Source organism: Aurantiacibacter sediminis (genome assembly GCF_016019885.1).
Lineage (GTDB): Bacteria > Pseudomonadota > Alphaproteobacteria > Sphingomonadales > Sphingomonadaceae > Alteraurantiacibacter > Alteraurantiacibacter sediminis.
Map to the genome: position 1 here is coordinate 731454 of NZ_JAEANY010000002.1, position 50604 is coordinate 782057.

A 50604-nucleotide genomic window follows, 5' to 3' on the forward strand; every position below is an offset into this window, starting at 1 on the left:
TGCCGACCTTGCGACCTATAGCCGCGGATGGAAACTGTTCTGGGACCCGCGCGGTCGATCATCGCGGACAGAACTGGCGATGCTCTGCGTGATCCCGCTAGTGCTGATCTGGGTTTTGGCGGATGCGCTTTCTCTTTTCGGCAGAGGCGCCGTTATTCCGGACTGGGCTGGCCTCGCATTGATGCTTGCGTCTCTAGTGCCGATGCCGGCCGCGATTATCAGGCGCCTGCACGACAGCGACAAAAACGGATGGCTCGCTCTCCCGATATTTATCTTGATAGGATTAGCGGTGTACGACAGCTGGCTCTTCGCCACCGCCAGCTATCCCGACAATGATCTGTGGTATAATCGGGTCGGACTGGAGATGATGTATTCAGCCAGTTGGCTTGCCGCGCTTATACTTTTGATGTGGCCCGCGCGGAACGAGGACAATCGCTACGGCCCCAATCCGCGCCCTGCAGAGAAAGTGATCTAGCCGCTCGCCGGATCGACTTCTGCCATCTTCGCGAGGATCTGGTTGATGCATTTGCGCGATGTGCCGATCTTGAAATGCGTCGCATCGATGCGAAGCTCCGCATCGCGCTCGCCTTCCTTGCCACAGGCGCATTCGGGCGAAACGATCCCATCTACGCCGGACCACACCGCAAGCGTCGGCACCGGAGGTTTCTGCTCGAGATCGACATCGAACGGCGTGTTATCGACCTTGTGATCGTTCAAAGCCTCGTAAAGTTTCCACGCCGAATTGGCGCGTCTGCTGCCGGAAAAAGGCGTGGCGACCGTCACAACCATTTCTATATCGTCCGGCATGCGATTAGCGAGAACGCGGGCGTAGAGGCCACCGAGACTCCAGCCGATCAGCAGCACTTTCTGCCCGCTTTCCCGATGCATTTCCGCGATGCGCTTTTCGAGCCGGGCGAGCTTCACTGGATCCGCGCCAAGGTTGATACCCTGCCCCCAACCCTCAGGCCGGAAGCCGCGCGCGGCCAATGTTTTGCGAAACAAGGCTGTCGAAATATCGCCGGTGGTCAGGCCCGGAATAACGAGCACGTAGCGCCCATTGCCAATTTGGGGACCGGGCGCAGGCTGGCGCAAGGGATTGAGCAGGACGCGAGGAAGCGAAAGCCCTTCCCGCAAAGTCCGCCGCAGCGGTGGAGGTGCGCTGCGGTGGTCCAACATCAGTCGCCTGTCAGGATGCGATCGACCAACTGCTTCACCGTGGGTATGAAGTTGTTCGAGTAGAACGGATCGGTCTTGAAGCGATATGCTGAATGGCCTGCGAAAGCGAGGTTATCGTCCGGATCGCCGCCATGGGCGATATCCTGCAGGGTCTTCTGGATGCAGAAGCTGCGCGGATCGGCGAGGCGGCCGGTCGTATGCGTGTCATGGTCCTTCCAGCTGGAAAACTGGCAATGCGACAGACAGCCCATGCATTCGGCCTGATCAGTGCGAATTTTGTTCGCGCTATCGGGCGTGACGAAGACGACCGTATCGTCCGGCGTTTTCAGCGGTTCGGTAAAGCCTTCTGCCATCCACGACTGTGCTTTCCGCTGATCGCCGGGGTGAACGAAGAAATACTTAGCCTTTCCATGATCCATTAGCGGCACAGTGCCTTCTTCCTGATCGCGCTTAAAAATGGGGATCTGCCGCTCGCTGCGATGCATCAAATCGTACAGGAACGGCGTCTTCACGGCGCTGGAATAAAAACCGGTCGGTGAGAAACTGTGCAGCAGCACATCGCCGGGCTCGACAGTGCGCAGCATGTCTTTCCAGACCTGCGGGATCGGGCTTTCCTCGGTCAATAGCGGACGCGTGCCGAACTGGAAGGCAATCTGGCCGAGCTCAGGATTGTCGATCCAGTCCTCCCAATCGCGCAGATACCAAACGCCGCCTGCCATGACGATCGCCGTGTCTTCGGAAACGCCTTCCTTGCGCATTGTCTCGCGCAGAGCAGCAACGCGCGGATAGGGATCCTCGGGCTTCTTCGGGTCTTCGGCATTCGAAAGGCCATTGTGTCCACCAGCCAGCCACGGGTCTTCGTAGACCACAGCCGCCATCAGGTCGGGCACCTTGGAATAGCTGCGCTTCCACAGGGCGCGGAATGCACGCGCAGAGGAAATAATCGGCAGGTAATGTACGTTGTAGCGTTGGGCGATTTCGGCGAGCTTGTAGGGCATGCCTGCACCGCAGGTGACGCCGGTTATCATGCCCTTGCAGTTTTCCAGGACGCCTTCGAGCACCTGTTGCGCGCCGCCCATTTCCCACAGCACGTTGATATTGATCGCGCCTTTGCCATTGGCCATTTCATGCGCGCGCTTTACCTGTTCGGTAGCGCCGTCGATTGCGTAGCGGACCAGCTGCTCAAAGCGTTCGACGCGGGTCGCTTGCGGGTAAACTTGTGGAATGGGATTGCCATCTTCATCATAGCTGTCGGCATTAACGGCGCTGACCGTGCCGATGCCGCCAGCTGCGGCCCATGCCCCGCTGGACATATGGTTGGTCGCCGAAACACCTTTGCCACCTTCGATCAGCGGCCAGACTTCCCTGCCGCCATACATGATGGGTTTGAGACCCTTAAATGTCATTATTTTCCCCTGAGGAAACACTCTGTGAAGCGGTTTCGCCCACTGGCTCCTCTATCGTCATTTGGTCGAAATCTTCGCCCGGCTGAACGCATGGCTCGATATCGCGCGGATCGGGTCGTTCTCCTACGACTTCAAATTGCGCGTAATAGCCTGCAATTTCAGGCTTTCGGATGAATTCGACTAGTCGATAGCCGACTCGCTCGAATTCGCAAAACAGCAACTGCGGATTAATTCCGTGCTGATCGGTTGGCCTGTCCACATCCACTACGATCACCTGACCGCCTTCGCGCAATGCCGGACGCATGCGCCAGATAAAGGCGTAAGGCTCTGTAATCTCATGATACATATGCACCATGAATATGCGGTCGAAACTGTCAGGCGGCAAGTTGGGATCGTCGATACCGCCAGTAATGACCGAGACATTGTCGAGCCGTTCGCGCTCAACACGTCCGCCGAGGCGGCGCAGCGCGCCATCGTCGATATCCTGCGCCAGTACCCGGCCCTCCGGGCCAACGCGGGCGGAGAGGCGGACGGTATAATAGCCTTCACCCGCGCCGATGTCGGCGACGGTCATCCCTTCGGTAATCGCCGCCTGGTCCATCACTGTTTCCGCCTCGCCACGATCATCGCGCGCGGTTTCGGTGGAAAATGCGTTGCTGCCAACTTCCGACACCGGGCGATAGGCGCGCGGGAAATCCTGCGAACTGGCCGGACGATTATCGGCCGCTGTGTCGCAGGCGGCAAGCGCTGCGCACAGGCCGAACCCGGCAAGAATCCTTATGGCGATCCCTCTCGACATGCCCCCGGCTCTAGCGAGTGACACTCCCGAAGGCAAAGCGGCTTTTCAGCTTATTCCGCAGTCAGATCGAGACGCCGCAGAACTTCAACCCGGTCTTCAAGAGCGCGCGCCTCGACGATCTCGGTCCCCATGAGAGCGTAGACGCCTTCGCCGATGAAGATGGGCCGTGCATTCCCGTACCAGTCCACACAGGACACTTCGCACTCATACTCGCTCTCGCGCTTATCTTCCGGTGGCGCAGGCGAAACATCCGACAGGTCGGTCAATTGCCCGCTTGGAGAAAAGCGAAGGAAAGAAATGTCGGAATTGTCCGATCGCCAATAGTAGCGCCCAGACTCGTGTTCGGAGCGAACCGTGGGCAGGCCCATCAGCCCATCGCCATCTGCATAAATCGTCGCATTGAATGCATGGCTGCGGCTTTCGCTTTCAAATCTGCCCGGCAGTAAAGCGGCGTCGGCCACTTGCGCAGTTTCTGCCAGATCGAGATAGGAAATGATGAGCCCGGTATCGTCACGATAGCCCGTGACAATCGCATCCCCGCCCAGTGACTCGATCCGGGTGATTTCGTGCGATAGCGGGACGCGCTGCGCATCATCCGGCTCACCGAGGGGGACAGCCATGAGGCCGGAGCTCTCGAAGACATCGCCCTCCTCTGCCTCAGGCGGGCGGCCATAGCGGGTACGGCTTCCGTACAGCAGCCACTCGCCGACGAAGCGGTTTTCGAAGAAACCATCGTCTACCTCTGGCAGCGTGGTGAAGCGCCCATCGTCTGGCTCGCTGTAGCGCGTACCAAACCGGACGAGCGGAACATCGACGAGCTCGATATCACCGCGCTCCCTCTCGCTTCGCCACCAGGAATCGGTGCAGGTGATATCCTGCCAGCTGGTGAGCATGCGAAAGCGCGAACGTTGCTGCTCCATCGAAAACTGGTCGAACACCACACCGCGCACGGCTAGCAGATCAACTTCGTCAGGACGGCGCATCGGAATGCGGAACACCGCGCCCGGAGGCGCCTCAGTATTGGCTTCAAATCCGGCCTCGCGGGCACGGCAGACGCGGTATGAACTGGTGTCGTTGTAGCTTGCGGCAGTGGTGGCGAGGAAAATGTTCTCAGGCGAGACAAACATCTCGGCCGCTTCACCGGCTATAAACGCTGTCGACTCGCAGGTCAGATTATCTTCGTCCAATCCGCCCAGATCGCAGCGTGATATGGTGTGAACGATGGGATCGAACGTGCCGAAAACCGGGCGATAAATATCCCGCACATCCAGAATGGCGCGGCCGCGATCCTCGTCATCGAATTCTTCCGAAGGTACCCAACGCCGAATGCTCGGCCTGTTTCGACGATTGACGAGATCCTGCGGGTCATATGGCGTATAGATCACCAGCTGATCGCCGATCACGCGGGTCGCATAATTGTCGACGTCGTAATAATCCTCGCTACTGATCAGGAAGACCCCGCGCCGCTCGATTGTGCCGTTGTCGCGGTTGAGGCGGAAAACCGAAAGCTCGCTCGCGTCATCTTCGTATGAATATGCTGCGATGATGATATGATCACCCTGCACCAGCATTTCATCATACCAGTCCGCTCCAATGGGATCGCCATCTTCATCCGTTCGGTAAACATCGATCCGGTCCGTCAGCTCCATGGTGCGGAAATTGGCGACGAAGATGCGGCCATCCTGAAGGACGAGCAGGTAATCGCCCATGCGCTTTACGATGTCGCCTTCATCGACGCCGGCAGACTGATTGTTGGTGATCGATTCTGCATCGGCGGTCGTCACGGACATCGGCGAAGACAGGGAACTTTGCCGCATGCGTGTTCCCGTCACCACGACGGTACCGGCATCATCTCCCTCCGCTGAAACGCAGTCCTCGTAAAGCGGACTGCAGTCCGGGTCCTGTCGCTCAACCCGCAGCGACGCTACGTATATTTCAGGATCGATCTCGGCGCGGTTTTCGCCCGTAATGTAGCGCTGCGCCCGGCGCAGATCGCGCACCCATCGGCGGAATTCGCGCTCATCCTCGAAAGTCTGGAGATCGGGGGTGGCCAAATCCTCCAGATAGGGGTGGTCCCAAGTCCCTTGCGCCTGTGCTGCCGAAAACGGCACCAATAAACACGCAGCGGCGAGCAGTCCCAAACGCATCGCAATCCCTCCTGTTTCTCAGGAGGTTATGTCAAACCCGCGTGGACGACAAGCCTACTCAACGTCCTCCACATCGACGGTCTCACCCGTCACACGCACGGCGAGCGCGGCGGCGATGAAATCGTCAAGGTCGCCGTCGAGCACATCGTCCGGCGTCGGGCTGGTGACGCCGGTGCGCAGGTCTTTCACCATCTGATATGGCTGGAGCACGTAGGACCGGATCTGGTGGCCCCATCCGATCTCGGTCTTCTCCTGATATTCGCCTGCCGCCGCCGCTTCGCGCTCGGCCATTTCGCGTTCGAACAAGCGCGCTTTCAGCATGTTCATCGCGGTCGCGCGGTTCTTGTGCTGGCTGCGATCGTTCTGGCTGGCAACGACGATGCCTGTCGGTTGGTGGGTGATGCGGACTGCGGAATCGGTAGTGTTCACGTGCTGGCCACCAGCGCCAGATGCACGATAGGTGTCGATCTTAAGATCGCCTTCGTTAATCTCGATATTGATGTCGTCATCGATCACTGGATAGACCCACACGCTGCTGAAAGAGGTGTGGCGCCGCGCCGAGCTGTCATAGGGGCTGATGCGCACGAGGCGGTGAACACCCGTTTCGGTCTTGGCATAGCCATAGGCGTTTTCGCCCTTGATCAGCAGCGTTGCGCTTTTGATACCGGCTTGCTCGCCCGCCTGATATTCGACCGTTTCGACTTTGAAGCCGCGCTTTTCCGCCCAGCGCACATACATGCGCAGCAGCATGTCGGCCCAGTCCTGGCTTTCGGTGCCGCCCGCGCCGGCATTGATCTGCAGGTAGGTGTCATAGGCATCCGCCTCGCCCGAAAGCAGCGCATTGACCTTGTCCCGGTCCGCCCGCTTGGCGAGTGCGGCAAGGCTGTTCATGCCGTCGGCGACGATATCATCGTCACCTTCGGCCTCGCCCATTTGGATGAATTCCATCGCGTCGGACATCTCGGTGGAGATTTCCTGCACGGTCTCCACCGCGTCCTTCAGCTGCTTGTGCTCGCGGCTGATCGCCTGCGCCTGCTTTGGGTCATTCCACAGGTCCGGATCCTGCACACGCGCCTCAAGCTCGTCGAGGCGGCGCAGGGAATGCTCCCAGTCGAGAGACTTCTTGACCAGCGCAAGCGCCGCTTCGATCCGGTCGATATGGGCCTGCCCTTCGGCACGCATGGCATTTTTCTCCGACTGTGAAAGCGCCCGCGCCTAGCGCAGCTCGCGTGGAAGGGAAAGTGGTTGCGATCAATCGGGCGGCGGACCGCCAGCATGCGAGACATCAGTAAATGCCGCCTTGCTCCTCGGCAAAGTTCTCCGGCTCCTCAGTCGGGCTGCTCTCGAGACTTGGTCCACGCTCCCGCCGCCGCAATTGCGCGAGGATGATTTCTCGCATCGCGTCGATTTCATCCTGGCGCGCGTTCCGACGAGGTTCGGTGTCTGGCTGGAAGGCTTCCCAGATCACAGTCGACATCGGGTCATCGCTGGGCCACGCGTCGAAAACGCGGCTGCCCGTCCGCCTGTCAACGCGCACCATGCGAACACCGTTCGGCGCAGAGAATGGCCTGGCAGTCCAGTAATCGGGCGTTTCATCCACGAATTGGCGGAAGATCGGCACAGCCGTGTTGCCGCCCTGGATCCAGCCACCCATGTTTCGCGGCGTGTCGAAGCCGATATAGGTCCCGGCAACGATGTCCGGACTGCCGCCGACAAACCACGCATTGGTCGGGCCGGTGCTGGTTCCGGTCTTGCCGAACATCGGAATGTCGAGATCGCGCAGGCGCGTCGCGGTACCGCGCTGGACGACGCCGGTCAGCATATGGACTGTCTGGAAGGCCGTGCGTGCATCCATCGCCTGCCGCCCGGTGCGGCCGAAACGCGGCATGGCCCCGCCATCCCACTCATCCATGTTGCAGCCCGTGCATTCGCGTTCATCTGCGCGCCAGATCACTTTGCCGTCTCGGTCCTGCACATAGTCGATCACCGTCGGCTCATTCAGGCGGCCATGATTGACCATCGCAGCATAGGCTGCGGTAATGCGTTCCACCGTGGTTTCACCCGAACCGAGCGAGTAGGCAGGGAAAGGCTGGTATTCGATTTCTTCCGGTTCCAGCTCGACATCGCGGAACGTCTCTATGACATTGTCCATGCCTGCATCCATCGCGATATGCACCGTCATCAGGTTCTTGGACTGCTCTAGGCCATAGCGCATGGGATATTCACCGCCACCGCGGCCACCGCCAAAGTTCGTGAAGCACTTCTCACCCAGATTGCTGCCCTGGTAATAGCAATATTGCGTATCGGGGATCATGCTGGCCGGCGTCATGCCTGCATCGATGCCGGCTGCATAAACGAAGGGTTTCACTGTAGACCCCGGCTGGCGATTGGCCTGCGTAGCGCGGTTGAATGCGCCAAGACGGCTGTCAAAACCGCCCTGCATGGCGAGGATGCGCCCAGTGTCTGGCTCCATTGCAAGAAAGCCACCGGAGACTTCCGGCACGCCGCGCAAGCGCCAGCCATTGCCCGAAGGCGAGGCTGCGACGACGTCACCGACGCTGAGCGAGTTGGGCGCGCCGGATAGCGGGCTCTCATCGCCATTGGCAAAGCCGATCCTCGCGCCGCCATCGGTCGCGGTAATCACGCCGATGCGCCAATCTTCGTAATTGATCGAGATGTAGGAGCTGGCCAGCTGCGATGTCAGGCTGCCATTGTCCGGATTCAACGTCGCAATCGGCCCGGTGTAGCCGCGATTACCGTGATAGCGCAGCAGTGCTCCGCGTAGCGAATTGCGCGCTGCATCCTGCAGATCCGGATCAAGCGACGTGCGGACCCAGAGGCCGCCAGCGTAAACGCTGTTCCGACCGTCTTCTGCCTCCTCGCCAAACTGAGTGATCAGCTGGCGGCGCACTTCCTCCAGGAAATAGCCCGCATCGGCCGAACGCGATTGACGTCGTCCCTCGACCACACCCAGCGGCATATTCTGAGCGGCGCGCATTTCGTCCGCCGTGATATAACCATTATCTTCCATCTGACTGAGCACCAGATTGCGCCGATCACGCGCGATCCCGAAATTGGCCGAGCGGCTATATTCTTCGGGAGCGCGAGGAAGAATGGCGAGATAGGCCATCTCATGCAGCTCAAGCTCGTCAACATCCTTGTCGAAATAGGCGAGTGAAGCGGCCTGCACTCCGAAACTGCGGCGGCCGAGCGGAATTTCATTCAGGTAAAGGGTGATGATCTCTTCTTTTTCCAGCACGCCTTCAATGCGCGTGGCGAGAATCATTTCGCGCAGTTTGCGAACGACCGAATATTCATTCCCGACAAGGATATTCTTGGCGACCTGCTGCGTAATGGTGGAACCGCCGACCGCGCGCTCCCCCGATCCGATTTTCGATACGTAATCGATTACGGCACCGATGAAGCCGCCTGCATCGATGCCGTTATGCGACCAGAAAGTCTCGTCCTCGGCCGAAATATAGGCGTTGAGCAATTGGTCCGGCATGTCGCGGAAATCTAGTTCGATGCGACGTTCCCGCTCGTAACGATGCACGATTTCGCCATCGATGCCGCGCACAACGCTGGGCAAGTTGGGCTCGTAATCATTGAGCGTTTCGGCATCCGGCAAGTCCCAGGCAAGCCAGACGTACGCAATGATCGCCAGCAGCAATCCGCCACCCAGCGCATAAAACAGCAGGCGCAGCCATCGGCGCGTGCGCCACGCATGCGTGATATTTGCCCATGCGCCCTGCCCGCCTCGCGAAATGCGGCGAGAGAAACTGGCGGTCCCGGTCGCGGGATCGGCATCGAAATCGTCACTCATGATCGCGCTTTAGCATGGCGATCTGCGCTTTCGCCACAATGAATACGACGCATGCGATGCGTTTCGCCGCATTTTTACGCACTTGCACGACATGGCCGGCTTCACTCGCGGTTCGATTGGCGGGCGAAATATATCCGGATAGCGCGAGCGAAAACTTCCGCAAATTGCTCCTGTCCTTCAGCCGAAGCGAGTGCCCTTGCTTCATCAGGATTGGACACGAAACCCGCTTCGAAAAGAACTGCGGGAACATCGGGAGCGCGCAGCACCGCAAGTGCAGCCGCGCGGCGTGCTTGCGGATGGAAGCGAAGGACGCCGTCTCCCTCGCGCTCGATCAGTGATGCGAACTCCGCCGAATTCCCGGACGTGCGGCGCTGCGATAGCTCGACAAGTATGGCATTCACCGCCTCATCGGTGGATGACAGGTCGACGCCGTTCACGACGTCGGCATTGTTTTCCCGCTCGGCAAAGCGTGCAGCTGCTTCGGAAGATGCAGTTTCGGATAGCGTGTAAATACTCGCCCCTTCGACAGCCTCCTGATCGCCCGCCGAATCAGCGTGGATCGAAATGAACAAGTCGGCGCCCAAGGCGCGCGCAATTTCTGCCCGCTCTCCAAGAACGATGAAGCTGTCATCATCGCGCGTGAGGGCAACGCGAATGCCGCCTTCATCAATCAGTCGGTCACGCAGGGCGCGAGCCAGCCCGAGAACGATCGTTTTCTCATTAAATTCGTCATGGACCGTGCCAGGGTCAGGGCCGCCATGGCCTGCATCGATGACGACCAATGGCCGCGTCAGATCATCAGGCCCTTCGATTTCCGGCAGCCCGATGGTTTCGCCCGGCTCTGGCAGATCGAAGCTGATGACATAGGCACGTCCGAGGACAGGCACCGGTATGGACTGGCCCAGCACATATAGCGCCCCAATCACCAGCAAAGGGAAGGCGAACAGCAATCCGATCTGGATGCGATAGCCCATTGCCCAATTGCCGCCTTTCTTCCCCTTGGCCCGAAGCGACCAAACCTTCGCAAATATGCAAACGGATTTTTACCAAGACACGCAACAAGGTTGCCGAGCCTTTCCCCGGATGCTAGCGAAATCCTACGCCGGATGCGAATGCACTCCGGCCACACCGGGAAGGCATCCTGCCGATCTCCGGAATGTTTTACAGGTTGATGCCGCAATGCAAAGCACACACCAGTTTGCCACACCAAGCACCAAAGGGTGCATGGTGGCTGCAACTGGCCATGCGCAGCACAAATCCCTGCGCCTTCGCATCGCGACAGACACAATTCGCAAGCCCGCCACCCCGACTTCACGCATGAAGAACGGCGGCGGAGCGATCATCATTCCCGTGCGCACTGGCGCCGGGGCTCACACAAATCGGCAATTTTCATCCAGCGATCCGGCTTCAACCGGTCGTATCGCTGCATCGCGAATTGCCTGGAGAATATTTAATGGCAACGCGCATGCTAATCGATGCGCGCCACTCGGAAGAAACCCGGGTGGCGGTGCTCAAGGGAAACCGGATTGAGGAGTTCGATTTCGAATCTGCTGAACACAAGCAGATCAAAGGCAATATCTATCTAGCCAAAGTTACCCGCGTAGAACCGTCCTTGCAGGCGGCTTTCGTGGATTTTGGCGGAAATCGCCACGGTTTCCTCGCTTTCAGCGAAATTCACCCCGACTATTACCAGATCCCTTCGGAAGATCGCGCGGCCCTGCTCGCTGAAGAGCAAGCTGCCGCCGAAGAAGAAGCCAAACTTCGCGCTGAAGAGGATGACGAAGAAGACGGCACCGCTTCTCCAGAAGAGGAGGAAGTGGCTGAGGACGATGTCGCTCTCGAAGAAATCGACACGAGCGACAAGGAACACGTCGCCACCATCGAAGAGGGTCATCTCGAAGGAGACGACTCCGACACCGATGATGAAGATGACGATGACTCCGACGACGAAGATGACGACGATACGGACGACGAATCCGAAGACGACGACAATGGCGGTAAAGGCAAGCGTGGACGCGGACGTGGCCGTGGTCGCCAACAGCGCGGTCGTCGTCAGCAGGGCCGCAAGGGTGGCCGTGGCAGCCGCGCGAAGGAAATCGACGAAGCCCGCGCCAAGCGCCAGGCACTGCGTCGTCGCTACAAGATCCAGGACGTTATCCAGCGCCGCCAGGTGCTGCTCGTCCAGGTCGTAAAGGAAGAGCGCGGCAATAAGGGCGCTGCCCTCACCACCTATCTTTCGCTCGCAGGCCGTTATTGCGTGCTCATGCCGAATTCCAGCCATGGCGGCGGGATTTCGCGCAAGATCAACAGCGGCTCTGACCGCAAGCGCCTGAAGCAGATTGTGAACGAGCTTTCGCTGCCCAAGACCATGGGCCTGATTGTTCGCACTGCGGGCCTCTCGCGCACCAAGACGGAGATCAAGCGCGACTTCGACTATCTCGCCCGCCTGTGGGACGAAATCCGCGAACGCACGATGTCATCGAGCGCGCCGGCGATGATCCATTCGGATTCGGACCTGATCAAACGCGCCATCCGCGACATCTACAATCGCGAAATCGAAGAAGTGATCGTCGAGGGCGAGCAGGGCTACAAATCCGCCAAGGCCTTCATGAAATTGCTGATGCCCAGCCACGCGCGGCGGGTGAAGGCGTATAATGACCCGGTTCCGCTGTTCCAGCGCTATGGCGCGGAAGACCAGCTTTCCGCCATGTATGCGCCGGAAGTGCAACTGAAATCGGGCGGCTATCTAGTCATCAACCCGACCGAGGCCTTGGTCAGCATTGATATCAACTCAGGTCGCTCCACCAAGGAACACGGGATCGAGGCGACTGCGCTTCATACCAATCTCGAAGCCGCCAAGGAAATTGCTCGTCAGCTGCGCCTTCGCGACATGGCAGGCCTTGTGGTGATCGATTTTATCGACATGGATCGCAGCGGCAATGTCCGTAAGGTCGAGCGCGCCATGAAGGATGCGCTCAAGAATGACCGCGCGCGCATCCAGGTTGGTCGTATCTCCGGCTTTGGCCTCATGGAAATGAGCCGTCAGCGCCTGCGCACCGGCGTGCTCGAGGCTTCCACCCGTGAGTGCCCGCATTGCGACGGCACTGGCCTTGTCCGCACCGCCTCCAGCGCTGGTCTCTCCGCTCTGCGTGTCATCGAGGATGAAGCCGCCAAGGGCAAAGGCACGACCATCACGCTTTACGCTTCGACCGAAGCGGCGGTGTACCTCCTCAATGCCAAGCGCGCCGATCTCGCCGAGATCGAAAGCCGCTACGGCGTGTTGGTCGAAGTGAAGCCCGAAGGCGAGGATGAAGGCGCGAAAATGCGTGTTCAGTCGTCGGGGCCGAAGCCCAGCGAAGCGCCTAAGTTCGAACCCATTGTCGATGATGAAGAGGAAGATGACACCTCTTCCGATGATGACAGCGACAACGACAATCAGAACGACGATGATGATGGCGCGCACAAGAAAAAGCGTCGTCGCCGTCGCCGTGGTGGCCGTGGCCGGAACAAGAATCGTCAGCAAAATGACGATAATGGCTCGGATGACAACGATCCCGATGACAACGACAAGCAGGACGCCGAAAATTCCGACGAGAGCCAGCCTGACGAAAGCGAGAAGCCCAAGCGTCGGCGTCGCGGTGGCCGGGGACGTGGTGGTGCGGCCAAGGCTGCTGATGACGCCTCCGATAATTCGACTGACGACGAAGCGAAGGACGCCGACGCAGACGTAGCTCCGGAAGCTGAAGAGCAGGCCGAGGAAAAGCCGAAGGCCAAGCCCAAGGCAAAGCGCGCTCCTCGCAAGAAGAAAGAAGAGCCTGCGCCGGAAGCGGAAGCGGAAACGCCTGCCGAAGAGGCCGAGGAGAAGCCGAAACGCAAGCGCGCGCCGCGCAAGAAAAAGGCTGAGACCGAAGCACCGGCTGAAGAGGCCGCGTCCGAGGCTGAGGAAAAACCGAAGCCAAAGCGTGCTCCCCGCAAGAAGGCTCAGCCCAAAGCCGCCGCCAAAGCGGACGACACTGGTAGTGATGAAGCCGCCAGCACGCAGGCCGAGGGCGACAGCAATGCCACCAATGATGACGGCACACCGCGCCGCGGCTGGTGGCAGCGCACCTTCGGCAACTGATCGTCCGACAATCAGGCTGAGCTGACATGTCGCAAACGCCGGTAACAGTCATCGTTCTCGCCGCGCAGCGCACGGGGGTCACCAACCCCCTCGCTGCGCGCGCGGGAGTGAGCCACAAGGCGCTCGTGCCGATCTGCGGCAGGCCGCTGATCGAGCATGTGATGGAAGTGCTCACCAGTTCGGCCGGCGTCAGCGACATTCGCGTTGTTCTGGAGCCGGAAGGTCAGCAAATCGTCGATCCGGCATTGGAGACATTCCGGCCGCGCGGCATCCCCATCACCCTGCACAATTCGGATGCGAATATCGTCGAAAGCGTACTTGGCGCCATTCAGGGTGAGGACCGCCCCTTCATCGTCACGACGGCCGATAACGTACTGCTGACTAAGCAAGGCCTTGATCAGGCGCGCACCACGCTGCTGCAAAGTGACGGCATCATCACGCTTACCACGCGCGAGCGTGTTTGGGCCGTGCATCCCCAAGGCCAGCGCGGATTTTATGATTTCAAAGATGCGGGCTACGCCAGCTGCAATCTGTTCGGCCTGAACGGCCAGAAAAGTCTGCGCGCGGCCGAAGTCTTTCGCGAAGGCGGTCAGTTCATGTCGAATAAGGGCCGAATGATCCGCGCCTTCGGCCTGTTCAACATCATTCTCATGGGCCTTAAGCTGATTTCGCTGCCACGCGGGCTTCAGCGGATAAGCAAGCGCTTCGGGCTCGACATCCGTCCGGTCATCTATGAAGACGGTTCACTGGCGATCGATGTCGACAATGAACGCACCTTCATAATCGCAGAATGGATCCTCGGCCAGCGTCTCGGCATGGACATACCAAAACCGGAAATTCCCGCCGACATGAAGTGAAGCCATTGCGCGGGCAATAGCGGCAGCGTAAACGCGCGGCTGAAAACTCCACTTGCATAAAGGCCAGCCTATGAGCGCCGCGATCACCCCCTTGCGTATATCCGATGAAGCCAAAGAGCGTGTCCGCATTCTCTTCATGGCGAAGCACGCAATGTGGGGCGGCGGCATGCACCCGGAGGACGGCAATCACGCCATCTATCACCACGAGGTCCGCACAACGCTCGAGAACCTTGGGCTAAACCTGCAATTCGCCAACAGCTATGACGTGCTTTTCAAACGTCCGGATGTCGATTTTGTCTTCCCGCTGCTTAACCGCGGCGGGTTCGTGAACAGCGAAATGGTCATCCCGACAATGTGCAACATGCACCGCATTCCGTATCTGGGCGCGATGCCGTTCTTGCGCGGCCTGGGCGATGACAAATCGGTCTCCAAACTGGTCGCAACCCATGCCGGCGTGCCGACTGCGCCGTGGTTCTGCTATCGTCGCGGCGCGCCTGTACAGGAAAGCGATTTGCCGCCCTCTCCCGATGGCCGTTGGGTGATCAAGCCCAATGCGTCATCTGCCAGCTGGGGCATTTCGGACGCTTTCGACTGGAATGGAGTAACTAACGCCATCGCCGATATTCACGGCCAGGGCCACGATGCCATCGTCGAGCCCTATCTCGATGGCTATGACGTGCAATGCGCCTTCATCACGCTCAACAACGAGCCGACTGCCCTACCCATGCTGTGGTATGAGCGCGAGAACACGCAGAAGCTGTGGACCTATTACGAGAAGCGCGATCTGGTCGCGAACACCGAGAAAGCTTCGCTCAAGCGCTTCGACCATGCGGAGCTCGCTCCCATGATCGAGGAATTTGCCCGCAAATATGCGCGTGAACTGCTGCCTTTCGACTATGGCCGTATTGAATTCCGCGTTGACCTGAAGACGGGCGATATCAATTTCATCGAGATCAATCTGAACTGCAATCTTTGGTCTGAGAAAGTCATGGCCAAGGCTGCGGCAGAAGCAGGCTTCAGCCATGCCGATCTGCTGGAAACATTGCTTGCCGAGTGCTGGCGGCGCGAAGGTCTTATCGCGGCAGGCTGAAAGCAAACTGGCCGACCGCTTGGAGCGATCGGCCAGCACTATCTGATTGCTCTTAGAACCAATGTGCTTAGAGCAGCCACATCAAGTGCAGCTGCCCCGAAGCGACTTACTGGCTGTAAAGCTCCGAAATATCGAGGCGAGCGGATGCCATGTCACCGTTGCTGTATGTCCCGATCCAGATTTCGTAACGGCCGCTCATCGGGTTATTCATCTGGATGCGCGGATTCAATCCGTTATTGCCGCCATCATCGTCGCAATACCACGAACCGTCCGGCGCGTTGATCACCAGAGTGGTGTCCGATGACGATGCTGCCGAGATAATCAGCGGAAGCGAGCCGGCGTCGAAATGCAGGCGAACGTCTGGCGCATTCGAGATGTAACCGGCGCAGTTGCCGCTGATGTTACGAGCCGAAAGCGACCCACCCGCAGTGACGTTTACCGTATAAGGGTCAGGCGTGAAGCCTGACGACAGACGGGCAGTGCCGAAATGCGGATCTGCGTTGATGTCCTGCGCGACTGCAGGAGCAGCCAATGCCACGAATGCAGCGCTGGCGAGTACGGCGGTAATTTGCTTTTTCATTTGGTATGTCCCCCAAGTAGTGAGGACACCCGGATAGATGGCGTTTTATTAACGTCAACTGCACTTTGGGGCAGTTGCAAAACTTTTATTTTGCGTTCTGCGTCGATGCTAGCAAGGGCCGAATCCGGAGGCCATTTTGCGGGTCATTCCGGGACGCGCTCGCCCTTCCAGTCGAAGACATCGCCCGAATCTTCGGGCATCAAATTCTCGAGCACCGCAATAAGGTTCGCCGCAGCTTCGTCTCGCGCGGTCAGTTGGCCATCTGGCAGGTTCTTTTGGAACGGCTCGGACAGAGCGGTGTCGACTGTACCCGGGTGCAGGCCCACGATCACGGCTTGCTTGTGCGTGCGGCGCATCTCGATCGCGTAGTTCCGGATAAGCATGTTGAGCGCGGCCTTGCTCGCACGATAGGAATGCCAACCGCCAATGCCATTGTCGCTGATCGATCCCACACGCGCAGACAAGGCCGCGAAAGTCGTTTTCTCGCTACGCGGAAAAAGTTTGAGCACGTGCTTCGCAATCAAGGCGGGACCGATGGTGTTCAGGCGGAAGACCTGTTCCATCGCCGACTGTTCGACATGCGCATAACTGCGTTCGGGCCCGGTGCCGTCGGTTAGGGTCAAGACCCCGCTCGCCACAATGACAAGGTCCGGCGGGTTGTCTTTCCAGGCAGACACAGCGTCTGCGATGCTTGGCTCATCGGTGAGGTCGAAAGTGAATGGCGTAACAATCGCATGTGTGGGCGCGTTTCCGCTTCTTGAGCCGGCCAGGACTTCGACACCTTTTTCAGCCAGCGCTAGAGCCATCGCGCCGCCGATGCCGCCGCTTGCGCCGAAGATTGCTGCCCGTGTCCACACCATGATTGCTCTTTCCTACAAGTTGGCCGCTTATCTACGCGCGCCGCATGTCCAGCGTAACCTCGCCCAGTTGCGGTAGTGTCGCCTTCTCTCCGGAGGTGATCCGCCCGAAAAAAGTCTTGCTCCTGAACACTGTCACACCTGTCACACCTCTCGCGCGAACACCCGCAATCCTGCGGAAATCGGCATATTCGGACGAAGGTCTGCCTTGCCCTCAGCGTGTGAGCGGTTAAATGGGTCCCATATCGATACGTAACGCGGAAAGACGCATGGCAACCTTCACTCTTCCCAAGAACAGCAAGATCAACAAGAACGGCGCGGTTCACAAGGCCGAAGGCGCAAGCCGGACGAAGACGTTCCAGATCTATCGCTACGATCCTGACAGCGGGAAGAACCCAAGCTACGACACGTTTGAAGTCGATCTGGACGATTGCGGCCCGATGGTGCTGGATGCCCTGTTCAAGATCAAGAACGAGATCGATCCGACGCTGACTTTCCGCCGTTCCTGCCGCGAAGGCATTTGCGGTTCGTGTTCCATGAACATGAACGGCAAGAACGGCCTTGCCTGCACCACTGCGATTGAAGACCTGCCGGGCAAAGTCACCATCACGCCGCTGCCGCATATGGAAGTGGTGAAGGACTTGGTGCCCGATTTCACCCATTTCTACGCGCAATACGCCAGCATTCGCCCGTGGCTGCAAACCGTCTCCAATACGCCGAGTGGCAAGGAACGCCTGCAGACCCCGGAACAGCGCGAACAGCTCGATGGCCTTTATGAGTGCATTCTGTGCGCCTGCTGCTCGACGGCGTGCCCCAGCTATTGGTGGAATTCGGACAAGTTTCTCGGCCCTGCAATCCTGCTCCAGGCCTATCGCTGGCTGGCTGACAGCCGTGACGAGATGACCGGTGAGCGACTCGACGATCTGGAAGACCCCTTCCGCCTCTATCGCTGCCACACGATCATGAACTGCGCCAATGTGTGCCCCAAGGGCCTGAGCCCTGCGCGCGCTATTGCCGAGATCAAGAAGATGCAGGCAGAGCGCGCCATCTAGTCTGGTGCTTGCTCGCTATGAGAAGCTGATTGCTGCTGGCGAGCTGAGGCCCGATCCAGACCAGCGCCGCGCTGCCGAACGGCTCAACCAGCTGCAAAAGGAGCTGGAAGCGGAGCAGCCCGGCGGCCTGCTCGGCCAGCTGTTCAGTCGCAAGCCGGCGACGCCGCGCGGCGTCTACATGTGGGGCGGCGTAGGGCGCGGCAAGTCGATGCTGATGGACCTGTTCCACGCCTCGCTTGGTATCGAGCGCAAGCGCCGTGTCCACTTCCATGAGTTCATGCTCGAAGTCGATGCGCTGCTGCGCGAAGAGCGTGAGAAGCAGACCGAAGGTCCGGTGCGACGCGTTGCCAAGCGATTAGCCAAAGACCTGCGTGTCCTCGCCTTTGACGAGATGGTGGTGACCAATACCGCCGATGCCGCGATCATGGCGCGCCTCTTCACTGCGCTGATTGAGGATGAAGGCGTGACGGTCGTCGCTACCAGCAACCGCCCGCCGCAGGATCTCTACAAGGACGGTCTCAACCGCTCCCTCTTTCTGCCTTTCATCGATCTGGTTGAGGAGAAGCTGGATGTCGTCCCGCTCAACGGCCCGACCGACTACAGGCTTGATCGGATTGGCGATATCGACACCTGGCATGCGCCAATGGGCGATGATGCAACCGCACAGGTCCGCGAAGCCTTCTTTCGCCTGACGGACTACGAGCCTGAAGACGCTGCCAATGTCCCCAGTGGTGAATTGGACCTGGGCGGAGGACGCACTCTCTTCGTACCAAAGAGCCTCAAAGGCGTCGCCGTATTCAGCTTCAAGCGGCTTTGCGAAGAGGATCGCGGCGCGTCAGACTACCTCGCTATTGCCCGCGAATACCATACAGTAATCGTCGTCGGCATCCCGCGCATGGGGCCGGAAAACCGCAATGAAGCGATCCGCTTCACCAAACTGATCGACGCGCTGTACGAACACCGCGTGAAGCTCTTCGTCACCGCTGCGGCCAAGCCGGAAGAGCTTTACCAGAAGGGCGATGGAGCGTTCGAATTCGAGCGAACCGTCAGCCGCCTCAAGGAAATGCAGAGCGCTGACTACATGGCGCGAGGCCACGGCAAAGCGGGCTAGACGATCCCCAGGCGGGCGAGCGAACGGTCCAACATGATCAGCTGCCACAGCAAGCGGGAATGGTCCGACTTACCGGCGATATGCGCTTCGGAAAGCTGTGCCAGCTTCTCATTGTCGAACCAGCCCGTGCGCGCCAGCATCGCACTCTTGGCAATCCCCCGTGCTTTGCCTGCCAGCGGCCCGCGCAACCATTCGGCAATGGGCGTCACAAAGCCCTGCTTCGGCCGATAGAGAATGTCCTTAGGCAGATAGCGCTCCATCGCCTTCTTGAGCATATACTTGCCCTGCCCGCCCCGAACACGCAGCCCCTCCGGCAGACCGGCGGCGAACTCGACAAGACGGTGATCGAGGAGTGGCTCGCGCGCTTCCAGGCTCACCGCCATACTGGTGCGATCGACCTTGGTGAGAATGTCACCTGGCAACCAGAATTTGAGATCAGCATATTGCGCCGCATCCAGCCCGCTGCGGACCGGCGCATTGGCCATCAGATCCATGAACGGATGCTCCGCACGATAGCCTCGCATCAGTCCGATCTGGTCCTCGCTGAAGACCTGCATGCGAATTTCCGGCGGCGTGACGGACAGCGCCCGGGCATAGGCCTCCGGCCCGTTTCCGGCGAGGGATTGCAGGGTGGTCTTTGCTCGCAGCGGGCGCGGTGCCCAGTCGAGCTTGGGAAAAGCGTTCCCCAGCGGTTTCAGCACCCGGTGCCGCAGGCCATCGGGAAGGTATGATCGAATGCGCTCCTCATGTGCGTGAAACACCTGCCTGCGATAGCCGGCAAAGGCCTCGTCCGCTCCGTCTCCCGACAGCGCAACAGTCACGCTCTCCCGCGCCAATTGGCACACGCGCCATGTCGGCAAAGCGCTCGCATCGGCGAAAGGTTCATCGAACATTCCGGCAATCGTCTCGATGGCATCAAACTGGTCGGAGCTGACCATGCGGCTCGCATGATCGGTGTTGAAAAGCTGCGCGACCTGTTCGGCATACGATGTCTCATCCGCACTTTCGACATCGAAGCCGATTGAGCAAGTCTTGACCTTGCCCCGACTGCTCTCCGCCATGAAAGCGACGACGGTTGAGCTGTCCACCCCGCCAGAGAGAAACGCGCCGAGCGGTACATCGGCGACCATTCGGCTTTCCACCGCCTGCTGCAGATGATGGAGCAGTTCCGCCTCAAGATCGCGCGGTTTGGCCTTGTGACGACGTTCAAAGCTGACGTCCCAATATTGCTGCGGCTTCGGCAGCGGTGAATCGTGCTTCAGCAGGAGCGTGTGACCGGCAGGGAGCTTGTGAACGCCGTAAAGGATAGAGCGATGATCGGGCACATAGCCCCAAGTCATGTAATCCTCGATCGCGCGCGGATCGACATCGCGGCGCAGCAGCGGGTGCGCGAGAAGGCCTTTCAATTCCGAAGCGAAGGCGAGCGAACCATCAGAGAGTTCGGTAAAGAACAGCGGCTTCACCCCGAGCCGGTCACGCGCGAGAAAAAGCGTCCGGTCCGCCCGATCATAAATCGCGAAGGCAAACATGCCGTCCAGATGCTTGACGCAGTCTTCGCCCCATTGCTGCCACGCCGCGAGGATGACCTCCGTATCGCCCTCTGTCCGGAACTGAGCGCCACGCTCTTCCAACTCTTTACGCACAGCACGGAAATTGTAGATCTCGCCATTAAAGACGATCATCGCGCGCTCGTCCGCCGATTGCATGGGCTGCGGTGAGCCTGCGATATCGATGATCGAGAGTCGCCGGTGGCCCAGCCCTACTCCCGGCGCCGTCCATACGCCCGAGCCGTCCGGCCCGCGATGAGCGAGCACATCGCACATCCGTTTAACCCGCTGCGGGTCGACGGGCTTGATCGTTCCGAGGTGAAATAGTCCAGCGATCCCGCACATGGGCGTGTCGTTAATCGACGTTCGCTGCGCGGTCTATCCATTCGCCGAGGCCAGCGGTGGATGAGCGGAAATCCGCGATAGTCTGCGCCGCATCCTCGCCAGCGCGCTGCTCGGTGGAGAGGATCAACATCGCGGTCGGGCGCGACTGCAGGAAAAGCTTGTCGCGCATGGTGTTGAGCTTCAGCATAATCTTGCTGCCACCCACCCAATCGCCTCTGCGATACCACGTCTCCGCAACGCGTTGATGCAGGCCGAGCGCCTGCAAGCGGTCGCCCTGAACCCCGTCACCGGATTGGGTCGCCGAAAGCCAGCGCCATTCAGTATCGGGGGGTAAGGCACCGTCTCCAAATCCGCCGGCCTCGCGCCCGTCGTTCTGCGCTGCATAAAGTGCAAGAACGACTTCGACTACGCGGCCGTCAGCGTCAGTATAGCTGGCAGACAGCCTGCGATCCGCGCCGCTGGCTCGCGGGTGCCAGGGATATGACTGCGCAGTGTCCACACGCGTCCAACCCGGCACGTCAGCCAAATTCGCCTGAGCGGGAAGCTCCGCTTCTAGCGAGCGCGCTGCCGTTGCCCATGCGAATGCAATGAGGGCAACTGCAAGTGCCCCTGCCACCACAGTGCGCCGCGCGGTCACGAACTGCTCTACCCAGTTGAACGCATCGCTGTTTGCGATTGCCGATCCGTCGATGAAAGGGTCTTCCACGCTGCGATCAAAGAACTTCCAGCCCATCGCCAGCAGCGCGCCCATCACCAGAGCGAAGAAAATCCACCCGTAAAAGATGTGATCGAAGCCAGCGGCGAAACTGATGCCCTGCGATTGCGCGATGTAAATCGTGCCCCATGCCCGCACTCCATTCGCGATGATCGGCAGGATGATCGCAACCGCCATAAAGGCGATGCGGCGCAGCCAGCTATCAAAGCAGACATGCGCCACGAGTGTACCGAGAGCGATCATGGCGATGAGAAATTTCACGCCTGAGCACGCTTCCGCGACTTCGAACAGTCCGGCAGGTGTATCGATAAACACGCCGTCGATGCGCGCCGGGATGCCGCTCGCCTCTGTCAGTGCGATGGTGATATCGGCAGTGATCATTTGCAGGGCCGGAACCAGTTCCTCCCCAATGGGCACGAGAAATATGGCGTAGCAAAGCGGGAAAAGGAGCGCCCACGCAACGCGCGGGCCGATCAGAGCTACCGTGATTGCCTGCAAAGCGAGCACGGCGCCCAAATGCGTCGCTGTCGCGAGACCCGAAATATCGCCAAGTAACCAGATAAAAAGCGCGCCCGCAAAGCCCACAAGCCCGGGCCACCACGGCCGTGGCGTCAGTTTCGCAAGCTCCGGCGCGCGCTGCCAGACCAGCCAGGCTAGGATGAGCGGCACCAGCAAGATGTGATTGTAAGTCGAACTGTCCCACCATTGCAGCGCCATTTCCGACCATGCTTTCGCAAAGACGGCGAAGAGGGCGAGCCATGCCACGGCCAGATAGGCAAGAGGCGCGCGCCATTGCGGCGCAATCCGATCGGTCAGCGCGGCACGCTGCGGAGAGGCAAGATCAAGCGGCATCGCGCTCTGCCTGCTTTTCGGAAGCTGACACGCCCATCAGCTTCGGCAAATCGGCGAGCATGGCCGGCCAGCCCATGTGATCGACGACGAACTGACGCGCCGCAGTTCCGAGTTCCTTGGCTGCGGAAGTCTCTTCAGCAAGACGCAGGAGCTTCGCGACGAAAGCGCTGTCGTCCTCGGCAATAACAAAATGCTGATTGCTGCGCGCCGGGATACCCGTTGCCGCGTCGGGCGAGACAATCACCGGACGCGCCATAGCCATGGCTTCGATCACCTTATTCTGCACCCCGCGCGCGATAGTCAGCGGTGCCACGACGACGTCAGCGCCTGCCAGCCAAGGACGGGTATCGGGCACTTCGCCGACGACACTGGTGCCGTTCTGCCCATTTAGAGCTTGCACAGCGCGGTTCGGCGCGCGGCCCACAATGTGGAATTGGGCGTCTGGCAGGAAGCGCCGGATCTGCGGCATGATCGCCTGCGTCATGCGCGAGACCGCATCGATATTGGGCGCGTAATCCATCTGACCGGTAAACACGTAATGCGGGCCGTCGCTTGCCAGAAAAGACTCGGCAGTCACGCTCGCCGGATCGAAGTGGTTGCAATCGATGCCGTTTGAGAGCGCGCGGATGTTCCGGCCCCTTGGCACGCGGCTCCGCAGCAAATCTGCCTCGGCTTCGCTCACCAGCAACGTGGCATCGGCGCGCGCGGCCAGATCGGCTTCGATCTTCCGCAACATTCGCCATTCTCGGGCATCGATCAAAGCGCGCGGTCCTAGGCCATGGGACGCGTATGCCTCGAACTTGGCCGAATCGACATCGACGAGATCGACTATCAGGCGGCCCGCCCAATCATCCGGCACGTATTGCGCCATCTGGCCGGAGAACACGTAGATCGCGCCGATGTTTTCGCGTTCCAGCGCCTTGCGGACCCAGTCGTGCAAGTCAGGGGAGCGAAAAGCAGAAAAACTCACCGGTTCACGTCGCACAATCGCTTCGCATCCCGCGAGCAGCAGGGACTTTGATCCGCGCGGCATGCAAAAGCTGGCCGCCAGCTCTATCAATTCATGCTGATGCGCAAAGTCACGCTCATCCTCGGCAAGGCATCCGACATGCACGGGCGCGATCTGCGCCAGCGCCTTCAGGATGTGATGCGAGCGGATTTTGTCACCGCGATCGGGCGGGAACGGCAGGCGGTGCGCCAGAAAGAGGATGTCGCCGCTCACCCCAGCCCCCTCGCAATAATAGGGCCGAGCCGATTGGCGATGGGAAGTGGTAGTCGCTTCCATAAGGCGATGCGCGACTGATGTCTGGCGCTGTTGGGATCGACATCGCGCGCTTCATACCCCGGCGCTGTCCAGCGCGCGTACGACAGAGGTTCCGGCTCGAAGCCCCAGTTTTTCTTGAACGCATAGGCGCCGCTGTTCGTCTTGCTGCGCCCAAAATCGAAGCGATCGCAGCCGCGTTCGCGCGCGTGCAGCATCAGAGCATAATACATACGATCATTTGCCCGCAGCGCCCGCGCCGCCCACACGCCGCCGCCCCAATAGGGCAGCACAGCCCCGTCGTGATAGAGCGACAGCACGCTGGCAACAGGAGTCTCGTCGCTCCAAACGGTCAGGATATCGGCATCGAGCGTGTCCAGAACCGCATCGAAAAGCGAGAGCGGGAAGACAGGTGTGCCAAGGTTTCGCACGCTTTCGGCGTAGACTGCATAATGCGCATCGCGGTCTCGCCGATCGATGCCGATAGTGACTTTCAGATCGTTTCTCAGACCCTTGCGAACCTCGGCGCGTTGCTTGCGCGGGATTTGCAGCAATTGCGCTTCATCGTCCTTGGCGAGCAACTGTACGAAACCGCAATGGCTTTCCGTCTGTATGTCCCAGCCTTCGCCGGCCTCTCCGCCGCGCAATTCCACGCTAGGGCAATTCAGGCGGACCGCCAGTTCCTGTGCGGCTCCTCCCAGCGCTACGATCGCGCGCTGGTCGGCGGAGATGATGCCTCCTTCGACCGCAAAGCCACTCGAAGTAAGAGCGCGGCCGAATATCGGTGAATGAACTTCGGTCAGAGGCAACCAGCCTGTCAGCTCACCCGCCTGTTCGGCGACGAGGCCGTGCGCGCGGTTGCCAGTGCCTGCCTCTACCGCGCTCAGCCATGGCGGGCGATGGAAGACCGAGCCTCCTCGCCGCGCAACGAACGCTTCAATCCGCTTCACTTCGTCAGGGTGACGTAAATCCGCTGCGCGAATCGCGGGCGCATCGATGGCGAAAGGCGCATTCACAACGCTACCGAGCTTTTTGCGGCCCTCTCCGCTTGCAATCGCGTGGCCTCGCGGTGCGCAATCACGTCGATCCGGCCCCAGGAAAACTCCTTCACCAACTGTCGCAGCTTGTCCGCCATGCGGTGGAGATTGGTGTAGTGGCGAAGCCGCGATTTGATTGGTGCACCTGAAACACGCGGCTGTCCGGGATCGATTTCCCACGGGTGGAAATAGAAGATCGCCGGCTTTTCCGCCTCGCGATTGACCTGACGGATCGCCCAGCGACTGAAGGCATAGGGCAGCACACGGAAGAACCCTCCGCCACCTGCTGCCAGTCGCTTTCCGCGGAATTCTGCAGTTGTAACAGGCAGTTCCACCATCGGATCCCAGGGCAAGGGATTGAAAGCGAAGCGCGGCGCTTCCGCCCAGCCATAATGGTCGTGCGCAACAGGGGCGACGCTGGACGAATAGAGATAACCCTGCTCCGCAAGCTCCATGAAAGCCCAGGGTGTGCGGTGATCGATAGAGAAGCTGGGGGCGCGGTATCCGATCACGCGGTCACCGCAGCAATCTTCGATCGTCTTGCGGGTCCGCTCGATATCGCGTGCAAACGTTTTGCGATCCATGCGGAAAACACGCTCATGATCCCAGCCATGGCTGGCGATTTCGTGACCACGCGCCACGATTTCGCGGAGCAAGCTCTTTTGTCGTTCGGCCACCCAGCCCAGCGTGAAAAAGGTGGCGCTGGCATCCGCTTCATCGAACAGGTCGAGGATTTCGTGCACGTTGCGCTCGACACGGTCGTCAAGTGTCGCCCACTGATCACGCTCGATTACATCCTCGAACGCGCCGACCTGGAACCAATCCTCGACATCGACCGACAGGCCATTGGTTATGACCGTTTCAGCGCGCGTTGTATCGAGATTGATCGCGTTCACCGCGAAGCACTCCTTACGCGGCCTTGCTCGAATCCATTTCGCTTTCGATCCATTCGATCAGCATCGTCAGCGTTTGGCGAATGGAGCGTTCCTGCTCGAAAGTCTTGGCCTCGATGCGAGCGATCTGTTCGCGCATTATTTCGATTTCGGGATTGAGGATATTGGCAGCGGCCTCATCCGTCTGATTAGCCAGCTCTACAATCGCCTGCTGCAATTCCGCAATCTGCGCATCTCGCTCTGCAAGAGCGGCTTCGAATTGCTCCACATCGACGCGCGGCGTGGTGGGCATGGCCTTTACCGGCTCGAATTCGGGATCTTTCTTCTTCAGCGCAGAAGGCGCGGCGGCGGGGAAGGCGCGCTCCGCCTCCATTTCCTGCAGCACCGATTGCAGCATGGCCGCATCGATACGCGAGCGCTCCTCGACAGCGCCGAGCAAAAGCAGGCGATTGGCGATCTGGTTCACGCGGCGCGGTATGCCGCCCGATGCTTCGAACAATTCGGCATAGACGCGCTGATCGAAAGCCGGATTACCATCCCAACCCACCTTTTTGAGGCGGTGGATGATATAAGGTTCGATCTCGCTCTTCTGCATGGGTTCGAGGTGATGCGCCGCGATGACACGCTGGCGCAGCTGCTCGAGCCCGCCATCATTCTGCAGCGTAACGCGGAACTCTGGCTGACCGAGAAGCAGGGTCTGGAGCAGCGGATGATTGCCGAGCTGGAAGTTCGAGAGCATCCGCAGCTCCTCGAGAGCTGGCACGGAAAGGTTCTGCGATTCGTCGACGATCAGGAGACAGCGACGACCTGCGCGCGCCTCTGCGTGAAGGTAGCCTTCGATTTCAGTGAGCGCAGATGCCTTGTCATGGCCTTCGATATCGAGGCCCATGGATGCGGCGACGACATGTACGATTTCTTCCTCGTCCAGCTTGCTTGTCACGATCTGGGCGACGGTCACCTGCTGGGTGTCGAGGCTTTCGAGCATATGCGCGACGAGCGTCGATTTACCTGAGCCCACTTCACCAGTGATGACGATAAAACCTTCACCCTGCGCCAGGCCATAGCCGAGGTAAGACAGCGCCTTGCGGTGCGTGATCGAGCGGAAATAAAATTCCGGATCGGGCGTCAGCTGGAAAGGTTTGCCGGTGAGGCCGTAAAAATTGTCGAACATTGAAGTGTTCCCCTTAAACCTCGTCAGAATGTATACCGCAAACCGACCAGCGCCGAGGCGCCTTGGAAGTCGGGCAGGTTTTCACGAGTGATGCCATCAAGGCCGACGGCGGCGGTGCCGGTCAGACCTTCGATGAATGAGCGATTGTAAGCAGCATTGACGCTGTAGCCATAGGCGACCCCGGTATCGGCCACGCCGCTATCGAACAGCGAGCCGAATGCGCCAAAAGACAAGTCGGAATTGCGATCAAGCCGGTGTCCTAACGTGCTGGCGATCCAGAATGTTTCGTCTGCAATGCCATCGGTCTCAGCCAGGATTGTGTCTTCCCCGGCAATGAAAGTGCGGCGATCATATCCAGCGCCAATGCTGTAAGACCAACGCGCCTGCTGACCGCCATAGCCAAGCGATACTCCACGGCTACGGAACACACCCGAGCGGAGCGAGCCTAGACGCGCGAGAGCGCAATTATCGCCCTCAACGCCGATGACGCAGCCTCCGAGGTCGCCCGTTACGGGATTGCGGAATGCTTCGAATTCGGTGCCAAGCTCATCCAACGTGCCGACCAATTGGCCGCCAAAGCTGTTGAGATTGTCGTAGACCGACACGCCCAGGCTGCTGCTCGCATTCGGCTGGTAAGTGAGGTTGCCATAATAGGTCATGGAACCATATCGGCGGCCCAAACCGGCACTCAGCGATGTACGGCGGCTTGGGCGCCACATGACGCCGACATCCCAGATGATGCCGTCTGTCTCATATGCGATTTCGCGCGGCGTGCTGGTATCGGTGACAAAGCGGCCGTCAGGTCCGATCACGGGATTATCATCGGCGTCCCGCAAGGCATCACGGCTTGAGACTTCGACATTCTCATATCCGATACCGCCGACAAGGGCGACATTGGGCGAGACCGGGACAGTCACGTCGCCGCGGACGTAGACATCATCGATACGCTGATCGAGATTGGAGACATCCTGCCGGTTCCACCCGGCGCCTACACCTACCCCGACGGGAAGCACCGTATCAGGCGCGAAGCCGATGCGCGCACCGAGATTATGCGTGACGGATTCGTCGAACACATCAATCGTGTCGCCATCGGGCGTGAGCTGCGGCACATCGACCGATTCAGCACGAGTATAGCCGAGGCGATACGCGCCGGTGACTTCCGCCTGGTCGATTTGCGTGCGGACCGCAGGGCCCGCATAAATCGAGTAGACCTGCGTCGTAAAATCATCGTCGGCACCAAAAGCACCGATCGAAGTCCCTCCATTGCCGTCAAGCCGCGTGCGCGAGGCAAGCGCGCCTGCCTCCAGCGTCAAATTCGGACCAGCGACGGCCAAAGAGGTTCGCGCTATGCCGGAGATCGTATCGGCATCCGAAACATCATCGCTCCATCCGAAGCGCCGTTCATAACGCACCGAGACGGAACCGGAACTGTAACGCCCACCAAAACCTGCATCGACGCCCGCCGCAACGCGGGTGAAAGTGACGAAGTCGTCGCCAGGCTGTAGCTCGGCGGTGACCACTTGAGCAGCCTCGATATATGGCGCGATTTCCACGCCACGCTCAGTTGAGCGCGCTTCATCGGATCCCTCATCAAGGTCCTGCGCCATCGCAGCAACGGGGAAGGTGGCCAGACACATGGCCAGCGCGTTAAGAGTGCGCATCAGAAATGCTCCTTGCCGTAATAGTCGCCGAAGCGGCGGCCACTCGGGCTGAAATGGGCTGCGTTCAGCATCAGCTTGAGGTCCGGACAGGCTGACAGTAGGGTGAGTGCGTCTTCCAAAGACGTCTGGCCGGTACGGTCCGCTCGCGCGACGATGATGGCCTGCCCCACATGATCGGCGAGCTCTGCAGCGGGCGAGGCAGCGAGCGCGGGAGGACTATCGAAAATGATGATTCGTTTAGGCGCGGCGCGGGTCAGGCGGTCAAGCACTTCAGCGGTGCGTTCGCTGGACAAGAATTCGCTGTCCGATGTGGTGTGATTGCCCGCAGGCAAGATCATGAGTCCGTCAATATCTGTGGCAAGAACGCAGTCCTCCACATTCATGTCGTCGCGCGCCAGCACATCCATGAAGCCGGGGCCGCGCGGCAGGCCGAACATCGACAAAACGGATGGTTTGGCGAAATCGGCATCGACCAGCAGGACTTCGCTGTCCTTCTCAGCAGCCAGCGCGATGGCAAGATTGGCCGCACAATAGCTTTTGCCTTCATTTGGCAGGGGCGAGGAAACGAGCACGCGCTGTGCACGCTTGGTCGATCCCTTGGCCCGAGCATCGCGTACCGATTGCAGGACCTGCCGCTTGACGATGCGGAACTCCTCCAGAAGCGCAGTAACCGGGCCCTCCGGTATGATCAGTCCATGAGCTGCAAGCGCCTCACGATCGATTTCGTGGATTTCACCGGAGAATGTTACGTCCTCATAGATCGGCTCTGGCACTTCGTCGGCAACGAGTGCCGGCTCTGCCGGCTCAAACACGGGCTCAGCCTGCATTGGTGGCCGCTGGGCCGTTTTCGGTGCAGCCTCAGGACGGGATTTCTCAATCCGGCGATTGACCGGCTTTTTGAGTTTCTTCGGCACGGGCGCAGGCGTGAAATCACCGCCAAGGCCGAAGAAATTCTCGGCACGCTCGAACAGCGACTTCGGTGGTTCGGGGATTTTGCTATGTTCGGTCATCGCTCAATCCTCATGCCATTGTGCTGCGCTGAATCACTTCGACGCCCAGCAGGACGACGAAGAGCACGCCAAGCCCGCTCGATGCGGCAGCGAAGTATTTGAAGCGTTTGCGGCGCAATTCGCGCCCGGCTTCGGTGAATGTGTGCGAAATCGTGCCGATCACCGGCAGGCCGAATGTCCGTTCAAGCTGGCTTGCGGTAGCGAAAGTCGATCCCAGCTTGCTAAGGGCGAACGCCGTGCCAACGCCAGCGCCAATGCCCACGATCAACACACCGAACAGCAGCAGTGGCCGGTTCGGCGCAGCAGGCGCGCGCGGCGTGGTCGGCGGATCGACGACTTCGAATTGAACTGCGCTGCGCTCATTTTCGACCTGGCCACGCAGACGCAGCTCCTCACGGTCCTGCAACAATTCGTCATATTGCGTGCGCAGCACTTCGTAATCTCTGCTAATGCGCTGGGCTTCTGCGGCAACGCCCGGCTCGCGCGCCTGGCTCGCATTGATCGACGCAATTTCTGCACGGAGGGCAGCAGCACGCGATTGCAGTGACATGACGTTCGACTGACGTTCCACCCGCTGGCTTACGAGAGACGTGTAAGTCGGGTTTGGCATGCCGCCACCGCCGCCGGATGCCTGCGCCTGTTCACGCAGGCCAGCAACGGTGCGTTGTGCGGCAACGACATCGGGATGTTCATCGGTCAGACCGCGTGCGCGCATCGCAGCAAGGTTCGCCTCAGCCTGTGCCAGTGAGGATTGCGGGCTGTTCGATCCCGGCATGACAATCGTGCGCGGCGTGCCGGCAAGCTGACCTTCAAGGCCGGCGAGAGCGGCCTGCGCTGCTGCGAGATCGGCCTCAACGCTGCGCAGCTCGGCACGCGTAGCGCTGAGCTGTGAAGCGATCGCCTGCGCACCGCCTATGAGGTCAGGATATTCGGCCTCGAATGCAAGACGGCGCTCTTCGGCTGCTGCCAATTCCTGTTCGCGCTCTGCCAGTTGCTGATTGAGGAATTCGATGGAATTGGCCATCTCGCCACGCGCACCGCCCAGGTTCTCCTCACGGAAAATGTCGATCATGCGCTGCGCGATGGTCTGCGCGAGTTCGGCATTCTGCGCATCGCTCAGATCGCTGCGACCGCTTTCTGCCGAAATTTCAAAGATATTGTCGCCTTCGCTGACGACTTCGATATCCTCTTCCAAACGCGCGATGGCGGCTTCCATCTGCGTGCCATCGGTGACGGTATCGCCGATGGAAGTAGAGCGCACCACCGTCTCCAGGTTAACCGAGCTGACCAGTGTCTGGCGGATTCGATCGATGTCCCGCTCTCGCGCATTGGCGCCGATGCCGATCTGCTCAGCCAGCACGTCATCCAATTGCACGAAGATGCGCGTTTCGGATTCGTAGGTATTCGGGATCAGCGCGATCGCCAGCCACCCGAGCAGGCAGATGCCCCAGGCAATGCCCAAGGCGAGCCAGCGACGATTCCAGACTGCCCAGAGTCCGGCGCGCAATTCTTCGAGAAGCTGGTTCAACCGCCCCGCCCCCTCAGAACATGCTTTCGGGAATGATGATCACATCGCCCGGCATCAGCATGACATTGGCATCGCTTTCGCCGCGACGAAGCAGGTCGGACAGACGCAGATTGTATTCGCGCTGCTCGCCGCTTTCACGGTCGAAACGGATCAAGCGCGCGCGATTACCCGCAGCGTACTCGCTAAGGCCACCGACCGAGATCATCGCATCAAGCAGCGTCATATTTGCGCGGTAAGGAATGGAGGCCGGCTCCGCCGTCGCGCCGACAATGCGAACTTGCTGGCTGAACGTACCGGCAAATTCATTCACGATCACGGTCACCAGCGGCTCTTCGATATATTGCGAGAGCTGCAGTCGAATGTCTTCGGCTAGCATGGTGGGCGTTTTGCCCACTGCAGGCATGTCAGCAATCAGTGGCGTGGTAATACGGCCGTCGGGCCGCACCTGCACTTCGGCGCCTAGCTCGTCATTGCGCCAGACGTGGATCGTCAGCTTGTCGAGCGGGCCGATGACATATTCCTCGCCCGGGCCTTCTTGCATGGAGACAAAGCGTGCGGGCTCCAGGCTTGGGCCCGTCGCGCCGCCGCCGCAGCCTCCAAGCACGATGGCGAAGCCAGCGGAGGCTAAGAGTGTTTGAGCCAGATTTTTGGTGCGCATCAAATGCGTCCTTCGAGAATGTCGGACGATCAGCTGACGCGGCCTTCACTGCCAACGCACGCATTACGCCCTTGTGCATACGCGATGCCTTCTCGCGAAAAAGGGTGAACATTACGTTAGCCTTGCGGTCCCAAACCGCAGGTTTCGTGGGTTTTCTGAAGTGGTGTCCCGGAACGGGACGATGCCGGAAGGTGCGCTTACACCAGCCTTTCGAGGGCTGGCCCCTGCCCCAAGAATTCGGCGGGGCTCGCGCTTGCACCATATGCACCAGCACAGAAAACAGCTATCAAATCGCCGATTTCAGCCATTGGCAGGAGGACCTGGTCGCCCAATCGATCGAGCGGGGTGCATAGGCACCCGACGACATTGACCGTCTCGGCTGCGTCCTCGTCCCAGCGGTTCGCGACGGCTATCGGGTAATTACGTCGGACGACCGTGCCGAAATTTCCTGATGCAGCAAGCTGGTGATGCAAGCCGCCATCGGTGATGAGATAGGTGGTGCCGTGGCTCACCTTGCGATCGACAATGCGAGTCAGATAGACTCCCGCTTCACCGACGAGGTATCGCCCAAGCTCTAGCGCGAAGTCCGTTTCGGCTAGGTTTGAAGGTAGATTGACAAGCTGCTCCGCCAGCCCATCTCCAATAATTGTCAGATCGAGCCGACTGTCCTTGTCGAAATACGGGATGCCGAATCCGCCACCCATGTTGAGATGCGGAACATCGACGCCCGCGTCCTTCGCCAGCTGCGACGACAGGGCAATGACATTCGCCTGACTCTCGACGATAGCTTCGGCATCGAGCGACTGACTGCCGCTATAGATGTGAAACCCGCGCCAATTTGCGCCGCTCTCAACCAATTCGCGAGCAAGCGCCGGAACCCGATCCGCATCCACGCCGAACGGCTTGGCCCCACCGCCCATTTTCATACCGGAACCGCGCAGTTCGAATTCCGGGTTAACCCGGATCGCCAGACGCGGTGCGACGTCAAGCGTGCGGCCAATGTCGAGAGCGCGCCGCGCTTCGTTTTCGGATTCGAGATTGATGATGACACCAGCCCGGATTGCGGTGAGCAATTCATCGTCGCGCTTGCCAGGCCCTGCAAAGCTGATTTCGCGCGGTAAATACCCAGCATTCCGCGCCTGCGCCAATTCACCGCCGGATGCGATATCGAGACCATCCACCAGATCTGCCATCATTTCCAGAAGTGGTCCGTAAGGATTTGCTTTCATTGCATAATGAATGCGAACCTTCTCAGGGAGCGCCTCGCGCAACTCACCCATTCGCGCGACAATCGCATCTTTTGAGTAAACGAACAGCGGTGTATCCCCGGCCTTCTTTACAAGCGCACTCGCCGTCAGCCCGCCGATCGCCAGCTCGCCGTCCCTCGCCTCGAAATAGGGCGGAATAGGTCCTGTCGGCTTCATGCCGCCTCTCTCTTCAATTTTGTGCGATCGATTTTGCCATTGGGATTGAGTGGCATGGCATCGACCCAGCGCACAACCGCCGGCTGCATGAAATTGGGCAATTCGCGGCGAAGGGCAGCGCGCAACGCATCCTCATCACCCTCGCCCCGAACCACAAGGTGGATGGCATGGCCTTGCCGCTCATCGGCAATGCCAAAAGCGACGGCTTCCTCAGCGAGACCGGTCGCGCGGGCGGCGTCTTCGATTTCCTGCGGACTGATGCGATTGCCTTGGCTTTTTATCATCGCGTCGTCGCGGCCAACGAAATAAAGCAGGCCGTCCTCCGCGCGCCGGACATTGTCGCCCGACCACACAGCTTTGCCGCCATATTTCGAAGCCGCCGGAGCAGGCTTGAAGCGCTGTGCCGTCCGTTCGGCATCCTGCCAATATCCTTGCGCCACAAGCGGGCCGCAATGGACCAACTCGCCTTCGGAAGCGATTTCGCCATCCTCATCGACCACAAGAATCTCTGCGAAGGGGATGGCCTGCCCCATCGACGTCGGTTGCTCATCGACCAAGTCGGGATCGAGGTAAGTCGAGCGAAACGCCTCCGTCAGCCCATACATCGGGAAAAGCCGCGCGTCGGGGAAAATCTGCCGCAGCTCTCGTACCAGGTCTTCCGTCAACGCGCCGCCACTGTTCGTCATGCGGCGCATCGGTTGAACGGCTTCGGCAGGCCACTCCTGCTCAGTCAGTTGCACCCACAAAGGCGGAACTGCGGCCAGCGTCGTAATGGAATGCTTGGCGCACGCTTTGATTACATCTCGCGGCGTCAGATAATCGAGCGGAACGACGCTTCCGCCAGCATACCATGTCGAAAACAGCTGGTTCTGTCCGTAATCGAAGCTGAGTGGCAGCACGGCGAGCGTGACATCATCGGCTGCCATGCCGAGATAATGCGCGACACTCACCGCGCCGAGCCACAGGTTCGCGTGGCTCAGCATCACCCCCTTGGGCCTTCCGGTGGAACCACTGGTGTAGAGAACCGCCGTCAGTTCACCAGGATCAGCCTCCGAAAGCGCTAGTGCATCGCCCTGCTCCGCAACCTCAGCGAGCATCGCCCGCTCTTCAAAGATACGACAGCCCACCGGCACATCGCCATCCTCCAGTGAAGCGAACCGCGCCTTGTTCGCGATCAGAAGGCTCGCCCCGCTGTCCTCGAGAATATGCTTAACCTGCGCGCGCTTCAGCAGCGGATTGATCGGCACGTGGACCAGCCCCGCCCGCGCTGCAGCGAGCGGCATCAGGCACGTCAGTTCCCCCTTCGAATCCCAGGTCGCGACCCGCGCGCCCTTTTCCGGAATCTGCTCCGCGAGCCACGCCGCCATCCGGCCAACACGGGTTCTTAAGTCCTTCCAGCTAAGCGTTTCGCCGCGCATGACCAGTGCCGGGTCGCCATCCTTACCGCATTCGGTAAGGTAATCGAGCGGCTTGGGCACGGGATCGGGCGTGGTGGACATTGGACCTCAAGGGAAAACAGTTTCGGTGACGGCAGTCAGCTATCACGACACGGTTAATGATCTGCAAGAGTTTGATTGGCTCGCAGATGGCCCTTTTGCACGTCTTGAGTGGTTTCGCTTGCTTGAAAGCAATGCTGAAAATGCGCTGTTTGCTCTGGCTCAGGGTGGCGATGACGCAGTGGCCCTGCCGCTTCGCAGAACGGACCGTGGACTCCAAACACTCAGTAACTGGTACGCCTTCACGTGCGCGCCCCTCAGCACTTCAACGCCGCCGTCACAGCCAATGCTCGAAGCCTTAGCAAACGAAATCTCTCGGCGCACCGACCGCATCGTGCTCGATAAATTGGCGGACGAAACCGGCCACGCAACGGCTTGTGACCGGGCCTTCCGCCAAGCCGGATGGTTCGTTTCTCGAAAGCCGTGCGATGTGAACCATTACCTCGATCTGCGCGGACGTGACTACACGGCGTTTCTCGCCGATCGCCCCGGCCAATTACGCACAACGCTGAAACGCAAAGCCAAGAAAGTCGATGTCACGCTCTCCACCCGCTTCCACGCGCGTGAGTGGGAGGCCTATGAAGACATCTACGCCGATAGCTGGAAGCCCGAAGAAGGCGCGCCTGAGGTATTGCGCGCCTTTGCCGAGCAGGAAAGCGTCGCTGGTCGCTATCGCTTCGCGCTCGCCCGGCATGACGGCAAAGCAATCGCGGCGCAGTTCTGGACCGTAGACGGCAGCACTGCCTACATTCACAAACTGGCACACCGGAAGGACGCGAAGGCACTGTCACCGGGCACCACCCTCACCACCGCTCTCTTCCAGCATGTAATTGACGTTGATGGCGTAACGCAGGTCGATTTCGGCACGGGCGACGATCCTTACAAGCGCGACTGGATGGAGCAGAAGCGCCTTCGCTGGCGGCTTACCTGTTATCGGCGAAGCTCACCGCGCAACTGGCCGCACATCGCAAAAGCCATCCTCCGCAAGCTTGTCAGGCGCAAAAGCGCTGGCTAGGGCGAAATCACTATGGCGAGCAATCTTCCCATGCCGGCCGATGAAGCTGGCGAACTCCCGGTCGAAACCGAGCTGGCTCTGCGTCAGGTGCTGCAGGACGTTCTGGGTCTTTCGGACGAACGCGTGAGCGAGCTGGACGAGGATTCCGGTCTGTTCGGGGATCTGCCGGAACTGGACTCCATGGCGGTGGCTGGCCTCCTGACCGAGCTGGAAGATCGCCTCGACATCCTGATCGAAGATGATGAGGTCGATGGCGATATGCTCGGCACATTTGGCGGGTTGCTCGATTTTCTCGTTGCCAAACGCAGCGAGAAGGCCGCGCAGGCGAGCCGGGACAGTTAAGCCATATGCTGGTGGGCACCTGGCCCTCAGATGCCTATTTCGTGCGTTTCGACAATGATCGCGGCAAACGCCTGCTGATTGTTCCGCCGCTATTCGATGAAGCCAACAAGCTGCGCCACATGATAATGGAGACTATGCGCGCGCTTAATACTGCCGGGATCGACAGCGCTTTGATTGATCTGCCGGGGACGAATGAGAGCCCTGAGCCGCTTCCGGAGCAGACGCTTCACGGCTGGATCGGGGCAGTAGAACAATCTTGCAAGGCATTCTCAGCAACGCACATTCTGGCCGTCCGCGCAGGGGCAGCATGCGTCACCGCCGCCCTGCCGTGCCTCCTCTACGCGCCGCATTCGCCTGCCAGCCAACTGCGCAGCATGATCCGGGCGCGAGTGCTGAGCGAGCGGGAAGCCGAGCGCGAAGTGTCTCGCGAGGAGTTGCTTGCTGAGGCCGAGCACGAGGGCATCACTCTCGCCGGCTACCATCTCAGCGCAGATATGGTTCGCCAGATGCAAGGTTTCTTTGTGTCAGAAGTTAATTCCACCACTATTGCGCAGTCGGAGATCGGTGGTGCCCCGCTGTGGCTGCGTGCGGAACCAGACCACGATCCTGATCAGAGCAAAGCTCTTGCGGCCCGTATCGAAGACCTCATGTCATGAGCCGCCGTCACGTCACTTTCCAATGCCAGGGCGAACAATTGGTCGGGACGATCGATGGGGAAGACGCAGCGGTCGGACTTTTGATCGTCAGCGGCGGGAATGAAATTCGCAGCGGCGCTTTTGGTGGACAGGCGGCATTGGCAGCGCGACTGGCCGAGCTTGGTTTCGCAGTGATGCGATTTGATCGGCGCGGTATCGGTGACAGTGAAGGCCAAAACTCTGGCTTTCGCGGCAGTGCCGAGGACATTCGCGCGGCGCAGGGCGAATTTCGCCGACAGTGCCCCTCCCTCACCCGGATCGTCGCTTTCGGCAATTGCGATGCTGCCAGTGCATTGATGCTGATGGGCGGAGAAGGTTTCGACCATCTGATCTTATCCAACCCTTGGATATTCGAGGATGAAGCCGATGACGCCGCCCCGCCCCCGCCGGATGCGATCAGAGCGCGCTATGCGCAACGTCTCCGCGATCCGAAGCAGGTTCTGCGTCTGTTCACCGGCAAGGTAAATGCCGCGTCGTTGAAGTCGGGGATAAAGGCTGCCTTGAGCCGATCAGAAGGTCCCAGCGAATTGCTCACGCAGATGCAGCGGGCGATGCGAGACAGTGCTGTGCCACATACCTTCCTGGCAGCGGATAATGATCGGACCGGTCGGGCCTTTGCCTCAGCATGGGCCGAAGACGAGGCACCTGTCAGACGTTGCGAGGGGGCCAGCCATGCCTATGTCGAAGACCACGCTCGCGAATGGCTGGACGAGCAGATACTCGGAATTCTACTGGGCTAGCGCGTAAACAGGCTCGCCAGTTCGACATGGGTCGACCAGCGGAATTGGCCAACAGGGCGCAATTCGGAGAGCGTAAAGCCAGCCTCTTTCAGCATCTCGCAATCGCGCGCCCAGCTCGATGGATTGCAGCTAATGTAGACGACGCGGGAGACATCGCTTTTTGCGATTTGCTCGATCTGCGTGCGCGCGCCTGCACGCGGCGGATCGAGCAGGACACCGTCGAACTGTGCTAATTCGGTCGCCTGCAAGGGATTGCGGAAAAGATCGCGATGCGCGCATTCTAGAGGGAGTCGCGCAAGATTGGCGGTTGTGCGGCAAGCGAGCGTCGCGGCCCTGTCAGCCTCCGCCGCCAACACCTTTCGCTTTCCAGCAAGCGCCAATGCGAAAGTGCCGAGGCCGGAGAACAGATCAGCCACATGCTCGCACGGATCCAACCATTCCAGCGCAGCTGACACCAGCGTATCCTCGCCGTGCCGGGTCGCCTGAAGGAAGGCACCGGGCGGGAAAGCCACCGGATGCCCGCCGAGTGTGACGGTCACCGGTTCCGGCTCCCAAAAGCTTTCGGCACCATAGCCATGATCCAGCGTCAGCCGCGACAGGCCATGATCGCGGCAGAAATCGAGCAGTTCTTCGGTCTGCTCCAGTCCTTCGGGGGTAAAATTCCCGATACCGCAATCCACGCCCTGATCGACCAGCGTCAGCTCAATCGTGATCGCATATTTGCCTTTCAGACGCGCGAAATAGCGGCGTAGCGGTTCAAGCAGAGCGAATAGACGAGGCTCCAGCACGTGGCATTCGCGCAGGTCTATGACGTGGTGCGAACCCGCCTCATTGAAGCCAATCAGCGGCCTCCCGCCGCCGTTTATCGCCCGCAAGCTTGCACGGCGGCGACTGTGTGGCGGAGACATTGCGGGCGACGCGACATGCATCGGATCGAGACCGCGCGAATGGGCGGCGAATGTCACCCGCTCGGCCACGAATTGCGCGAGCGCACCTTCATCGCAATGCTGCAGCTGGCAGCCGCCGCATTTAGCAAAATGCCGGCATATTGGTTCAACGTAGTGCTCGCCGCGTTCTACGCGTCCGTCGGAGAAGACACGGTCTCCGGGTGCGGTCAGCGGGACGTGCAGGCCATCTGCGGTTACGCCATCGCCCAGTGCGGCGATGCGCTCGATTGTCTGATATTCACTCACAGAAAGGCGCTGTAAGCAGCAGGAACCGCTTCAACAAGCTGCTCTGCGCTGAAAGCTGGCCCTGCTATCCTCGCCGCTTCGCCATGCAGCCAGCATCCCTGCTCAGCCGCCTTTCGCGATGACGCACCGGTCGCCAATCTGCTGGCAATCAGTCCTGCCAGAATATCGCCAGTACCCGCCGTGCTGAGCCAACTTGGCGCGGGCGGCATTATGACGGGGGCTGAACCTGCCGAACCTATCAGTGTGTCCGGCCCCTTGGCCACGAGCACGCCTTCGATATCTTCCGCCAGCTCGCTGATCATCTCCACGCGGTCCATGCCGGTAGCTTCGAAAGCGTTGGCAAGCCGGTCAAGCTCGCCCGCGTGGGGCGTGGCGATGATCGGACAATCGCGCCCTTCGATCATGCTGGGCTCCAACAGCGTCAGCGCATCGGCATCGCATACCGTCGGGATGTCGCAGGCGAGCACCCAATCGAGGCGTGCTCGAGCCTGATCGCTGAGGCCAAGACCAGGTCCGACAAGAAAGGCATCGATCCGGCGGTCGCTGACGAGGTCATAAAGCGATCCCCGCTCGATCACGACATCGTGGGGTGCAGTGAAATATTGGGATTCCTCGGCCGCAAGGATTTTGACATAGCCCGCTCCGCCATGGCGCGCAGCGCTCGCAGCCAGCACGGATGCGCCGGGCATGTCCCCTGCGATCACGCATAAGAGGCCGCGGCTGTATTTATGCGCATCGCGCGGCGGCGCGGTCAGTTTGGGCGCTCGCGACAAGTGCGCGGCAGACGACACAGGCCCAACGCCAATATCGACCAGCTTGCGTGTTCCCATAAGATCCATCGCTGGCATCAGCCAATGCGAGAACTTCCACGCGCCAAGCGCGATGGTGCAATCATACTGGGGCAGAGCGTCATTCAACAATTCGCCGCTGTCGCTATCGACCCCGCTCGGCAGATCGACGGCGATCCGGTAATCATGGGCTTCTGCCAACTTATGTAGAAGGCCGAGGAGATCATCGTCTAGCGGGCGACCCAGACCCGTTCCGAACAAGCAATCGACAAAGACCGCTTCACTCGCTGTCTCGACGGGAGTCCCGCCCCAGGCTACCCGGGCAGCTTTCGCAACATCGGTCGCTGGATCGAGCGGCGCGACTACCTGCACCTCCACCCCTCGTGCTTGCAGATGGCGCGCAATGACATAGCCGTCCCCGCCATTGTTGCCGGGGCCGCAGAGCACGGTGACAGAACGGGTGCCGCAAGCGCGATAAACGTACGCAGCCGCCCCTGCTCCGGCCGTTTCCATCAGACTTTCGACCGTCTCCCCGCCATCGATCAGGCGCTGTTCAGCGGCCTGCATCTGCTCAGCGGTGAGAATTTGCTCAGGCGCGCGCACAGTCAGTCCGAAATCGGCAGGCGATAGCGATCGGCACCAACACGCACCTCGACAAAGCCATCGCGGCGTTCGACCGCGGCCTGCTCTACCCCGTCTGCTGTGATCAAGCCGCGTTCTGGCACACCGATTTCGAAACGGCGGAACACGCCGTCCGGATGGCGCACGATAACAAGCCGCTCGCCCTCACGATCCGCGCGCTCCATTGTGCAGTCGTCAGCGAAATTTGGCGCGCCGCCGATGGCACAAGCAACCGGAGTCCCTGCGGACTGGTCTTCAGTTTCGGAGCACCCGGCCAGAAGAAACGTAGCGCAGGCGAGAGCGAAGCGGATCATTTACGTCGCCCGGTCACTTGCGAAACATCGCGAATGGCGCCTTTCGCAGCGCTTGTCGTCATTGCGGCATAGGCTTGTAAAGCCGGCGTGACACGGCGCGGGCGCTCCTCTGCGGGCTGCCATGCATCTTCGCCCTTCGCCTCCATCGCTTCACGACGCACGGCCAATTCATCGTCCCCAATCGCGAGATTGATCGTGCGGTTGGGAATGTCGATTTCTATCCGGTCGCCCGGCTCCACCAGAGCGATAGCTCCCCCCTCGCCTGCCTCTGGCGAAGCGTGGCCGATTGACAAGCCCGATGTGCCGCCGGAGAAGCGTCCATCGGTCAGCAATGCGCACTCGGCACCGAGGCCCTTCGATTTTAGATAGCTGGTGGGATAGAGCATTTCCTGCATCCCCGGCCCGCCCTTGGGCCCCTCGTAGCGGATCACCACCACGTCACCGGCCACCACTTCATCTGCAAGGATAGCGTCTACAGCCGCATCCTGGCTTTCGTAGACCTTGGCAGGGCCGGAGAAGGTCAGAATGCTCTCATCGACCCCCGCCGTTTTCACGATACAGCCATCGCCGGCGATGTTGCCGTAGAGGACCGCCAGCCCGCCATCCTTGCTGAAGGCGTGATCGGCGGAGCGGATCACGCCGTTCTCGCGGTCAAGATCGAGCGCATCCCATCGGCGCGACTGGCTGAAAGCCGTTTGAGTCGGCACGCCGCCCGGTGCTGCCTTATAAAAATCGTGGACCACGGGATTGGCGTTGCGGATGATGTCCCAATCATCGAGCGCGTCCCCCATCGTAGGAGAGTGCACAGTTGGCAGCGCCGTGTGCAGCAAGCCCGCCCTGTCCAGCTCACCGAGGATCGCCATGATTCCGCCTGCACGGTGAACATCCTCCATGTGAACGTCGGACTTGGCCGGTGCGACTTTGGAGAGGCACGGCACTGTGCGGCTTAGACGGTCGATATCTTGCATGGTAAAATCGACACCAGCCTCATGCGCGGCCGCCAGCAAATGCAGCACGGTGTTGGTCGATCCACCCATGGCGATATCGAGGCTCATCGCATTTTCGAATGCTTCGAAGGTAGCGATGGAGCGCGGGAGCACACTGGCGTCGTCCTCTTCGTAATAGCGTTTGGCCAGAGCGACGACGAGGCGGCCGGCGCGCTCAAACAGGCTCTGCCGGTCCGAATGGGTCGCCAGCTGCGAACCATTGCCGGGGAGCGAGAGGCCGAGCGCTTCGGTCAGGCAGTTCATCGAATTGGCGGTAAACATTCCGCTGCACGAGCCGCAGGTCGGGCAGGCGGAGCGCTCGATCTCCGCCACTTCCTCATCAGAATAGCTCTCGTCCGCTGCGGCGACCATCGCATCGACCAGATCGAGTGCGACTTCCTTGCCCTTCACCACGACCTTGCCAGCCTCCATCGGGCCACCGCTGACGAAAACGCACGGCACGTTCAGGCGCATCGCTGCCATCAGCATGCCGGGCGTGATCTTGTCGCAATTGGAAATGCACACCATCGCATCGGCGCAATGGGCGTTGACCATATATTCGACACTATCGGCGATCAGGTCGCGGCTCGGCAGCGAATAGAGCATGCCGTCATGCCCCATGGCGATTCCGTCATCGACAGCGATCGTGTTGAATTCTTTCGCTACCCCGCCCGCTTCCTCGATCTGGCGCGCGACAAGCTGGCCGAGGTCTTTGAGGTGCACATGGCCAGGCACAAACTGTGTAAAGGAATTGACGACCGCGATGATCGGCTTGCCGAAGTCGCCGTCCTTCATTCCCGTGGCGCGCCATAGGCCGCGCGCGCCCGCCATGTTGCGGCCGTGCGTCGTAGTTCGGGATCGGTAAGCGGGCATAAGGCGTCTTAGCTCCGTCGGGCTTCGAAGACCCTAACGTAACGGATGCAGTGCCCAATCCCCAAGAGGAAAAGCTTTTCGGGTGCGAAGCGAGATTTAGGCGCTTTCGAGCGCCAGCTTCACCCGGCCTGCAACGTCGGCAATGATCGCCGCCCAGCGCGCCTGCCCGCGTTCCTGCGTAATCAGGTCGTTGCGAATTTCGATTGCGCAATAGGGCCGACCCAGTGCTTCCGCATGGCGGTTCATCGTCGCGTTCAATTCCTTGCCTGAATAGGGCTCATTGTCTCCGACCGTCACGCCAAGCTCTCCAAACAGACGGATCGCGTGGAGCGCGGCGCTGTCGTCATTGTTGTAAAGCAGCCCGATTTCCCACGGGCGTTCCTCATCAGGTTTGCTTTCCAGCTTCGGAGTGAAGCTGTGGATCGAGAGGATCAAGCCCGGATTGATCTGCTCAAGCCAGGTCTCCATCGCCTTGTGATAGGGGCGGTGATAATCGTCGAGGCGCTTTTCGCGGTCGGCCCCGATATTGCCAGGGATGAGGATACCGTCGCTGGTGGTCGGGATCAGCCCGTCCGAGTCCGCTTCGCGGTGGTGATCGATCGCGAGGCGGCTGACATCGGAAAGCATCGCTGCAATGCCATGGCGGCGCGCCAGGCGCTCCGCTACGCCCGCAGCGCCGATGTCGTAGGCGATGTGCTTTTCCAGCGTCCCGGCTGATACGCCAAGCTCAATCCCGTCGGGCACCCGGTTCGATGCGTGATCGCATACTGCGACGATGCCCCCTCGGGTCGCCTCGCCAATAAAGCGGAACACGGGATCGCTCATCGAAGTTTTCCTTTCATCTGCCACCAATCGGGGCGTGTTTGGCCAATGCGATCACTGGTCATGTCACGATCTTCCAGGGAGTTGAACAACGCAAAACATGTCGCACCAGACCCGGACATGCGCGCCAGTATGGGATCCGTCGCACGCAATCGCTCAAGAACGTCTGCTATGGGTGAACACAAATCGATCGCCGATCGTTCCAAGCCGTTCGTGCCGTGCATCATGATGTCCCGCGCAGAGCCTTCGGGTAATGGACCATCATCATCGCCATTCCATCCGGCGAACACAGGTGCTGTGGCAAGCGGTTCGCGCGGATTGACGAGCAGCACCGGAGTGCCGCCAAGATCAGTATCGATCGGCTCCAGTTCAGTCCCCGTCCCTCGCCCGATGCAGGTGACACTTTCCACACAAGCGGGTACGTCTGCGCCAAGCTTTGCTGCCCGCTCATGCCATTCATCGGGGAGGCCGTAAGCCTCGCGGATAATGCGAAAGACAGCCCCAGCATCAGCAGAGCCTCCACCAAGACCCGCAGCCACCGGCAGGTTCTTCTCTAGAGTAATGGCGAGTCCATCGGGACGCGGCAGAGCGTTGAGCGCCTTCGCAACGATATTATCGAAGGGATTGTCCAATACGCCGCCAAACTCGCCCACCGTCGTAACAACGTCGGCTTCGGCGGATGTCGCCACCAGCGTGTCCCCCGCATCGACAAAGGCGAACAGCGTCTCCAACTCATGATAGCCATCCTCGCGCCGCTTGCGGACGTGCAGCGCGAGGTTGATCTTGGCGTAGGCAGTTTCTTGGAGCCGCAAGGCGTTACATATTCGGATAATTCGGTCCGCCGCCGCCTTCGGGCGTGGTCCAGTTGATGTTCTGGTTGGGATCCTTGATGTCGCAGGTCTTGCAGTGGACGCAATTCTGCGAGTTGATCACGAATTTGGGTTCTGCGCCCTCTTCCTTCACCCATTCATAGACCCCGGCGGGGCAATAGCGCGTTGAGGGCCCGCCGAAAACTTCCAGCTCGCTTTCACGCTGCAATTCCAAGTCCGCCACTTTCAGATGGTTGGGCTGGTCCTCAGCGTGGTTTGTGAAGCTGTAAGATACGCTTGTAAGCTTATCGAAGCTGATCTTGCCGTCCGGCTTTGGATAGTCGATCGGCTTGTGCAGATCGGCTCGCTGCAGTTCCTCGTAATCGCGATGATGCTTCATCGCCGGAACGACACCGATTTTGAGCTGGCGCATCCACATGTCAATGCCGGCAAGCACAGTTCCAACATCGCCGCCGAATTTAGCGACCATCGGCTGCGCATTCTGTACTTTCTTCAGCTCCTTGGCGATCCAGCTTTCGCGCAGAGTGGCCTCGTAATCGGCGACTTCGTCATGCTCACGCTCGGCAGCGATGGCTTCGGCCACGCTTTCGGCTGCGATCATTCCGCTTTTCATAGCAGTATGGCTGCCCTTGATGCGCGGCACGTTCACGAAGCCTGCCGCACAACCAATCAGCGCGCCGCCCGGGAACGCAAGCTTCGGCACGCTCTGCCAGCCACCTTCGTTGATGGCGCGCGCACCATAAGCGACACGCGTTCCGCCTTCGAGGTATTCCTGGATCGCCGGATGGTGCTTCCACCGCTGGAATTCCTGAAATGGCGAGACGTAGGGGTTCTTATAATCGAGCGCGGTCACGAAGCCAATTGCGACCTGCCCGTTCGCCTGATGATAGAGGAACCCACCGCCCCACGTATCGCTTTCGCTAAGCGGCCAGCCTTGGGTGTGGATCACGCGGCCTGGCACATGCTTGGCGGGATCGATGTCCCACAATTCCTTGACGCCAAGGCCATAGACCTGCGGCTGACAATTTGCCTCCAAGTCGAAGCGCTCTTTCATCAGCTTGGTCAGATTGCCGCGCGCGCCCTCTGCGAAGAGCGTATATTTGGCCTGGATCTCCATGCCGGGCTGGAAATCGGGTTTTTGGCTGCCGTCAGCGGCCACGCCCATGTCCTGCGTGATTACGCCGCCGACCGAACCATCTTCGTTGAAGATCACTTCTGCTGCCGGGAAACCAGGGAAGACCATGACGCCGAGCGCTTCTGCCTGTTCACCCAGCCAGCGCGTCAGATTACCGAGCGAGCCGGTATAACAGCCATCGTTCGACATAAAGGGCGGCATGGCGAGGTGCGGGATCGGCATCTTGCCGCCTTTGGACAGCATCCAGTGCCAATTGTCTGTGACCGGCGTTTCCGCCATCGGGCAGTCCATGTCCCGCCATTCGGGCAGAAGCTCGTCCAGCGACTTGGGATCGACTACCGCGCCAGACAGGATATGCGCGCCGATTTCGGAGCCCTTTTCAAGGACCACGACTTCAAGCTCTTCATTCACCCGCTTCAGCCGGATCGCGGCAGCCAAACCAGCCACTCCGCCGCCGACAATTACCACGTCTACGGGCATTGATTCCCGTTCAACCATCATTTCATCCCGTTTTACCGAAGTTCCGTTGCAAGGGGACTTGATAGACGCCCTGCCACAGGTCAAGACCGCCTTTGGCCCGAATATGCAAAATCATGCAGAAAAATCCCTCGCAGACGATTATGCGGCAGCGCTCGACTGGTGGCGCGATGCCGGGGTCGATAGTGATTTTGAGGACGAACCGCAGAATTGGCTGGCAGAAGCCGAGCCGGAGCGCCCGAAGGTCACGAAGCCTTCCAACGCTGAAAATGAGACCCGCGACTCCCCGCTTGCTCCGGCGATTGCTGTGGCTGATATTCCGGGCGATCTCGAAGCCTTTCAAAGCTGGTGGACATCGCCTGAGACACCTTTGCCCGCAGCAAGCGGCGCCCGAGTTGCTCCACGCGGGACTGTCAATGCGAAACTGATGATCTTGAGCACCATGCCGGAGGCGCAGGACACGGACATGCTTTTCGGCGGCCGCGATGGTGCTTTGCTCAGCAATATTTTGAAGAGCCTTTCGATCGATGTAAGCGCCGCCTATTTCGCGAGCGCACTTCCTTCGCATATGCCGCTTCCTGATTGGGACAGTTTCAGCGCGCTGGGGCTTGGCGAGGTGCTACACCGCCATATCGCATTGGCCTCCCCGCGCCGGGTGCTCGTAATGGGAAACAAGTTGCCAATGCTGCTCGGCCATGATGCGTCCGCTTTGCCGGAAGAATTTACAGATTGCGGCGGGATCCCCGCTCTCGCCACCTTCGCCCCCGAGCGATTGCTTGACCACCCACGCCAAAGCACGCGGCTTTGGAAACGACTGCTTTACTGGACCTCATAAGATGAAATCCTTCAAAGTCTTGTTGGCGACTTTTGCCACGCTTTCTAGCGTGTTGGCGCTTTCAGCTTCAGGCGCTGCGGCGCAAGACACACGCACATATTTCAGCGCGCGCATCGCGGATTCGCAGGTGCCGCAGCAATTAAGCGCGGATGAGCGGGAGTATTATGGACAGTTATTCCGCGCCATAGATGCCGAGCGGTGGGCTGAAGTGGAAAGCCTCTTTAATCAACGCTCCGATGGCCTGTTGCATGATGTAGCCCGTGCGGAATACATCCTGCATGCGAGCTCCCCGCGTGCCGAGCTTTCCGAAATCGTCGAAGTCCTGGACGACGGGGCGCATCTGCCACAGGCAGAGCAATTGGGCCGACTTGGCGTCACGCGCGGTCTCGCACGCGAACCGGATTTGCCCTATGTACGGACGTTCAGCAGGCGCAGTGAAATGCCGCGGCGTTACCGTCCTCGCTCCATCAATGACGGCACAATGCCGGGCGATGTTCGCACCTCCATCCTCAGCCATATCTCCAATGATGATCCCGATGGAGCGCGTTTGCTGCTGGACGGTGTCGATGCTTCACTGAGCCCTGCGGCACGAGCCGAATGGCGCCAGCGCGTTGCGTGGAGCTATTACATCGAAAATCGCGACCCGGAAGCACTGGCCATAGCGCAGACTGTGGGAGCGGGATCCGGACCCTGGGTTGCGGAGGGCGATTGGGTTGCCGGGCTGGCCTCCTGGCGCCTCGGTGATTGCCAGACCGCGCTCGATTATTTCCAGCGCTCTGCTGCCGGTGCAGACAGCCCGAACTTGCGCGCCGCCGCACTTTTCTGGGGTTCGCGCGCGGCCATGCGATGCCGCCAGCCTGAATTAAGCACGCAATTGCTCAACAACGCGGCCGGCGACGATCGGGTACTCTACGGCATGTTGGCAGCCGAGCAATTGGGCCGCGAATTGCCTGATCGGGTCGAAAGCGCCGATCTCAGTCAGGACGATTGGCGCGCCATCGGCAATATCGAGAATGTGCGCATCGCTGTCGCACTCACTGAGATCGATCGGGATATCCTGGGAAGCCAAGTCCTCCTTCATCAGGCACGCATCGGCTCACCGGATGAATATGCACCGATTTCGCGATTGGCCCGCGCCCTCGGCTTTCCGCGTACGCAGATTTACATGGCACTCAATGCCCCAAGCGGCGCCGATGCCGATCCCGCATCGCATTTTCCAGCGCCGCGCATCGCTCCCTTCAATGGATGGCAAGTCGATCCGGCACTCGCCTTTGCGATCACCTTGCAGGAGTCGGTTTTTCGCGCCGATGCCGTCAGCCCGGCAAATGCGCAGGGCCTGATGCAAATCACTCCGCCCACTGTCCGCCAACATGCCGGATGCGTCGGACGGTCGACGAGCGCGATCAACGTCTTCGATCCGTCCATGAATCTCGCGCTTGGCCAGTGCAATTTGCAAATGGTTGCGCGCAGCTCGGCGACACAAGGGCGGCTGCCGCAGATTATGGCGGCCTATAATGCCGGCCTGTCTCCTATCACGCGCTGGGTGTCCGAAGTGAACGATCAGGGCGACCCTCTGCTTTATATGGAGTCGATCCCCTATTGGGAGACGCGCGGCTACGTTTCCATCGTGATGCGCAATTACTGGATGTATGAGCGACAGGCGAACTCGCCTTCGCCCACCCGCAGAGCCTTGGTGCAGAATGACTGGCCGATGTTTTCTGATGGCACAAGCAGCGATGGCCGCGTTTACATGTCGAGCGGGCAGCGCTGATGGCGATCGATGAAACGCGCGAATTCGTGCCGGTTTCGATCGCTCTGATAACCGTTTCCGATACCCGCAGCCCGGAAAATGATACATCGGGCGATATACTAGCAGAACGGATCGCAGGCGATGGGCATCACCTTGCTGAGCGGACGATCGTCAAGGATGATGCCGAGGCGATTGCCGCACAATTGCGCGAATGGAGCGACGATCCGAATATAGACGCCGTGATAACCACAGGCGGAACGGGTCTGACGGGCCGGGATGTAACTCCTGAGGCTTTCGACATGGTCAAGGACAAGGACATCCCGGGTTTCGGAGAACTTTTCCGCTGGATCAGCTTCGATCTGATCGGCACGTCCACCATTCAGTCTCGTGCCTGTGCTGTACTCGCTGGAAGCACTTACATCTTCGCCCTTCCCGGCTCGAACGGCGCGGTGAAAGATGGCTGGGATCGCATTTTGCGCGAGCAGCTCGATAGTCGCAATCGGCCATGCAATTTCGTGCAATTGATGCCGCGACTGAACGAGCGCTAGCCGACACCCAAGAACGTTACCACAAACGGAGTGAGGGACTTGCTCCCGTCGGGAGCTTGTTCTACTTCTGTTCCATGCTCAAGCATGAGAAGATAAAAGGCCGTGGAGCTCAGTCGGCTGTGGTGCCCGATCGCTTCGGGCTGGCTCAGCGCAATGTCGATGGCGAGTGGCGCGATGCGATGGAGCAGCTCGAAGGTCCGCCGGTCAAATTGCGCACGCAGGTGACTGAAGAGCACCCGAAGACCATCCTGTCATTCAATCAATCACCGGACATTTTCTTCGATCGCTCAATCAACGCCTATCGTGGCTGCGAACATGGCTGCGTCTATTGCTTTGCGCGCCCCACCCATGCCTATCACGATCTCTCACCTGGCCTGGACTTCGAGACAAAGCTATTCGCAAAGCCCGATGCGCCTCGTCTGTTGCGGGAGACCCTTGCGCGACCGAAATATGTGCCCAAGCCGATTGCCATGGGGACCAACACCGATCCCTATCAGCCGATAGAGAAGCGATATCGGATCACGCGGCAACTGCTGGAAATCTGCTTAGAATGTCGTCATCCGGTGACCATCACAACTAAATCCGATCGCGTATTGCAGGATCTCGATCTTCTAAAGGAGATGGCGCAGCAGGAGCTTGTCGCCGTCGCGATTTCCGTGACCAGTCTCGATCCTGCGCTATCGGGCAAGCTTGAACCCCGCGCCGCCGCTCCCCACAAGCGAATGGCCGCGCTTGGGCAACTAGCGGAAAATGGCATTCCGACGCATTGCTCGATAGCACCCATCATTCCCGCTATCACCGACTGCTTCATGGAGGAGATCATTCAAGAGGCTGCTTCAGCAGGCGTGGGCAGCATTGGCTGGATACCCTTACGGCTGCCACATGAAGTTGCGCCGCTTTTTCGCGAATGGCTGGATGTGCATTTCCCCGATCGCGCGGCCAAGGTGATGAGCATCGTTCGATCCATCCGCAATGGGCGCGATAATGACCCGCACTTCTTCAGCCGTTTGAGGCCGAGCGGCGTCTGGGCGGAGCTTTTTCGCACCCGGTTCCGGGTCGCCTGCCGCAAAAACAATGTGAAAAAACAGAATTTTTACCTCGAAACCGGCAATTTTCGACGTCCAAGTGTGGACGGACAGCTACAACTGTTGTGAAACATTAGCTTCACATGCGGTTTTGGGTTAACACCCCTTGCAAGTGTGTGGCATTGTCAGTCCGGTTCGATTGGCAGTTTCTGCGCATCGATTCGTAATTCGTGTTAATTGGGGGAATACCTGATGAAAAAAGTTACCATCGCCCTCCTCGCCGGGACAGCGTGCATTGCAACGCCTGCTGCGGCGCGGGATGGTGAATTCTACTTCGGCGCCGGTTTCGGTGTTACCTCGCCGGAAGATACCGATCTGGATACCGGTGAAAATGGCCTCGATGAGATCATCATTGAACTGGATCACGGTTTCGAAGGCGCGCTGATGCTCGGCTACGATGCCGGCCCGCTTCGCTTCGAAGTCGAAGGCTCCTATCGTGAATACGATGTGGATGCGGTCGATGCTTTCCTCGTCGGTGTTCCCTCGGATGCAGACTCCAACCTCGCATTCGGCTTCCAGAGCCCTGCGCGAGGCAGCGGTTCGCAGTGGAGCGGCATGTTTAATGCCCTGCTCGACTTCGGTGGCAATGACGGCATCGGCGTTTCCGCCGGCGGCGGCGTCGGCATCACCAATGCTTCTTTCAGCGACGTTCGCACCTTCTCGACCGGTCCGGGCTTCCTCGATGACGACGATGTCAACTTTGCATGGCAGGCGATCGGCCAGATCTATTCGCCGCTGAGCGACAATATCGACGTTGCCCTGCGCTATCGTTTCCACAAGGTAACGGGCGTTGAGTACACCGATACGGTTGGCCGTACCTTCGATGCCGACGTTGCCTCGCACTCGCTGCTGGGCTCGTTCATCCTGAACTTCGGTGGTGATGAGCCGGCACCGCCGCCTCCTCCGCCGCCCCCGCCGCCGCCTCCGCCGCCTCCTCCA

At 59.9% G+C, this 50604-nt stretch carries 43 protein-coding genes (1 of these 43 cut by a window edge); 15 read left to right on the forward strand and 28 right to left on the reverse strand.

Annotation, left to right across the window (positions count from 1 at the left end):
* Positions 1 to 475, forward strand: partial view of a DUF805 domain-containing protein gene (locus I5L03_RS09125; RefSeq protein WP_197921423.1) — the 3' portion only. 38 nt of this gene lie to the left of the window's left edge; the window shows 475 of its 513 coding nt (coding positions 39-513); its start codon lies beyond the left edge, outside the window; it ends in the stop codon at positions 473 to 475.
* On the opposite strand, the gene I5L03_RS09130 is transcribed toward I5L03_RS09125, so the two are convergent.
* The 7 genes from I5L03_RS09130 to I5L03_RS09160 form a co-directional block, all read right to left on the reverse strand.
* Positions 472 to 1047 carry a PGAP1-like alpha/beta domain-containing protein gene (locus I5L03_RS09130; protein WP_197921424.1) on the reverse strand — a complete coding sequence of 192 codons (576 nt, stop codon included), beginning with the start codon at positions 1045 to 1047 and terminating at the stop codon, positions 472 to 474. The two genes, I5L03_RS09125 and I5L03_RS09130, sit on opposite strands and share 4 nt — an antisense overlap.
* A 128-nt stretch (positions 1048 to 1175) precedes the next feature.
* Positions 1176 to 2582, reverse strand: a complete 1407-nt coding sequence (locus tag I5L03_RS09135) for an NAD(P)H-dependent flavin oxidoreductase (protein ID WP_197921425.1) — start codon at positions 2580 to 2582, stop codon at positions 1176 to 1178.
* Positions 2572 to 3381, reverse strand: coding sequence for a class I SAM-dependent methyltransferase (locus I5L03_RS09140; protein ID WP_197921426.1), 810 nt, complete (start codon positions 3379 to 3381; stop codon positions 2572 to 2574). The genes I5L03_RS09135 and I5L03_RS09140 overlap by 11 nt, the downstream gene beginning before the upstream one ends.
* Before the next feature lie 50 nt (positions 3382 to 3431).
* Positions 3432 to 5528, reverse strand: coding sequence for a beta-propeller domain-containing protein (locus I5L03_RS09145; protein WP_197921427.1), 2097 nt, complete (start codon positions 5526 to 5528; stop codon positions 3432 to 3434).
* Between the two features lie 54 nt (positions 5529 to 5582).
* Positions 5583 to 6710: a peptide chain release factor 2 gene (gene prfB / locus I5L03_RS09150; RefSeq protein WP_197921428.1), complete on the reverse strand. Its 1128-nt coding sequence runs from the start codon at positions 6708 to 6710 to the stop codon at positions 5583 to 5585.
* Positions 6711 to 6813: 103 nt separating this feature from the next.
* Positions 6814 to 9351 (reverse strand): penicillin-binding protein 1A, encoded by a 2538-nt coding sequence (locus I5L03_RS09155; RefSeq protein WP_197921429.1) that lies wholly within the window; start codon positions 9349 to 9351, stop codon positions 6814 to 6816.
* Positions 9352 to 9452: 101 nt separating this feature from the next.
* Positions 9453 to 10325 carry an N-acetylmuramoyl-L-alanine amidase family protein gene (locus I5L03_RS09160; RefSeq protein WP_197921430.1) on the reverse strand — a complete coding sequence of 291 codons (873 nt, stop codon included), beginning with the start codon at positions 10323 to 10325 and terminating at the stop codon, positions 9453 to 9455.
* Between the two features lie 479 nt (positions 10326 to 10804).
* On the opposite strand from I5L03_RS09160, the gene I5L03_RS09165 reads away from it, so the two are divergent.
* From I5L03_RS09165 to I5L03_RS09175, 3 genes are all read left to right on the forward strand, one after another.
* Complete coding sequence (locus tag I5L03_RS09165; RefSeq protein ID WP_197921431.1) at positions 10805 to 13471, forward strand: Rne/Rng family ribonuclease; 2667 nt, start codon at positions 10805 to 10807, stop codon at positions 13469 to 13471.
* A 26-nt stretch (positions 13472 to 13497) separates the two neighbouring features.
* Positions 13498 to 14328, forward strand: coding sequence for an NTP transferase domain-containing protein (locus I5L03_RS09170; protein ID WP_197921432.1), 831 nt, complete (start codon positions 13498 to 13500; stop codon positions 14326 to 14328).
* A 70-nt stretch (positions 14329 to 14398) separates the two neighbouring features.
* Positions 14399 to 15418 (forward strand): D-alanine--D-alanine ligase family protein, encoded by a 1020-nt coding sequence (locus I5L03_RS09175; protein ID WP_197921433.1) that lies wholly within the window; start codon positions 14399 to 14401, stop codon positions 15416 to 15418.
* Positions 15419 to 15524: 106 nt separating this feature from the next.
* Here I5L03_RS09175 and I5L03_RS09180 read toward each other — a convergent pair whose 3' ends face one another.
* Positions 15525 to 15998: a hypothetical protein gene (locus I5L03_RS09180; protein ID WP_197921434.1), complete on the reverse strand. Its 474-nt coding sequence runs from the start codon at positions 15996 to 15998 to the stop codon at positions 15525 to 15527.
* A 143-nt stretch (positions 15999 to 16141) separates the two neighbouring features.
* Positions 16142 to 16858: an SDR family NAD(P)-dependent oxidoreductase gene (locus I5L03_RS09185; protein ID WP_197921435.1), complete on the reverse strand. Its 717-nt coding sequence runs from the start codon at positions 16856 to 16858 to the stop codon at positions 16142 to 16144.
* A gap of 266 nt (positions 16859 to 17124) precedes the next feature.
* On the opposite strand from I5L03_RS09185, the gene I5L03_RS09190 reads away from it, so the two are divergent.
* Together I5L03_RS09190 and zapE are read left to right on the forward strand one after the other, a co-directional pair.
* Positions 17125 to 17907, forward strand: coding sequence for a succinate dehydrogenase iron-sulfur subunit (locus I5L03_RS09190; RefSeq protein ID WP_197921436.1), 783 nt, complete (start codon positions 17125 to 17127; stop codon positions 17905 to 17907).
* Positions 17908 to 17911: 4 nt separating this feature from the next.
* Positions 17912 to 19018 carry a cell division protein ZapE gene (gene zapE / locus I5L03_RS09195; protein ID WP_325100145.1) on the forward strand — a complete coding sequence of 369 codons (1107 nt, stop codon included), beginning with the start codon at positions 17912 to 17914 and terminating at the stop codon, positions 19016 to 19018.
* Here zapE and I5L03_RS09200 read toward each other — a convergent pair.
* The 12 genes from I5L03_RS09200 to I5L03_RS09255 all read right to left on the reverse strand — a co-directional run bounded on the left by I5L03_RS09200 (position 19015) and on the right by I5L03_RS09255 (position 34619).
* On the reverse strand, positions 19015 to 20910 hold the full coding sequence (locus I5L03_RS09200) for an XrtA/PEP-CTERM system amidotransferase (RefSeq protein ID WP_197921438.1): 1896 nt from the start codon (positions 20908 to 20910) through the stop codon (positions 19015 to 19017). The genes zapE and I5L03_RS09200 overlap by 4 nt on opposite strands.
* A gap of 10 nt (positions 20911 to 20920) precedes the next feature.
* Positions 20921 to 22477, reverse strand: a complete 1557-nt coding sequence (gene xrtA / locus I5L03_RS09205) for an exosortase A (protein WP_197921439.1) — start codon at positions 22475 to 22477, stop codon at positions 20921 to 20923.
* Entirely contained in the window at positions 22467 to 23699 is a 1233-nt protein-coding gene (locus I5L03_RS09210; RefSeq protein ID WP_325100146.1) for a TIGR03087 family PEP-CTERM/XrtA system glycosyltransferase, read from the reverse strand. The genes xrtA and I5L03_RS09210 overlap by 11 nt, the downstream gene beginning before the upstream one ends.
* Positions 23696 to 24754 carry a FemAB family XrtA/PEP-CTERM system-associated protein gene (locus I5L03_RS09215; protein ID WP_197921441.1) on the reverse strand — a complete coding sequence of 353 codons (1059 nt, stop codon included), beginning with the start codon at positions 24752 to 24754 and terminating at the stop codon, positions 23696 to 23698. The genes I5L03_RS09210 and I5L03_RS09215 overlap by 4 nt, the downstream gene beginning before the upstream one ends.
* A complete protein-coding gene (locus I5L03_RS09220) occupies positions 24751 to 25671 on the reverse strand; it encodes an XrtA system polysaccharide deacetylase (RefSeq protein WP_325100147.1) in 921 nt (306 codons plus the stop codon). The genes I5L03_RS09215 and I5L03_RS09220 overlap by 4 nt, the downstream gene beginning before the upstream one ends.
* Positions 25672 to 25684: 13 nt before the next feature.
* The gene (locus I5L03_RS09225) at positions 25685 to 26839 is read right to left on the reverse strand and encodes an XrtA/PEP-CTERM system-associated ATPase (RefSeq protein WP_197921442.1); all 1155 of its coding nucleotides are present in this window, start codon (positions 26837 to 26839) and stop codon (positions 25685 to 25687) included.
* Between the two features lie 23 nt (positions 26840 to 26862).
* The gene (locus tag I5L03_RS09230; protein ID WP_197921443.1) at positions 26863 to 28500 is read right to left on the reverse strand and encodes a preprotein translocase subunit YajC; all 1638 of its coding nucleotides are present in this window, start codon (positions 28498 to 28500) and stop codon (positions 26863 to 26865) included.
* Positions 28500 to 29510, reverse strand: a complete 1011-nt coding sequence (locus tag I5L03_RS09235; RefSeq protein ID WP_197921444.1) for an AAA family ATPase — start codon at positions 29508 to 29510, stop codon at positions 28500 to 28502. Before I5L03_RS09235 ends, I5L03_RS09230 begins: the two co-directional genes overlap by 1 nt.
* Before the next feature lie 10 nt (positions 29511 to 29520).
* Positions 29521 to 31038, reverse strand: a complete 1518-nt coding sequence (locus I5L03_RS09240) for an XrtA system polysaccharide chain length determinant (protein ID WP_197921445.1) — start codon at positions 31036 to 31038, stop codon at positions 29521 to 29523.
* Positions 31039 to 31051: 13 nt separating this feature from the next.
* Positions 31052 to 31696 (reverse strand): XrtA/PEP-CTERM system exopolysaccharide export protein, encoded by a 645-nt coding sequence (locus tag I5L03_RS09245; RefSeq protein WP_197921446.1) that lies wholly within the window; start codon positions 31694 to 31696, stop codon positions 31052 to 31054.
* A gap of 197 nt (positions 31697 to 31893) precedes the next feature.
* On the reverse strand, positions 31894 to 33120 hold the full coding sequence (locus I5L03_RS09250) for a pyridoxal-dependent decarboxylase, exosortase A system-associated (RefSeq protein ID WP_197921447.1): 1227 nt from the start codon (positions 33118 to 33120) through the stop codon (positions 31894 to 31896).
* Positions 33117 to 34619 (reverse strand): acyl-CoA ligase (AMP-forming), exosortase A system-associated, encoded by a 1503-nt coding sequence (locus I5L03_RS09255; protein WP_197921448.1) that lies wholly within the window; start codon positions 34617 to 34619, stop codon positions 33117 to 33119. The genes I5L03_RS09250 and I5L03_RS09255 overlap by 4 nt, the downstream gene beginning before the upstream one ends.
* A 331-nt stretch (positions 34620 to 34950) precedes the next feature.
* On the opposite strand from I5L03_RS09255, the gene I5L03_RS09260 reads away from it, so the two are divergent.
* Genes I5L03_RS09260 through I5L03_RS09275 form a run of 4 tightly spaced genes read left to right on the forward strand, consistent with a single transcriptional unit; the run spans position 34951 to position 37408 of the window.
* Positions 34951 to 35631 (forward strand): GNAT family N-acetyltransferase, encoded by a 681-nt coding sequence (locus I5L03_RS09260; RefSeq protein ID WP_197921449.1) that lies wholly within the window; start codon positions 34951 to 34953, stop codon positions 35629 to 35631.
* 12 nt (positions 35632 to 35643) lie between these two features.
* Positions 35644 to 35973 (forward strand): acyl carrier protein, encoded by a 330-nt coding sequence (locus tag I5L03_RS09265; protein WP_197921450.1) that lies wholly within the window; start codon positions 35644 to 35646, stop codon positions 35971 to 35973.
* An 11-nt stretch (positions 35974 to 35984) separates the two neighbouring features.
* The gene (locus tag I5L03_RS09270; RefSeq protein ID WP_197921451.1) at positions 35985 to 36629 is read left to right on the forward strand and encodes an alpha/beta hydrolase family protein; all 645 of its coding nucleotides are present in this window, start codon (positions 35985 to 35987) and stop codon (positions 36627 to 36629) included.
* Positions 36626 to 37408 carry a hydrolase 1, exosortase A system-associated gene (locus I5L03_RS09275; RefSeq protein WP_197921452.1) on the forward strand — a complete coding sequence of 261 codons (783 nt, stop codon included), beginning with the start codon at positions 36626 to 36628 and terminating at the stop codon, positions 37406 to 37408. The genes I5L03_RS09270 and I5L03_RS09275 overlap by 4 nt, the downstream gene beginning before the upstream one ends.
* Here the strand turns inward: I5L03_RS09275 and I5L03_RS09280 are convergent.
* From I5L03_RS09280 to I5L03_RS09310, 7 genes are all read right to left on the reverse strand, one after another.
* Positions 37405 to 38601, reverse strand: coding sequence for a class I SAM-dependent RNA methyltransferase (locus I5L03_RS09280; protein ID WP_197921453.1), 1197 nt, complete (start codon positions 38599 to 38601; stop codon positions 37405 to 37407). The two genes, I5L03_RS09275 and I5L03_RS09280, sit on opposite strands and share 4 nt — an antisense overlap.
* Entirely contained in the window at positions 38598 to 39992 is a 1395-nt protein-coding gene (locus tag I5L03_RS09285; protein ID WP_197921454.1) for an NAD(P)H-hydrate dehydratase, read from the reverse strand. The genes I5L03_RS09280 and I5L03_RS09285 overlap by 4 nt, the downstream gene beginning before the upstream one ends.
* Positions 39993 to 39994: 2 nt before the next feature.
* On the reverse strand, positions 39995 to 40324 hold the full coding sequence (locus I5L03_RS09290; protein WP_197921455.1) for a hypothetical protein: 330 nt from the start codon (positions 40322 to 40324) through the stop codon (positions 39995 to 39997).
* Entirely contained in the window at positions 40321 to 42183 is a 1863-nt protein-coding gene (gene ilvD / locus I5L03_RS09295; RefSeq protein ID WP_197921456.1) for a dihydroxy-acid dehydratase, read from the reverse strand. The genes I5L03_RS09290 and ilvD overlap by 4 nt, the downstream gene beginning before the upstream one ends.
* Positions 42184 to 42279: 96 nt before the next feature.
* Complete coding sequence (locus I5L03_RS09300) at positions 42280 to 43008, reverse strand: N-formylglutamate amidohydrolase (RefSeq protein ID WP_197921457.1); 729 nt, start codon at positions 43006 to 43008, stop codon at positions 42280 to 42282.
* Complete coding sequence (locus tag I5L03_RS09305; protein ID WP_197921458.1) at positions 43005 to 43817, reverse strand: 4-(cytidine 5'-diphospho)-2-C-methyl-D-erythritol kinase; 813 nt, start codon at positions 43815 to 43817, stop codon at positions 43005 to 43007. The genes I5L03_RS09300 and I5L03_RS09305 overlap by 4 nt, the downstream gene beginning before the upstream one ends.
* A gap of 4 nt (positions 43818 to 43821) precedes the next feature.
* The gene (locus tag I5L03_RS09310; protein ID WP_197921526.1) at positions 43822 to 45468 is read right to left on the reverse strand and encodes an electron transfer flavoprotein-ubiquinone oxidoreductase; all 1647 of its coding nucleotides are present in this window, start codon (positions 45466 to 45468) and stop codon (positions 43822 to 43824) included.
* An 85-nt stretch (positions 45469 to 45553) separates the two neighbouring features.
* On the opposite strand from I5L03_RS09310, the gene I5L03_RS09315 reads away from it, so the two are divergent.
* The 5 genes from I5L03_RS09315 to I5L03_RS09335 form a co-directional block, all read left to right on the forward strand.
* Positions 45554 to 46282 carry a uracil-DNA glycosylase family protein gene (locus I5L03_RS09315; protein WP_197921459.1) on the forward strand — a complete coding sequence of 243 codons (729 nt, stop codon included), beginning with the start codon at positions 45554 to 45556 and terminating at the stop codon, positions 46280 to 46282.
* A gap of 1 nt (position 46283) precedes the next feature.
* Positions 46284 to 48053 carry a lytic transglycosylase domain-containing protein gene (locus I5L03_RS09320; RefSeq protein WP_197921460.1) on the forward strand — a complete coding sequence of 590 codons (1770 nt, stop codon included), beginning with the start codon at positions 46284 to 46286 and terminating at the stop codon, positions 48051 to 48053.
* Positions 48053 to 48580 carry a molybdenum cofactor biosynthesis protein B gene (gene moaB, locus I5L03_RS09325; RefSeq protein WP_197921461.1) on the forward strand — a complete coding sequence of 176 codons (528 nt, stop codon included), beginning with the start codon at positions 48053 to 48055 and terminating at the stop codon, positions 48578 to 48580. The genes I5L03_RS09320 and moaB overlap by 1 nt, the downstream gene beginning before the upstream one ends.
* A gap of 74 nt (positions 48581 to 48654) precedes the next feature.
* Positions 48655 to 49734 (forward strand): PA0069 family radical SAM protein, encoded by a 1080-nt coding sequence (locus tag I5L03_RS09330; protein WP_197921462.1) that lies wholly within the window; start codon positions 48655 to 48657, stop codon positions 49732 to 49734.
* Positions 49735 to 49857: 123 nt separating this feature from the next.
* A partial coding sequence (locus I5L03_RS09335) for an outer membrane protein (protein WP_197921463.1) occupies positions 49858 to 50604 on the forward strand: 747 nt, incomplete at its 3' end.

Coding starts and splice junctions, on each gene's coding strand:
- I5L03_RS09135 (WP_197921425.1), bottom strand. CDS start 2,582: ATGACATTTAAGGGTCTCAAACCCATCATGTATGGCGGCAGGGAAGTC.
- I5L03_RS09140 (WP_197921426.1), bottom strand. CDS start 3,381: ATGTCGAGAGGGATCGCCATAAGGATTCTTGCCGGGTTCGGCCTGTGC.
- I5L03_RS09145 (WP_197921427.1), bottom strand. CDS start 5,528: ATGCGTTTGGGACTGCTCGCCGCTGCGTGTTTATTGGTGCCGTTTTCG.
- prfB (WP_197921428.1), bottom strand. CDS start 6,710: ATGCGTGCCGAAGGGCAGGCCCATATCGACCGGATCGAAGCGGCGCTT.
- I5L03_RS09155 (WP_197921429.1), bottom strand. CDS start 9,351: ATGAGTGACGATTTCGATGCCGATCCCGCGACCGGGACCGCCAGTTTC.
- I5L03_RS09160 (WP_197921430.1), bottom strand. CDS start 10,325: ATGGGCTATCGCATCCAGATCGGATTGCTGTTCGCCTTCCCTTTGCTG.
- I5L03_RS09165 (WP_197921431.1), top strand. CDS start 10,805: ATGGCAACGCGCATGCTAATCGATGCGCGCCACTCGGAAGAAACCCGG.
- I5L03_RS09170 (WP_197921432.1), top strand. CDS start 13,498: ATGTCGCAAACGCCGGTAACAGTCATCGTTCTCGCCGCGCAGCGCACG.
- I5L03_RS09175 (WP_197921433.1), top strand. CDS start 14,399: ATGAGCGCCGCGATCACCCCCTTGCGTATATCCGATGAAGCCAAAGAG.
- I5L03_RS09180 (WP_197921434.1), bottom strand. CDS start 15,998: ATGAAAAAGCAAATTACCGCCGTACTCGCCAGCGCTGCATTCGTGGCA.
- I5L03_RS09185 (WP_197921435.1), bottom strand. CDS start 16,858: ATGGTGTGGACACGGGCAGCAATCTTCGGCGCAAGCGGCGGCATCGGC.
- I5L03_RS09190 (WP_197921436.1), top strand. CDS start 17,125: ATGGCAACCTTCACTCTTCCCAAGAACAGCAAGATCAACAAGAACGGC.
- I5L03_RS09200 (WP_197921438.1), bottom strand. CDS start 20,910: ATGTGCGGGATCGCTGGACTATTTCACCTCGGAACGATCAAGCCCGTC.
- xrtA (WP_197921439.1), bottom strand. CDS start 22,477: ATGCCGCTTGATCTTGCCTCTCCGCAGCGTGCCGCGCTGACCGATCGG.
- I5L03_RS09225 (WP_197921442.1), bottom strand. CDS start 26,839: ATGTTCGACAATTTTTACGGCCTCACCGGCAAACCTTTCCAGCTGACG.
- I5L03_RS09230 (WP_197921443.1), bottom strand. CDS start 28,500: ATGCGCACTCTTAACGCGCTGGCCATGTGTCTGGCCACCTTCCCCGTT.
- I5L03_RS09235 (WP_197921444.1), bottom strand. CDS start 29,510: ATGACCGAACATAGCAAAATCCCCGAACCACCGAAGTCGCTGTTCGAG.
- I5L03_RS09245 (WP_197921446.1), bottom strand. CDS start 31,696: ATGCGCACCAAAAATCTGGCTCAAACACTCTTAGCCTCCGCTGGCTTC.
- I5L03_RS09250 (WP_197921447.1), bottom strand. CDS start 33,120: ATGAAGCCGACAGGACCTATTCCGCCCTATTTCGAGGCGAGGGACGGC.
- I5L03_RS09255 (WP_197921448.1), bottom strand. CDS start 34,619: ATGTCCACCACGCCCGATCCCGTGCCCAAGCCGCTCGATTACCTTACC.
- I5L03_RS09265 (WP_197921450.1), top strand. CDS start 35,644: ATGGCGAGCAATCTTCCCATGCCGGCCGATGAAGCTGGCGAACTCCCG.
- I5L03_RS09275 (WP_197921452.1), top strand. CDS start 36,626: ATGAGCCGCCGTCACGTCACTTTCCAATGCCAGGGCGAACAATTGGTC.
- I5L03_RS09290 (WP_197921455.1), bottom strand. CDS start 40,324: ATGATCCGCTTCGCTCTCGCCTGCGCTACGTTTCTTCTGGCCGGGTGC.
- ilvD (WP_197921456.1), bottom strand. CDS start 42,183: ATGCCCGCTTACCGATCCCGAACTACGACGCACGGCCGCAACATGGCG.
- I5L03_RS09300 (WP_197921457.1), bottom strand. CDS start 43,008: ATGAGCGATCCCGTGTTCCGCTTTATTGGCGAGGCGACCCGAGGGGGC.
- I5L03_RS09310 (WP_197921526.1), bottom strand. CDS start 45,468: ATGGTTGAACGGGAATCAATGCCCGTAGACGTGGTAATTGTCGGCGGC.
- I5L03_RS09315 (WP_197921459.1), top strand. CDS start 45,554: ATGCAAAATCATGCAGAAAAATCCCTCGCAGACGATTATGCGGCAGCG.
- I5L03_RS09320 (WP_197921460.1), top strand. CDS start 46,284: ATGAAATCCTTCAAAGTCTTGTTGGCGACTTTTGCCACGCTTTCTAGC.
- moaB (WP_197921461.1), top strand. CDS start 48,053: ATGGCGATCGATGAAACGCGCGAATTCGTGCCGGTTTCGATCGCTCTG.
- I5L03_RS09330 (WP_197921462.1), top strand. CDS start 48,655: ATGCTCAAGCATGAGAAGATAAAAGGCCGTGGAGCTCAGTCGGCTGTG.